The organism is Geodermatophilus sp. SYSU D00815 (genome assembly GCF_054050035.1).
Window position 1 is genome coordinate 55,750 of the sequence record NZ_JBJGYO010000005.1, and the last position, 54,151, is coordinate 109,900.

Sequence of the window (54,151 nt, forward strand, 5' to 3'; positions counted from 1 at the left end):
GTCGGCCTGCTGGTCATCGAGCTCACCGTCGGCACCGGCGGGATCGGCACCGAGGTGATCCGGTCGGCCCGCGACCTCGACACCGCCCGGATGTTCGCGTTCATCGCCACCCTGATCGCCCTCGCGCTGGTGCTGGTGAGCCTGTCGCGCCGGCTCGAGAGCTACGCCAGCCGCTGGCGTGAGGAGGTCGTCCTGTGACCGCCACCGGATCGATCGCGCCCACGACGGTCCCCACGTCGGTCACCGCGCCGTCGAAGCGGCCGAGCCGCAGGTACCGGTACGGCCGGCGCAAGGTCTACAGCCGCAAGCAGCGCTGGGTCATCGGCACGATCAACCTGCTGATCTTCTTCACCATCTGGCAGCTGGCCGCGACCTACACCGACATCCCGAAGCTGTTCCTGCCCTCGGTCACCGAGGTGTGGGACCAGCTGGTCCGGATGAACGAGCAGGGCATCCTCTGGGGCAACCTCGGCAAGAGCCTGTGGGTCTACGTGGTCGGGATGGTCATCTCCATCGCCATCGCGATCCCGGCCGGCCTGATCATCGGCGGCGTCCGGATCATCGACCGGATCACCAGCCCCTACGTGTGGGCGCTCTACACCACGCCCCGGCTGATCCTCATGCCGCTGATCGTGCTGTGGGTCGGCATCAACGACACCGCGCGGATCGTGATCATCGTGCTCTCGGCGGTGCCGGCGACGCTCGTGGTGGTCATGGAGGGCGTCAAGACCGTCGACAACTCGCTGCTCAAGGCGGCGCGCTCGTTCGGGGCCACCCGGCCGCGGCTCTACCGCTCGGTCGTGCTGCCCTCGACCGTGCCGTTCATCGCCACCGGCATCCGGATGGGCGTCTCGCGCGGCCTGATCGGCCTGTTCATCGGCGAGCTGTTCACCGCCGCGAACGGCATCGGCTACATCATCGCGCTGTCGTCCAAGACGTTCAACAGCGCCCAGACCTACGCGATGCTCTTCATCTTCGTCTTCTTCTGCGTCGCCATGGTCGGGCTCACCCAGCTGCTCGAGCGCAAGGTCTCGGTGTGGCGGGCCTAGGACGCGTGACGTCGTCGTCACGGGCACTTCGTCTACGAAAGGACGAAACCATGCACAAGTTCCGGGTGCCGGCGATCCTGTTCGCCACCGCGCTCGTCGCGGCGGCCTGCGGGTCCGACGGCGGTGGCGGGGGCGGCGGCGGGTCATCCGACGGCGGCGAGCTGAACCAGGTGCGCCTGGCGATCGACGGCGACGACTTCATGAACCAGCTCGCCTGGATGGTGGCCGACAAGGACTACTGGCCCGACCTCGGGTTCACCGAGCCGGCCGAGGTCTTCGCCACCGACGAGTACATCGCCGGCCTGGCCGGCGGCGACGTCTGGGTGGCGCAGGGCGAGAGCGACGTCATCTGGTCGGCCCTGGCCGAGGGCAGCGTGCCGATGAAGGTCATCGGCGTGGAGAAGGACGCCGAGGCGTACTTCCTCGGGATCCGCGCGGGCGTGGACCCGAACAACCTCGAGGGCCTGAAGATGAGCGGCGGCGCCGCCGGGGACCGCAACATCACCGTCGGCGAGGAGATGCTCGAGGGCCTCGGCGTCGACCCCGAGAGCATGGAGTGGGTGCAGATCGAGGGCGGCTCCGACGAGCGGCTGCAGGCCCTGCTCGCCGGGCAGATCGACGTCGCGGCGCTGCAGCCGCGGCACGTGCTGCCGCTGGAGGCCGAGGGCGGCCAGATGATCGTCCAGGAGTACCAGCGGGTGCCCCAGGAGGTCTGGGTCGTCACCGCCGAGACCATGGAGAACAACCGCGACGCGGTGTGCGCGTACCTCGAGGGCCGCATCGCCGCCAAGCAGTGGATCTCCGCGGGGCCGCAGTACACCGACAACCAGCAGGCCGCGCTCGACATCGCCGCGGAGTACGGCGAGGAGCCCAGCGAGGGCGACCTCGACGAGTGGCAGATCGAGATGGAGCAGAACTGGTCGCTCAACGGCGGTTCCCCGCTCGACACCTGGGAGACGTGGAACCAGGCCATGATCGACGCGGGCAACGTGCCCGAAGGCTTCGACTGGCGCGAGCACGTCGACTTCTCCTGCCTGACCGAGGTCCAGGAGAAGCTCGGCCTCGAGGTGGAGCCCGGCGAGGTCTGACCAAACCCCAGCGCCTCGGCGCCGGCCGCACGGACGCGGTCGGCGCCGAGTGCTGTCCGGGGCCGGAGGCGGTGGATCCTGTGCGCCGGGTGCCCTTTCGTCCGCCGGGAGAGGGCACTCCGCGCACATCACCGGCTGGAGCTCGCCGAGGAACCGCGACCGGAGTGCGTCGGGGCGGGGTCCCATCGACATCGGCGCTCTCGCACGCTTTCGGCCCCGAGGACGTGCGACACCGCCGATGTCGCACGGCGGGCGGGCGTCAGAGGGCGGTGCGCTCGGGGCCGGGGAGCTCCCGCAGGTTGGCGCGCAGGTCGGGGTGCGGGAAGAAGCAGACCAGCACGAGGTCCGACGTCCCCGAGGCGACGGTCGCGTGCGGCACCCCCGGTGGGACCACCACGAGGTCGCCCGCGGCGACGGCGGAGGGGACGTCGTCCTCCCAGGCCGTGCCGGTGCCGGACGCGACGTAGACCACCTCGGCGCTGTGCGGGTGCACGTGCGGCGTCCGCGGCCCGGGGGCGATGCGCACGACGCGCGCGCTCGCCCCCACGGCCAGGCCGGCCGGCATCGGGTCGGCGGACAGGCGACCGGGCAGCCGGACGTAGTCCAGCTGCCCGGCCCGGACGACGGGCACCGGCCGCTCCCCTACGCGACCTCGACGCCGGCCTTCTCGATGACCTCCTCCACGAGCACGGCCTCGCCGTTGCGCGCGGAGGACTCCAGCACCGCCCGGACGACGCCGAGCGCGCGCACCGCCTCCACGGCGCCGACCTCGACGGTCGCCCGGCCGCGGATCGCCAGCCCGAACTCCTCGAGCTGCTCGCGGAACATGTCGGTGCGCGGCAGCTCGACCTGCTGGCGCACCGACTCGCCGTAGAACTGCGACCTCAGCGACGACCAGTCGTCGGCCAGGTGCGAGTCGTCCCAGTGCGTGAAGTCGAGGTCGTACATCAGGTTGGCCTTCGTGCCGAGCAGGTTCATCGTGTAGACCCCCGGCGAGGCCCAGCCGGTGCCGATGTAGCCCAGCGGGCCGCTCTCGAACTCGAGGATCGCCATGACGGCGTCGGGCACCTCGGACCTCGTGTAGAGCTTGCGCGCGTGCGCGGTGACGCTCTTCACCGGGCCGAGGAGGAACTGCAGCGTGTCCGCGTGGTGCACGCCGAGCTGGATGAACGCCCCGCCCGGGCTCTTGTCCGCGTAGTAGCGCCAGGTCTGCGGGGTCAGCTCCAGCCCGCGCTCGTTGGAGAAGTTCGCCTCGGCCAGCGAGACGTCCCCGATCCGGCCCTCGTCGATCCAGCGCTTCATCTCGCGGTGGCCCGACAGCCGCCGCGAGCTGTGCCCGACGGCGAACACCTGCCCGGTGGCGGCCACCGCGGCGGCGATCCGGTTGGCGTCCTCCAGCGTGTGCGCGATGGGCTTGTCGGTGTAGACCGCCTTGCCCGCCTCCAGCGCCCGGGTGATCACGTCCATGTGGGTGTCGTTCGGCGTCGTGACCAGCACGCCCTCGACGCCCGGGTCGGCGAGCAGCTCCTCGTAGGACGACGCCGCGTGCGGCACGCCGAACTCCTCCTGGAACGCCGTCCGCTTGGCCTCGTCGCGGCTGAAGCAGCTGTAGAGCTCGACGGCGTCGCCGCGCTGGGCGCCGCGGGCGAGCACGCGGGCCCAGCGGCCGAGCCCGACAGATGCCAGCCGCACCCGGTCGCTGGTGGAGCCGTCCTGGGTCATGGGTCCTGCCTTCCGGAGCGTCGGATGTCGCGGGCGGCGAAGACGACGTCGAGGAGTTCCAGGACCCCGTCGGCGACGACCTTCGAGAAGGTGGCGGCACGCTCGGGCGTGGCCCACCCCGGGTTGCCGTACCAGCCGTCGGAGGCGAGCTCCGAGACGTCGGTGATGAAGCCGTACACCTCGTGCGAGCGGCGCATGGCGTCCATCTCCAGCGCGCCCGGCGGTCGGGTCGGCTCGCCGGCGCGCTCGGTCTTGACCAGCGCCGGGTCGTGGGCGAGCACCGCGAGGGTCTCGATGCCGCCGCCGTGGGTGAGCTCCCCGCCCTCGTCGCGGTAGAGCCGCTGCGCGACGTAGCAGGCCTGGGCGGCGACGAAGGTGCAGTCGAAGCGGTCCTGCAGGTCGGTGGCGACCGCGTTCATCGACGCGGTGTTGCCCTCGTGCCAGTTGACCAGCACGAAGGTCTCCACCCCCATGCGGACCAGCTCCGTGCAGACGTCGGTGAGCAGCGCCTCGAACGTCTCGCGGCGCAGCGTGACGGTGCCGGGGTGCCCGGCGTGGATCGGCGTCACCCCGTACGGCCCGAACGGCGCGTAGACGGCGTCGAGCCGGTCGGCGACCTCCCGGGCCACCAGCTCGGCGGCGAAGGTGTCGGTGCCGTTGGGCAGGTGCGGGCCGTGCTGCTCGATGCTGCCGATCGGCAGGACGGCGGTGCGCGAGCGGGCGACGGCCTCGGCCGCCTCCGGGCTCGTCATGTCGGCGAGGTCGTACCTCATGCCCGGGCTCCCCCTCCTCCGACCACGGGGTCGAGCAGCGGCTCGCCGCGCAGCAGGCGGGCGGCCTCCGCGGCGGCCTTGCGGCGCATGTCGGCCTCCGACTCGTCGGTGTACCAGGCCATGTGCGGCGTCAGCAGGACCTTCTCGGCCACCGGCGCGAACACCGCGGCGTCCACGGGCTCGGCCGGGTAGACGTCGAGCGCTGCCCGGCCCGGGCTGCCGGCGGCCAGCCCGGTGAGCAGCGCCGGCAGGTCGACCAGCGAGCCGCGGGCGGTGTTGACCAGCACGCTGCCCGGCTTCATCGCGGCCAGCTCGGCGGCCCCCAGCAGCGGCCGGCCCGACGGGTCGCCGGGCGCGTGCAGCGTGACGACGTCGCTGCGCTCCAGCAGCTCCTCCAGCGGCACGGCGGCCACGCCGTCCGCGGCCGGGACGTCGACGTACTGGTCGTGGGCGAGCACGGTGAACCCCAGCGCCCGCAGGTAGCCGGCCGCCCGGCGGCCGATGCGGCCGTAGCCGACGACGCCGGCGGTGGACGCGCTCGGCAGGTGCAGCGGCCGCAGCCCGGCCACGCCCCAGCCGCCGGCGCGGACCGCGCGGTCGGCCTCGGGCAGCCGGCGGAACAGCGCGAGCGCCGCGGCGACGGCGTGCACCGCCACCGCCTCGGTGCCGTAGTCGGCGACCCGGCCCACGGCGATGCCCCGCTCGTGGGCCGCGGCGAGGTCGATCGTGTCGACACCGATGCCGTAGCGGACGATCCCCCGGCAGCGCAGCCGGTCGAGGACGGCGGCGTCGAAGCGCGGGCGCGACCCGGCGAGCACCACCTCGGCGTCGGCGGCGACGGCGAGGACCTCCTCCGCGCTGCCGCCGTCGCCGAGCACCAGGGTCGCGCCGAGGGGGCCGAGGACCTCCTCCTCGATGCCCAGGTCGGCGTAGCGGGTGCCCAGCACCGCGACCGTCCGCGCTGTCACGCGCCTCACCTCCCGGACGACGACGGCGCCACTGTTGCCCAAACGATTGCGCACGTCAAGCACGGCCGCTGACGCGGGCTTTCCGGCCCGGCGCGTTCCCTCCTTGACAATCGCTGCGCATACGTTTGTATGGGCAGCGCCCGACACGGGAGCGCGGCAGAGGGGCCGCGCTCGGGGAGGGGACGCGATGGCGCACAACTTCTTGGTCCACGCACCGGACGACGTCGTCGGCGTCGCGGTGCGGGACATCGAGCCCGGGCCGGCCGTGCCCGGGAAGATCCAGTCCAACGGCCAGCCGCTGCAGCTCGACGTCCTCGACGCCGTGCCCCTGGGGCACAAGGTGGCGCTGCGGGACCTCGCGGCCGGTGAGCGGGTCGTCAAGTACGGCATCTCCATCGGCCGGGCCACCCGCGACATCCGGGCCGGCGAGCACGTCCACGTCCACAACGTCAAGGGAGAGCGCTGGGCATGAGCGCGGGACGCACCTTCTCCGGGTACCGCCGCGCCGACGGCCGGGTCGGCTGCCGCAACCACGTGGTCGTCCTGCCGGTCGACGACATCTCCAACGCCGCGGCCGAGGCCGTGGCCCGGGTGGTCCAGGGCACCATGGCCCTCCCCCACCCCTACGGCCGGCTGCAGTTCGGCCCCGACCTCGACCTGCACTTCCGCACGCTCATCGGCACCGGCGCCAACCCCAACGTCGCCGCCGCCGTCGTCATCGGCATCGAGCCGAACTGGACCAGGCGGGTCGCCGAGGGCATCGCCGCCACCGGCAAGCCGGTCGCCGCCTTCTCCATCGAGGGCCTCGGCGACCTCAAGATCATCGAGCAGGCGAGCCGGGCGGCCGTCCAGATGGTCCACGACGCGACGGCGCTGCAGCGGGAGGAGATCCCGCTCACCGACATGATCATCAGCACCAAGTGCGGCGAGTCCGACACGACGTCGGGTCTGGGCTCCAACCCCACGATCGGCCGGTTCGCCGAGCGGTTCAGCGGCGCCGGCGGCACGTTCTTCTTCGGCGAGACCTCCGAGCTCACCGGCGGCGAGCACATCGTCGCCGACCGGATCACCGACCCCGTGCAGCGGGAGAAGTTCCAGCGGCTCTTCGACGAGCACCAGCGGATCATCCTCGAGCAGGAGGCGGACCTGCTGGGCTCGCAGCCGACCGAGGGCAACATCGCCGGCGGGTTGACGACGATCGAGGAGAAGGCGCTCGGCAACATCCAGAAGATCGGCCAGGCCAAGATCGACGGCGTCCTCGAGATGGCCGAGGCGCCCACCCGCCGCGGGCTGCACTTCATGGACACCTCGTCGGCCGCCGCCGAGTCGGTGACGCTGTTCGCCGCCGGCGGCGCCGCGCTGCACCTGTTCACCACCGGCCAGGGCAACATCATCGGCAACCCGATCGTGCCGGTGCTGAAGCTGACGGCGAACCCGAAGACGGTCCGCACGATGAGCGAGCACATCGACCTCGACGTCTCGCCGCTGATCACCGCCGACATGACGCTGGACGAGGCGGCCGACCGCACCGAGGACATCGTCGTGGCGACGGCCAACGGCCGCTGGTGCGCCGCTGAGGTGCTGGGCCACAAGGAGTTCGTGCTCACCCGGCTGCACCGGACCGCCTGAGCTTGGGCGCAGAGCCGCTCGACCTCGTCGTCATCGTGGCGGCGATCGCCGCCGGCGCGTTCGTCAAGGGCGCGACCGGCGGCGGTCTGCCGCAGATCGCCATCCCGGTGATGGCCGTCTTCCTGGGGGTGGAGCACGCGGTGGTGGTGATGGCGATCCCCGGCGTGGTGGCCAACGGCTGGCTGGTGTGGACCCACCGCGCCGAGGCGGGCCGCACCCGCGACCTGCCCGGGTTGCTCGCGGCGGGCACGGTCGGCGCGGTGGCCGGCACCTTCCTGCTCACCTCGCTCGACGGCCGCATCCTCTCCGGCGTCCTCGCCGCGGTGATCGTCGGCTACATCACCGTGGCCCTGCTGCGCCCCGGCTTCACGATCCCCGCCCGGGTCACCCGGGTGGCCAGCCCGCCGGTGGGCCTGGTGGCCGGCGGGCTCCAGGGGGCCACCGGCATCTCCGGGCCGCTGGTCACCACCTGGCTGCACGGCTTCGGCCTGCCGCCGCGTGCCTACGTGTTCGCGGTCTCCTCGCTCTACCTGGTCTTCTCCGCCGTCTCGGCGGTCACCCTGGCCGCGGTCGGCCTGTACACGCCGGAGCGGCTGGGGCAGAGCCTGCTGGCGCTGCTGCCGATCCTGCCGTTCCTGCCGCTGGGGACGGCGGCCGCGCGCCGGCTCTCGCCGCGGACGTTCCAGCGCGTCGTCCTCGTGCTGCTGGCCGCGTCGGTGGTCTCCCTCGTGCACGACACCTTCAGCGGGGGCGGCGCGTGACCGGCAAGGTGGACGAGGTCGTCGCGCACTGGTACCCGCGCTTCCTGGCCAACGGCATCGACTTCTTCGACCTGCGGCGCACCCTCGCCGCCGTCGACGACTGGCCCGACTGGGCGCCGGCGTGGACGCAGGCCGCCGACCGCTACGAGGACCTCGGCCGCGCCGCGCTGGCCGCGGGGCACCGGGTGACCGCCGCCGAGCACCTGCGCCGGGCCGCGCTCACCCTGCAGTTCGCCTCGTTCGTGCTCACCGACGACCCGCCGCGGCGCGCGGCGCTGCAGGGCCGCATGGCCGCGGTCTACCGGGAGGCGGCGCCGTTGCTCGACCCGCCCGCCGTGCGGACCGTCGTCCCGTACGGCGAGGGCCGGGAGGTGGTCGGCTACCTGCGCGTGCCGCGCGGCGGCGGGCGCCCCGGCCTGGCCGTGCTGGTCCCCGGGCTGGAGTCGACCAAGGAGCAGTTCAGCACCTACGAGCCCTACTTCCTGCGCCGCGGGGTGGCGACCCTGTCGGTCGAGGGGCCGGGCCAGGGCGAGGGGGCGCGCTCCGCGCCGTTCCGCGACGAGCTCTACGGGACGGCGATGGCCTGCGTGGGCGAGGCGCTCGCCGGGCTCGCCGGCGTGGACGTCGGCCGGGTCGCCGTCGTCGGCACCAGCTTCGGCGGCTACCTGGCCCTGCGGCACGCGCCGCGGCTGCCCGGCCTCACCGCCGTCGTCGACATCGCCGGGCCCTACGACCTGCACGCGTTCGAGGACCTGCCCGGCGTGACGCGGGACGGCTTCCGCGAGTTCGTCGGGGCCGGCGACGAGGCGGCGGCCCGCGCGCTGCTGGCCGACGTCTCGCTGGACGGCGCGCTGGACCGGCTGCGCGTGCCGGTGCTGGTGGTCCACGGCGAGCAGGACCGGGTCATCCGGGCCGGGCACGCGCACCGCATCGCCGCCGCCCTCGGCGAGCGCGCCACCGTGCGGCTGGAGCCGGACGGCAACCACTCGTGCAACAACCTGGCCCCCGTCGTGCGCCCCGCGGTCGCCGACTGGGTCCGCGACCGCCTGGGAGGCACGTCATGACCGACGCCCTGCACCTGCGCACCGTCGCGCAGTCCGACCTCGGCGGCCACGGCGACGGCATGCAGGTGATGCGCGCCGGCGACGCCGTCTACGTCGGGCACTTCGGCCCGAGCGGCATGGGCACCAGCGTGCTGGACGCCTCCGACCCGACGCGGCTGCGCCTGGTGGAGCAGTGGCGGGCCCCCCACGGCAGCCACACCCACAAGGTGCAGGTGGCCGACGGGTTGCTGCTGGTCAACCACGAGCAGTTCCGCGGCGGCGACCCGTACAGCGCCGGCATGGCCGTCTACGACCTCGCCGACCCGTTCGACCCGCGGCAGGTCGGCTGGTTCGACTCCACCGGCAAGGGCGTGCACCGCATCGTGTGGGAGGGCGGCCGGTACGCCTACGTCTCCGCGATCCCCGAGGGGTTCGACGACCGCATCTGGGTGGTCGTGGACCTGGCCGACCCGCGCAACCCCGTCGAGGCCGGTCGCTGGTGGTGGCCCGGGCAGCACGTGGCCGCCGGCGAGGAGCCGACCTGGCCGGCCGGCAAGCGGTACGCCGCCCACCACGCGCTCGTCGACGGCGACCGCGCCTACCTCGGCTACGGCGACGCCGGCCTGGTGGTGCTCGACATCGCCGACCGGTCCAACCCGAAGCAGCTGGCCACGCTGAACTGGGAGCCCGGCGGCGACACCCACACCTGCCTGCCGCTGGCGGGCCGCGACCTGCTGGTGGTCACCGACGAGGTGGTCACCGACGGCCGCGCCGGCGAGCCGCACCACGTACGGGTCGTCGACGTGGCCGACCCCACCGCGCCCCGGGTGGTGGGGATCTGCCCGCCGCCGCCGGACGAGTTCTACGACCACGGCCTGCGCTTCGGCCCGCACAACCTGCACGAGAACCGGCCCGGCACCTACCGCAGCGCCACCCTGGTGTTCTGCACGTACTTCAACGCCGGGCTGCGGGTCTACGACGTCACCGACGCCGAGCACCCGGTCGAGGTGGCGCACTGGCTGCCCGACACGCCGCCGGGCCAGCAGGCGCCGCAGATCAACGACGTCTTCGTCGGCGCCGGCCACGACATCTGGGTCACCGACCGGGTCAACGGCGGCGTGTACCGGCTTGAGCCCGACGACGAGCTGGCCGGGCGCATGGCCGACGCGAGCCTGTGAGCATCGACGTCCACGCCCACTGCGTGCCGGTGGGCGTTCTCGAGACGCTGCGGGCCGAGGGCGGCCGGTACGGCATCGAGGTCGCGCAGGTCGACGGCCGGTGGGCGGCGACGATCGCCGGCCGGGTGCGCACCCAGCCGATGGTGCCGGGGCTGCTCGACCTCCCCCGGCGGCTGGCGGCGATGGACGCGACCGGCGTGGACGTGCAGGTGCTGTCGAGCTGGATCGACCTCGCCGCCTACGCCCTGGACGCGCCCGGCGGCGCCCGGTACGCGCGGATGTTCAACGAGGGGCTGGCGGCCACGGTCGCCGAGGCCCCGCACCGCTTCCGCGCGCTGGCCACCGTCCCCCTGCAGGCCCCGGAGCTCGCCGCCGAGGAGCTGCGCCGCGCCGTCACCACGCTCGGGATGGTCGGCGCGGAGATCGCGACCACCGTGGACGGCGCGGAGCTGGACGACCCCTCGCTCGAGCCGTTCTGGGCGTGCGCCGAGCAGCTGCGCTGCCTGCTCGTCGTCCACCCCTACGCCTCGCTCGCCGGCCGGCACGTCTCCCGGTACGGGCTGAACAACCTGGTGGGCAACCCCGCCGAGTCCACCATCGCCCTCGGGCACCTGGTGTTCGGCGGCGTGCTCGAGCGCCACCCCCGGCTGCAGCTGTGCGTGGTGCACGGCGGCGGCTTCGCGCCGTACCAGATCGGCCGCTGGGACCGCGCCTTCGCCACCGGCGCGCGTGGGGCCGCCGAGCACCTCACCCGCTCCCCCGGCGAGTGGCTGCGCTCGGTCTACTTCGACACGGTGCTGCACTCGGCGGCCTCGCTGCGGTTGCTGGTCGACGTCGTCGGCGCCGGCCGGGTGGTGCTGGGCAGCGACTACCCGTTCGTCATGGGCGAGCCCGAGCCGGTCCGCGCCCTGGCGGCGGTGGCCGGCCTCGACGACCGGGAGCGGCACGCGATCCTGCAGGGCAACCTCACCGCCGTGCTCGACGGGGTGCGCCGGTGAGCGGCCCGTCGTTCAGCGACGCCGAGCTCGCCGACCGCCGGCGGCGCCTGGACGCGGTCGCGCGGCGGCACGACCTCGACGCGGTCGTCGTGTACGGCGCCAACCGGTTCGGCAGCGCGGTGCCGTGGTTGACCGGCTGGCCGGTCACCCGCGAGGCGGTCGTCGTCCTGCGCGCCGGGCGGCGGCCGCAGCTGTTCGTCGGCTTCCCCAACCACGTGCCCAACGCCCGCCGGCTGGCCCGGGACGCCGACGTCGCCGGCACCGGCGAGCGCACCGAGGAGACCGTCGTCGCGGCGCTGCGCGCCGGCGGGCCGACGGCGCGGCTGGGCACGATCGGCCCGGTGCCGGTGCGGCTGCACGCGGCGCTCGCCGGCCTCGGCGCCGTCGTGCCGCTGGACGCCGACCACACGCGGCTGCGCAGCGTGAAGAGCGACGAGGAGCTGGCGGTGCTGCGGCACGCGGCCGCGCTCACCGACGACTCCGCGGCCGCCCTGGTCGCCGCCGCCGTCCCGGGCGCGACCGAGCTCGACCTGGTCGCCGCCGTCGAGGGCGCCTACGTGCGCACCGGGGCGACCAACCACATCCACTACGTCGCCGCCACCTCCATGGCCGACCCCGACCGGCCCGCGCCCGGCCAGTGGCCGACCGACCGGCGGCTGGAGCGCGGCTCGATCGTGCTGTTCGAGCTGTCCACGACCTGGGGCAGCGACTACCCGGGGCAGCTGCTGCGCAGCGTCACCGTCGAGGCCGAGCCGACGCCGCTGTACCGGGAGCTGCACGAGGTGGCCGAGGCGGCGCTGGCCGCGATCACCGCCCGGCTGCGCCCCGGCGTGCTGCCGGCCGAGCTGCTCGCCGCGGCCGACGTCGTCCTCGACGCCGGGTTCACCACCCTCGACGACCTGGTGCACGGCTTCGGCGGCGGCTACCTGCCGCCGGTGCTCAGCCACCGCGGCCCGGCGACCGGCGTGCACGCCGAGCCGCTGGCCGAGCGGATGACCGTCGTCGTCCAGCCGAACGTGGTGACGCCGGACCTGCGGGCCGGCGTGCAGACGGGCGAGCTGTTCGAGATCACCGCCGACGGTGCCCGCTCACTGCACGCCTTCCCGGCCGGCCTGCTGCGGGGCGGCCCGCGCTGACGCCGCCGGCGACCTCGGCGTCGCGCAACGGCGTCCAGCGGTCCAGGGCGGCGAGGACCGGGCCGTGCGGCAGCAACCGCAGCGCCAGGGCGCCCGAGCGGTAGAACGCCGAGTGGACGGCGACCCGCCGGTTGCGGTCCAGCGCGCGCACCGCGTGCCGGGCGACCGCCGCCGGGTCGTCCCAGAGCCAGCCGGGCGTCCGCGCCGCGGCCGCGGTCAGCCCCGCCGCCGCGACGAAGCCGGTGCGCACGAAGCCGGGGCAGGCCGCGGTGACCGCGACGCCGGACCGCCGGACCTCCACGTGCAGCGCCTCGGTGAAGGACAGCGCGGCCGCCTTGGACGCGGCGTAGGCCGCCATCGCCGGCCAGGGGGCGAACGCGGACAGCGAGCAGACCGTGAGCACGGCGCCGCTCCCCCGGGCCGCCATCGCCGGGACGAACCGGCCGCAGAGGTCCACGGCCGCCTCGACGTCGAGCCGGAGCTGCGCCACCAGGTCGGTCACCGGGACGACGGCCACGCGCCCCGGCCGCGCCGCGCCCGCCACGTTGCACAGCACCGCGACCGTCCAGCCGCGCTCCCGGACGGCGGCGGCCAGCAGCTCGCGGTCGGCCGGGTCGGTCAGGTCGCAGGGCAGCGCGGTGGCCGCGGTCCCGGCGCGCGCCAGCTCCGCGGCCAGCTCCTCCAGCCGCGCGCGGCGGCGGGCGACGAGGACGAGCTCGTACCCCCGCCGGCCGAGCTCGCGGGCCAGCTCGGCGCCGATCCCCGACGACGCCCCGGTGACGAGCGCGACCGTGCCCGGCTCGGGCGGCGGCAGCCACCCGGTGGCCCGCCCGAGACCCCGCGACGCGCGCCCGCGCACCGGGTCTGGGTAGCACCCGGCCCGACGCGCGGCAACGGATCCGGGCCCGGGGCGGCGGCTAGGTTGGGCTCCGATGGGTTCTGGAACGGGAGCGGCCGCCCTGATGGTGACGGACGGGCTGCTCGTGGGCTACGGCGGCAACCCGGTCTGCGCGCCGGTCGACCTGCGGGTCGCGCCCGGCCGGGCGGTGGCCGTCGTGGGGCCCAACGGGGCCGGGAAGTCGACGCTGCTGCGCACGCTCGCCGGGCTGCTCCCCCCGCTGGCGGGGACGGTGACCTTCGACGGGGCCGCGGTGGACGAGCGCCGGGCGGACTTCCGCCGGGACGTCGCCGCCGTCCTGGACGACGACGCCTTCTTCGCGGCGCTGACCGGCCGGGAGCACCTGCTGCTCACCGCCCGCGGGCACGGTGTGGTCGACGCCGACGCCGTCGTGGCCGCCGAGGTGGCGGCGTTCGGGCTGGACGACCGCATCGACACGCTGCCGTCCCACCTCTCCTCGGGGCAGCGGCGACGGCTGGCCCTCGCGGCGTCGTTCGTGCGGCCGGCCCGGCTGCTGCTGCTCGACGAGCCGGAGCGTCGCCTGGACCAGGGCATGCGCACGCGGCTGGGCACGCGGCTGGCGCGGCGGCGCGACGACGGGGCGGCCGTTGTGTTCGCCAGCCACGACGCCGGGCTGGTGGCCGCCCTCGCCGACGAGGTGCTCCTCGTCGACGACGACGCGTGCCGGCCGGCCGACCCGCAGGCCGCCGTCGCCTTCCTCGGCGCGCTGTGAGCTCGGCCGTCGGACCGCTCACCCGGGCGGGGAGCGCGCTCAGCGGGGCGGGCGTGCGCGCGCTCACCCGGCGGGCCGCCGCGGCCCGCGCCGAGACCTCGCTGCTGACCCGCCTCTGGGAGGCGGTGGGCAACCTGGCCTCGGCGGCGGTAGTGCTGGCGGTGGCCGCGGGCGTGCTGTCCTGGCTGCGCGAGCGCGTCGTCGCGGCGGCGGCCCCGGCCGGGGGCGCGGGGCTGCCGGCGGCGGCCGCCACCGCGGCGGCCGCCGTCCTGGCCCTCGCGGGGCTCGTGCTGGTGCTCGCCCGGCTCGGCCCGGTGAGCGCCACACCGGCCGCCGCGGCGTGGTGGCTGCCCCTGCCGGCCGACCGCCGGGGCCTGCTGCGCGGCGACCTGGCGCGCACCACGGCCGCCGTCGTCGGCGCCGCGCTGCTGCTCGCGCTGCCGGTGGCCCTCACCGTGCCGCCGGACCCGGCGGTCGGCACCGTGGCCGTCGGCCTGGGCTGGGCGGCGTCGGTCGCCGCGGCCGCGGTGGGGGCCGCGGCGCTGCTGCAGACGCGGGGGCGCGGCGGCGGGCCGGCTGCCGCCGCCGGGGCCGTCGCGGTGCTCGCCGCGGGAGCCGCCGCCGCGTGGGGCACGGCGGGGGCGCTCGGCCTGGACCCGCCGGTCGTGCCCGAGGTGCTCGCCCCGCCGTCGTGGACCCTCGGCGCGGTCGCCCCGCCGTCGTGGACCCTCGGCGCGGTCGCCGCGGCGGCCGCGGTTCTGCTGGTCGCCGCCGCCCGAGGCCTGGACCGGCTCGACGCCGGGCGGCTGCGCGCGCACGGGGTGACCGCGCAGTTCGCCGCGGCCTCGTTCCTCTCCCTCGACACCCGCGACCTGGGCCGGGCGCTCTCCGGCCGGCCGCGGGAGCCGCGGGCCGGGCGGCGGTTCCGCTGGGTCCGCGGTCCCCGGACGGCCGTGGTCGCCGGGGACCTGACGGGGCTGGCCCGGGGGCGCTGGCAGCTGGGCCAGCTCGCCGTCGCCGTCTGCGTCCCCGTGCTGGTGGCCCGCACGGAGGGGCTGGGTGCGATCCCCGTCGCCGTGTGGACCGCCTGCGTGCTGGGCTGGTCCCTCGCCGCCGTGGCGGCCGGACGGGCGGGCCGGGAGGCCCAGGCGGCGCCGGAGCTCGACCGGCTGCTCCCCCTGTCGGCCGCGGAGGCGGTCCGGGCGCGGGCGGTGGTCCCGCTGGTGCTGGGCACGCTGGTCTGCGGGTGCACCGGGCTGCTGCTCGGGGTCGGCACCGGGGGCCTCGGCGCGTGGACGCTGTTCGGTCTCGCGAGCGCGCCGGTCTGGGCCGCCGCCGCGCTGCGCGGCGCCTACCGCCCGGAGCTCGACTGGGCGGGGCCGGTCATGGCCACGCCCGTCGGTCCGGTCCCGGTCGGCGTCGGGGCCACCCTGGTGCAGGGGGTGGACGTCGGGCTCGTGGGCAGCCTCCCGCTGCTCCTGGCGCTGCTGCAGGGCGTGCCCGCTCCCGCGCTGGTGGCCGGGCAGCTGGGGTGGTCGCTCCTGCTCGCGGCGGGGGCGCTGGCGCTGCTGGCGCACCGGGCGGACGCGCCGGCCTGAGGCCGCTCGGCCCAGGTGGTCGGGGTGTCGACGACGTACCCCCGCCGCGAGGTGCGTCGTCCGGGACGGACCCCGGTGTCCGCGGCGACACCCTGCGACCGCTAGGAAGAGCGGCATGGCCGAGACCTTCCCCACCGTCGCCGAGCTCGCCGCCGAGGAGGCCGAGCTGCAGTTCGCCTCGTTCACCAACGACGACGCCTGGGAGCTCGGGTCGGCCCTGGTGGTTACCGCCCGCCGCGACCGGCTGCCGGTGGCGATCGCGATCAGCCGCAACGGCCACGGCCTGTTCAAGGCGGCGCTGACCGGCGCCACCCCCGACAACGACTCGTGGATCGAGCGCAAGACGCGGGTGGTGCACCGCTTCGGGCACAGCAGCCTGCTCGTGCGCCAGGCCAGCGTCGAGCGCGGCACCACCTTCGAGGAGGAGTTCGGGCTCGACCCGCAGCGCTACGCCGCGCACGGCGGCGCCTTCCCCGTCCTGGTGCGGTCGGTCGGCCCGGTCGGCGCCGTCGTCGTCTCGGGGCTGCCGCAGCTGGACGACCACCGCACGGTGGTCGCGGCGATCCGGGCGCACCTGGCGGGTCAGGCCGCCTGAGCCGCGGCGGCGCGGCAGCGGGCGATCCGCGCGCACCGGGCGATGCGGGCGGCCTCCACCTCCGGCACGGGCGGCAGCGGGGTGGTGCCCTCCAGCTCGTCGCCGTCGCGGGCGAAGCGGCCGCGCAGCGGCGCGGCCAGCTGCCGGACCCGCAGGTTGTGCGCGTCCATCAGCCACAGCAGCAACCGCACGCCGGCGTCGCCCGCGGCGACCCCGACGACGTCGACCAGCAGCCGGCCGATGCCCAGGCCCTGGTAGCCGTCGACCACCTCGAGGGCGATCTCGGCGATCTCCGGGTCGCGGGCGTCGCGGATGTAGCGGCCGATGCCGACCGGCTCGCCGTCGACCTCGGCCACCCAGCAGCCGTGCCGGTCGTGGTCGACGTCGGTCAGCGCGCGCAGCACGGAGGGCAGAAGCGCCGGCACCGGCGCCAGGAAGCGCATCCGCCGGGAGTGCGCCGACATCCCGTCGAACACCGCCTGGACCGGCCCGGTCTCGCCGTGCGCCAGCGGGCGGACGACCACGCGCGGCAGCGACAGCCCGCGCCGGTCCACGACCTCGAGCGCCGGCGCGCCGTCGGCGGCCGTCGTGAGCGTGATCATGTCGACCTCCTCCGCCCGGCCGACGGTGGGGTGCCGGGCTGCGGGAGAGGCTGCCGACGGCGTCTGTCGCGGACCTTCCGCGGCGCTGCCACCGCGCGGGGGCGCCGCGGAAGGATCGGGGAAGGCGCGACGGCCACCCTCCGGCCATGACCTCGCTGCTGCCGCTCCCCGTCCGCACCGGGACCGGTCTGCTCGCCGGTGCACGGGCGGCGGTGCCCTTCGTGGTGGGCCTCGCGCCCTTCGGGCTGACCGTGGGTGCCGCGGTGGGGGCCAGCGCCGACCCGGTCGCGGCGTGGGCCGGCACGCTGCTGCTCTACAGCGGCAGCGCGCAGCTGGCCCTGCTGCAGCTGCTCGCCGACGGCGCACCGGTGTGGACGGCGGTGCTGGCCGCGGCGCTGGTCAACGCGCGGCTGCTGGTCTACGCCGGCGCGCTGGCCCCGCTGTGGGCCGGGGCGCCGCTGTGGTCGAAGGTGCTGGGCGCGGCGACGGTGGTCGAGCCGACGTGGGCGGTGGCCGAGCAGCGCCGCCGCAGCGGGGCGCCGCCGGAGGGCGCGCGGACGCACTACGCGGGGGCGGCGATCGCCGTGACCCTCGGCTGGGGGGCGGCGGTCACGGCGGGCTCCGTGGTGGGCCGGGTCGACGGCGTCGCGACGCACCTCGCCGTCGCCGTGCCCCTGTGCCTGGTCGTGCTGGTCGTCCCGCACCTGCGGCTGCCGGGTGGGGTCGTCGCCGTCGTGGCCGGCGCCGGGACCGCGCTCGCGGTGCACGCCGTCGTGCCCGGGGCCGAGGTGCTCCCGGCCATGGCGGCGGCCGCGCTCGCCGGCGGGCTGGCGGGCGGCGCGCCCCGGCGGGCGCGGACGTGAGCGGCGTGTGGACCGCCGTCCTGGTCGTCGGCGGGCTCAGCCTGGCCTTCCGGCTGCTGCCGGTGCTCGCCGTCGCGCGGACCGGCCTGGGCGAGCGGAGCGCGCAGCTGCTGCGGCACGCCGCCGCCGGCGCCGTCGCCGCGCTGGTGGTGCCGGCGGTGGTCGGGGGCGGGACCGGCGGTGCCGACCCCGCCGTCCTCGTCGCCGTGGCGGTGGGCGGGGTGCTGGCCTGGCGCGGGCGGTCGATGGTGCGGGTCGTGCTCGCCGGTGGCTGCGCCTACGGGCTGGTGGCGGCCGCGGCCGCGCTGGTGTGAGCCGCGCTCAGGGCTCGACCAGGCCGGCACGCACCGCGTAGCGGGTCAGCTGGGTGCGGTCACGCAGCTCGAGCTTGGCGAGCACGTTCGCGCGGTGCCGTTCCACCGTCTTGACGCTGATGACGAGCAGGTCGGCGATCTCGCGGGAGGACCGGCCCTCGGCGATGAGCTTGACCACCTCCGACTCCCGGGCGGTGAGCAGGCTCTCGGGCAGGGGGCCGCCGGCGCGGGCGCCGCAGGTACTCGCGCAGCAGGGCGGTGAGCGCGCCGGCGCAGATGAACGGCTCGTCGCGCATCGCCGCGCGGCAGGCCTCGACCAGCTCGCGGTCGGCCACCGACTTGAGCACGTAGCCGCTGGCCCCCGCCTTGAGCGCCTCGAAGAAGTACTGGTCGTTGTCGTACATCGACAGCAGCAGGATCCGCGGCGGCGAGGGCCGCCGCGACAGCTCGCGCGCCGCCTGCAGGCCGGTCAGGCCCGGCATCGCGACGTCGAGGACCGCCAGGTCCACGTCGTGCACCCTCGCCAGGGCCAGCGCCTCCCGCCCGCCGCCGGCCTCGGCGACCACGGTGAGGTCGGGCTCGCTCTCCAGGATCAGCCGCACGCCGCGGCGGACCAGCGCGTGGTCGTCGGCCAGCAGGATCCGGGTGGGGGTCACGCCGAGCGCTCCAGCGGGACGAGCAGCTGCACGTCGGTGCCGCCCTCGGGGTGCGGCCGGATCGTGAGCGTGCCGCCGACGAGCACCGCCCGTTCCCGCATGCCGCGCATCCCCGCGCCCGGCGAGGCGTCGCCGACGCCCCGGCCGTCGTCGACCACCCGCAGCACCACGGCGTCGCCGGGCAGCGTGCGGGCCAGCGCGACCTGCACGTGCCGCGCGCCGGCGTGCCGGGCGACGTTGGTGAGGGCCTCCTGCGCCACCCGGTAGAGCACCAGCTCGGTCTCCGCGCCCAGCGGCGGGACCGAGGAGCCGAACGTCCGGCACACCTGCGCTCCGGTCAGGCGGGCGTGGTCGGTGACCAGCGAGGTGAGGGCGCTGACCAGGCCGAGGTCCTCGAGCACGCCCGGCCGCAGCCGGCGGGCCACCTCCCGCACCTCGTCGAGCGCCGCCCGGGCGGCCTCCTGGACCACCAGCACCTCGGGCGCCAGCCCGGGCGGCGCCTGGTCGGCGACGCGCCGCAGGCCGAGCAGCACCGCGGTCAGGCTCTGCCCGACCTCGTCGTGCAGCTCCTGCGCCACCCGCTGCCGCTCGGCCTCCTGGGCCGCCAGCGCCTGCCCCGCGCTCGCCGCCCGCTCCGCCTCCAGCCGGGCCAGCATCGCGTTGAAGCTGCGCACCAGGTCGGCGGCCGCGCCGTTGTGCGACTCCGGCAGCCGCTGCCCCGGTGTGACCGGGTCGACGTCCTCCATCAGCCGCCGCAGGCGGTCCAGCGGCACGAGCGTGGAGCGCAGCAGCGCCCCGTTGGCCAGCAGCATCACCGCGAGGCCGACGGCGAGCACCACCGCCTCGGTGGCCAGCACCGGGGCCGACACCGTGGCGGGGGACGCGGCGAGCACCGCCGTGCCGGCGGCGAACACCAGCCCGTTGATCAGGCACACCCGGGCGAACAGCGAGAGCCCCACCCCCGCAGCCTCCGGCACGACCGGCGCCCGGGGCCAGCACGCGGGGCGGAAATGGGGTCCGCCACCCATACCGGCGCCCGCGCCCGCGCGGAGAGGATCCGGCAGGTGCCGCACGATCCCGACGCCCTGGTCGTGCTGGGCGGCGCCCTGCTCGTCTGCGGCGTGCTCGCGCGCATCGGCGTCCCCGTCGGACTGCCCACCATCCCGCTGTTCATGCTGGCCGGCGTGCTGCTGGGCCCGCACACGCCCGGCTTCGACCTGGTGCGCGACCCGGCCGAGCTGGACCTGATCGCGCAGCTCGGCCTGGTGTTCCTGCTCTTCTACCTGGGCCTGGAGTTCTCCCTCGACCAGCTCGCCGCGGGCGGGCGGCGGCTGGCGCTGGCCGCCGCGGTGTACCTGGGCCTCAACGTCGGCGGCGGGCTGGCGCTGGGCCTCGCGCTCGGCTGGGGCGTGCGCGAGGCGTTCGTGCTGGCCGGGATCGTGGGCATCTCGTCGTCGGCGGTCGTCACCAAGCTGCTGGTCGAGAACCGCCGGCTGGGCAACCCCGAGACGCGGGTCGTCCTGGGGATCATCGTGCTCGAGGACCTGTTCCTCGCGCTCTACCTGGCGCTGCTGCAGCCGGTGCTCGGCGGCGCCGAGACCCCGCTGGAGGCGGTCCTCGGCATCGCCACGGCGTTCGGGTTCCTCGTCGTCCTGGCCGTCGTGGCCCGGCACGGCACCCGGCAGGTCAGCCGGCTGATCGGCACCAAGGACGAGGAGATCGTCGTGGTGCTCGCGCTCGGCCTGGCCATCAGCACCGCGGGGCTCGGCGAGCGGCTCGGCGTCTCCGACGCGATCGGCGCGTTCATGATCGGGCTCATCCTGGCCGCGACCCCCACGGCCAGGCGGCTGCGGTCGCTCACCCACCCGCTGCGCGACGGCTTCGGGGCGATCTTCTTCTTCCACTTCGGTCTCACCATCGAGGTCGACGACGTCGTCGACGTGCTGCCGCAGGTCCTGGCGGCCGTGGTCACCACGACCGTGCTCGCGGTCGCCGCGGGCGTGGTCGCCGCTCGCCTGCACGGTTTCGGCCGTGCCCGCGCCGCGACCATCGGGTTCACCGTGCTCACCCGCGGTGAGTTCTCGCTGGTGCTGGCCGCGCTGGCGGTGGCCGGCGGCCTCGACCCGCGGATCGGGTCGTTCGCCGCCGGCTACGTGCTGGTGCTGGGCCTCCTGGGGCCGCTGGCGGCCTCGGCCGCCCCGCGGCTGGGCCGGCTGCTCCCCCGCCGGCTGCTCCCGGCCGGGGACGACGGGCCCGGCCCGCGCCGCGCCGTGCCCCTGGACATGGACGTCGGGACCTCCTCGCTGCACGAGCTGGGCACCGACCTGCTGCAGGTGCGGGTGCTGCCCGGCTCGCGGCTGCACGGCGTCTACGTGAGCGAGCTGCGGCTGCCCGACGGGTCGACCCCCGGCCTGCTGTCCCGCGAGGGCCGCACCTTCGCCGTCGCCCCGCACACCCGGCTGCGCACCGACGACGTGCTGCTGGTGTTCACCGACCCGGCCCGGCGGCGGGCCACCGAGCAGCGCATCCTCGCGGTGCACCGCAGCGGCAAGCTGGCCCACTGGCTCGGTGACACCGGCTCGTGACGCGCGGGCGGGGTCAGCCGGACGTCCGAGGGCGCCGCGGCCGTGCCCGTGCCCGCGGTGTCCCGCCCGGCGGGCGCCGCGGTGGCTCGTCGCCGCCCGGTTCCTCGGCATCCTCCGCGACCAGCTCGTAGCGGCGGCCGTAGGTCTCGACCACCGCCTGGATCGCCGCCACGACCGGGATGGAGACCAGGGCGCCCAGCGCCCCAAACAGGGCGGCGCCGGCGATCACCGAGCCCAGCGCGACCGCCGGGTGGATCGCGACCGTGCGGGCGGTGACGCGCGGGCCGATCAGGTAGTTCTCGACCTGCTGGTAGACGGTGCCGAACACGACGACCCACAGCGCGTCGAAGGGGTCGACGGCGAGCGCGACCAGCGCCGGCAGGCCGATCGCGAGGTAGGTGCCGATCGTGGGGATGAACTGGGAGACCAGGCCGGTCCAGATCGCCAGCGGCAGCCAGAAGGGCACGCCCAGGAGGAGCAGCACGAGCGCGGTCACCAGCGCGCTGACCACGGCGAGGACCAGCCGCGAGACGACGTAGCCGCCGGTCTTCTCCACCGCGATCTCCCACACCGTGGAGATGACCCGCTGCTGCCGCGGCGGGAAGCGGCGGGCGACGCTGCGGCGCAGCGCCGGCGCCTGCGCGGACATGTAGTAGGCGAACAGCAGGAAGGTGAACGTCTGGAACACCGCGCCGATCAGCGTGGTGACGACGCCGACGAGCCCGGGTGTCAGGTCCTGCGCCAGGTCCTGGATGCGCTCGGGGGTCAGCTGCAGCGAGTCGACGACGTCCTCGGGCGCGAGGTCGGCCTCGAACGTGCGGTTGGCCCACTCGACGACGTCGCGGACGACGTCGGGCAGCGACCGCACGAGGGCCGCCACCTGGTCGACCAGCAGCGCCCCGAAGGCGGCGAAGAAGCCGACGGTGAGCACGACCAGCCCGAACAGCACGATGCCGGTGGCCGCGCCCCGGCGCACGCCCCGCCGCACGAGCGCGTGCACCGCCGGCTCGATGCTGATCGCGAACAGCCAGGCGAGGAAGAGCAGCCCGAGGAAGCCGCGCAGGTTCGTGAAGGCCCAGACCCCGACCTGGTAGGCCGCGACCGCGGCCACGACGAGGAGGACCGCGCGGCGCAGCCACGGCGGCTCCCGCCGCGCGGCCGCCTGCTCGGCCCCGTCCGCTGCGTTGCCCGCCACGGCGGCACGGTAGAGGCCCGGTCGGCGCGATGGCAGGGGGCGCGCCCGCGCGTCACCGGGGCGGGGGAAGCGCCGTGATCATCGGCTCGTCGCCGCCGACACGGGCCGACGCGCCGATCGGGACGGCGACGAGCCGGTGATCACCCGGCTCCGGCCGCCGTCCGGGCCCGGAGCGCGCTGACCAGGTGCTCGGTGCGCGGAACGGCGATCCCGTGCCGGGCGGCCGCCCGGAGCACCGCTCCCCCGATCGCCTCCAGCTCGAGCGGCCGGCCCGCCTCGGCGTCACGCTGCATCGACGAGCGCATGCCGGCCGGCAGCCCGGCGAAGAACCCGACGACGCCGTCGGGGTCGACCGGCACGCCCTCGGCCCGCGCCACGGCGGCCACCTCTCCGACGACGCCGGCGACGTCGTCGGGGCGGCGGTCGCGGACCTCTCCCACCGGCGCCGCCTCGTACGTGGTGAGCAGCGCGAACGGGGCCAGGAAGGCGAGCTTGCCCCAGAGCGCCGCCCGCTCGTCGTCGACCACGGTGGTGTCGACGCCCGCGGCGCGCAGGTCGCCGGCCAGCTCCTCGGCGCGGTCGCGCAGCGCCGCTGGTGGGGCGAGCTCGGCGCGGGCGAACGGGCTGTCGTGGCGGACCTCCCCCGGAGCGACCCGGCTGGCCTCCACCCGGATCGTGCCGGCCACCACCGCGGCCCGCGGGTAGCGCTGGCGCAGCACCGCCATGTGCTCGACGCCGTTGAGGAACGGCACGAGCAGCGCGCCGCCGAGCACCTCGGGCGGCACGCGGTCGAGCGCGGCGTCGAGCTGCGTCGCCTTGACCGTGACCAGGCAGGCGTCCACCGGTGCCTCGAGCCGCTCCGCGGCGTCCACCCGGACGGCGAAGTCGCCGAGCAGGCCGCTGCGCACCCCGATGCCCCGCTCCCGCAGCACCGCGGCGGTCCGGGCCCCGGCCAGGCAGGTCACCGCCGTCCCCCGCCGGGCGAGGGCCGCGGCCAGCAGCCCGCCCACCCCACCCGGGCCGAGCACCGCGACGGCGTCCACGGCCGGCACCGTAGCCCCGCGGTCAGTGCCCTGTCAGCGTCGTCATCGCGCGGTCGAGCAGCGCCGCCGGCCGGCCGGTCCGCCGCTCCCGCGCGTCGACCAGGGCGGCCAGCCGGAAGCCGGCGTTCACGCCCACCCAGCGCAGCGGCTCCGGCTCGAACCGCCGCGAGCGGTGGCCGACCCACGGCAGCCGGGTGATCGCGGAGTCCTCACCGCAGATCAGGTCGGCGAGCGTGCGCCCGGCCAGGTTGGTCAGGGCGACCCCGTCGCCGCTGTAGCCGCCGGCCGCCGCCAGGCCGGTCGCCCGGTCGAGGGTCACCGAGGGCCACCAGTCGCGGGGCACGCCCAGGGGCCCGCCCCAGCGGTGGGTCACGGTCGCGTCGGCGAGGGCCGGGAAGAGCCCGACGAGGCTGCGCCGCAGCTGCTCGTGGACCCCGCGCGCCCGCTCCGACGCCGGGTCGATCCGGGAGCCGAAGCGGTACGGGGCGCCGCGCCCGCCGAAGGCGATCCGGCCGTCGCGGGTGCGCTGGCCGTAGACCAGCAGCCGGCGGTCGTCGTTGAGGGTGGCCCGCCCGGCCCACCCGACCTCGGCCCAGAACGCGTCGGGCAGCGGCTCGGTGGCCAGCATCAGCGAGTAGACCGGCACCAGCGCGCGGCGGTGCCCGGAGAGCGACGGGGTGAAGCCCTCGGTCGCGCGGACGACGAACCGGGCCCGCACGTCGCCGTGGGGCGTGCGCGCGAGGTGCGGCTCCACCGCCGTCACCGGGGTGCCCTCGTGCAGCACGACCCCGCGCCGCTCGACGGCGTCGGCCAGGCCGCGGACCAGCCGCGCCGGGTGCACGGCGGCGCAGTGCGGGGTGTAGGTGGCGCCGTGCGCGCCGTCGGCGGCCACCCGCTCGCGCACCTCGGCTCGGGACAGCCAGCGCAGGTCGTCCTCCCCCAGCCCCCGGTCGCGGGCGCGGGCGACCGCCGCGCGCAGCCGCCGGGCCTGCAGCTCGGAGGTGGCCAGCCGCAGGTAGCCGCCCTTGTCGGCGTGCGCGTCGATGCCCTCGGCGGCGGCCACCCGGAGCACCTCGTCGACGGTCTCCTCGGCGGCGCGCTGCCAGGCCAGCGCGGCGTCCCGGGACGACGCCGCGGCCACCGTCTCCAGCGAGACCGGCAGCAGCCCCGACACCCAGCCGCCGTTGCGCCCCGAGGCGCCGAACCCGGCGAAGTCCCGCTCCAGGACGACGACCCGCAGGCCGGGATCGCGCCGGGCCAGGTAGTAGGCGGTCCACAGGCCGGTGAAGCCGCCGCCGACGACCGCCACGTCGGCCTCGGTGTCGCCGGCCGGCGGCGGGCGGTGGCGCTCGAGCTCGCCGTCGGGCAGCGAGGCGTGCCAGAACGACAGCGAGCGGCGATCCTGACCGGGCACGACCCCCAGCCTGCCGCACGCCCCCACCCCGAGGAGAGCCCGTGCGCCGCACCACCGTCGTCGTGGCCGTCCTCGCGCTGGTCCTCCCGGGCTGCGGCGCGGAGGCGACACCCGAGCCGACCGTCGCCGACGCCCCGGGCGAGGAGCTCGACGCCCTTCCGATCCCCGTGCTGCAGGAGCGGATGGCCGCCGGCGACCTGACCGCCGTGGAGCTGACCGAGACGTACCTGGCACGCATCGAGGCGCTGGACGACGACCTGGGCGCCGTCCTGCACGTCGACGAGGACGCCGTCGCCGACGCCGAGGAGAGCGACCGGGTGCGCGCGCAGTCCGGTCCGCGCAGCGCGCTGGAGGGCATCCCGGTGCTGCTCAAGGACAACATCGACACCGCCGACCTGCCCACCACGGCCGGGTCGCGCGCCCTGCTGGGCAGCGAGCCGGACGACGCCACGATCACCCGCCGGCTGCGCGAGGCCGGCGCCGTGGTCCTGGGCAAGGCCAACCTCTCCGAGTGGGCGTTCTTCCGCGGGGAGGGCGGCACCAGCGGGTGGAGCGCCGTCGGTGGCCAGACGCACAACCCCCACGTGCTCGACCGCAACCCGTGCGGCTCCTCCAGCGGGTCCGCGGTCGGCGTCGCCGCGAGCCTGGCGCAGGTCGCCGTGGGCACCGAGACCGACGGCTCGATCGTCTGCCCGGCCGGCGCCACGGGGATCGTCGGGATGAAGCCGACGCTGGGCCTGGTCAGCCGGGACGGCATCGTGCCGATCTCCGCCGACCAGGACACCGCCGGGCCGATGGCGCGGCACGCGGTCGACGCGGCGGTCCTGCTGGCGGTCCTGGCCGGGACCGACCCCGCCGACCCGGCCACCGCCGAGATCCCCGCCGACCTCGACGCCGACTTCGCCGCCCTCGACCCGGCGGCGCTGGAGGGCGCGCGGATCGGGGTGTGGGCGCTCACCGCGGAGGAGTCCGAGGCCGTCGACGACGCGACCGAGGCCGTGTACGAGCGGGCGGTGAAGGAGCTGGAGGCGGCCGGCGCGACCACGGTGGAGGTCGAGCTGCCGCACCAGGCCGAGATCGTGAAGGGCGAGACGCCGGCGCTCCTGGCGGAGTTCCACCGCGACGTCGACGCCTACCTGGCGGCCACACCGGGCGACCACCCGGAGGACCTGGCCGGCCTGATCGCCTTCAACGAGCAGGACGACGCCGAGCTGGAGCACTTCGGGCAGGAGCTGTTCGAGCAGGCGCTGGCCGCGCCGGTGCCGGACGAGGACCCGTCGGTGGCCGAGCTGCGGGTGACGATCCGCGACCTGGCCCGCCGGTCGGTCGACGAGGTGCTGGCCCAGGGGCCGGGTGCCGAGGACGACCTGGACGCGATCGTCGGGCTCACCGGCACCCCCGCCTGGGTCACCCGCTACCTGGACGAGGACGGCGCCGGCGACGAGTTCGTGTACAGCACCTCGACGCCCGCGGCGGTGGCCGGCTACCCGAGCGTCGCGGTGCCGGCCGGGTTCTCGGGGCCCGAGGAGGCGCTGCCGGTCGGCATCACGTTCTTCGGCACCCGCTGGTCGGACGCGGCCCTGCTGGACCTGGCCGCGGCGTTCGAGGCCGCCTCCCCGGCCCGCCGGGCACCGGAGTACCTGCCGACCGCCGGCTGAGCCTGTGGAAACGGTCAGCGGGGCCGGCGCGGGAGCTGCCACCGTTCCCGGCATGACGACCGTGCCGAGCCCCGAGACCCCCGTCCGCTCCGCCGCCGAGCTCACCGACCGCTGGGCCGGGCTGCTGGACCCGCCGGTGTTCCGCCGGCGCAGCCTCTGGCTGGCCTGGGTCGGCTCCGGCGGGTCGATGCTGCCGCTGGTCCTGCCCGTCGACGACGTCCCGCTCGTCCCCGACCGGCTGGTGCTGTCCGGGCTGCTCGACCTGCACGAGGCGATCTGCGAGCAGGGGCTGCCCGGTGGCGGTCACCTCGCGCTGGCCCTGTGCCGCCCGGGCGCGTCGGTCGCGCGGCTCGACGACGCCGAGTGGGTGCAGGCGCTGCACGACCTGCTCGACGACGCCCTCGACGGCACCTGGAGCCTGCACCTGGCCGCGGGCGGGGCGGTCACCGAGCTGGTCGGGCCACCGCAGGGCGCCCTCTCGCGGTAGGAACGGCGCATGACCGGTCGAGACGCGTCCGTCGACGACTACGTCGCCGCGCTGCCCGAGGACGTGCGACCGGTCCTGGAGGGGCTCCGCGACGCGGTGCACGCCGCCGTCCCGGGTGCCGGCGAGACGATCAGCTACAGGATGCCGACGTTCACCCTCGACGGCCGGCCGCTGCTGCACGTCGCCGCGTGGAAGCGGCACATCGGCCTCTACCCCTTCCCCGAGCTCGAGGGCGAGCTCGGTGCCGCGCTCGAGCCCTACCGCGGCACCGACAAGGGCACGATGCGCCTGCCGCTCGACCGCCCCGTCCCCTACGAGCTGGTGGGCCGGATGGCCGCCGCGCTCGCCCGGCGGCGCGAGTAGGTGTCCTCCCCGTTCACCGAGCGCCGGTCACCCGGGCTGCGATCCCCCGCCAGGACGCGGGCCGGCTCGGCGCGCCGGCCCGCGTCGTCGCCCGGGCGGACGCTCAGCGGCTGCGGTAGAGCTTCGTCGTCAGCGGCAGGAACACCACCGCCAGCACCGCGGCCACGGCGAGCGAGACCAGGATCGCGGCGCCGTCGGGCTCGCCGCCCATGAGCGACCGGGACGCCGTCGACAGGATCGAGATCGGGTTGACGTCGACGAACGCCTCCAGCGGCCCGGGCAGGGTGGTCGGGTCGACGAACACGTTGGACAGGAACGTGAGCGGGAAGATGCCCATGAACCCGGCGTTCATGACCGCGTTGGGTGTGCGCAGCAGCAGGCCGAGCACGGAGAACACCCACGACAGCCCGAACGAGAAGACGACGACCAGGCCCAGCGCGCCGAGGACGCCGGGCACGCCCCCGCCGGGCCGGTACCCGAGCGCCAGGCCCAGGGCGATGATCACCGTGCCGGCGATGACGTAGCGGACGCTGTCGCCGAGCAGCGAGCCCAGCAGCGGCGCGGGCCGCCAGATGGGCAGCGACCGGAACCGGTCGACCACGCCCTTGGTGAGGTCGGTGTTCAGCGAGACGCCGGAGTAGACGGTGGTGAACAGCACCGACATCACCAGGATGCCGGGCAGCACGTACTCGAGGTACGCGCCCGTGGAGCCGGCGATCGCCCCGCCGAACAGGTAGGTGAACATCAGCACGAACATCACCGGCGACACGGTGACGTCGAGCAGCTGCTCGGGGACGTGCTTGACCTTGAGCATGCCGCGCCAGCCGAACGTGAGCGCGGTCGACAGCCGGCCTGGCCGCGGCGGGCGGGCGGTGCTCGCGATCGCCCGGCGGACGGCGGCGGTGTCGGCGGCGGCGGTGGGCTCGGTGGCGGTGGTCATGACGGCTGCTCCTGCAGGGTCGGCTCGTCGGCCGCCGGCTCCGCGGCGTGACCGGTGAGGGCGAGGAAGACCTCGTCGAGGCTGGGCTGGGACAGGGCGAAGTCGGCGATGCCGACGCCGGCCCGCGCGAGCTCGGCGACCGCGGTGGCCGCCCGCGCGGCGTCGGGGCAGGACACCGACAGCGCCGCGGGGTCGGGCTCGAGCACCGGCGTGCCGACCGCGCGCTCGAGGACGGCGGCCGCCGCGGGCCGCTGCTCGGGGTCGAGCAGCCGCACGTGCAGCGCGCCGGTGCCCACCGACGCCTTGAGCTGGCCGGGCGTGCCCTCGGCGATCACCCGGCCCTTGTCGATGACCGCGATGCCGTCGGCGAGCTGGTCGGCCTCCTCCAGGTACTGGGTGCAGAGCAGGATCGTCGTCCCGCCGGCCACCAGCGCCCGGGCGATCTCCCACACCTGGTTGCGCGAGCGCGGGTCGAGCCCGGTGGTGGGCTCGTCGAGGAACATCAGCTCCGGGGTCACCACGATGCTGGCGGCGATGTCGAGCCGGCGGCGCATGCCGCCGGAGTAGTTCTTGACCAGTCGGCCGCTCGCCTCGGCGATGCCGAACGCCTCGAGCAGCTCGTCGGCCCGCGCCTTCGCCGCCGGGCGGGGAAGCCCGAGCAGCCGGCCGAGCAGGACCAGGTTCTCCCGGCCGGTCAGCTCCTCGTCGACCGAGGCCAGCTGGCCGGTGAGGCTGACCGCGCCGCGGACGGCGTCGGCTTCGGCGACGATGTCGTGCCCGAGCACGCGCGCGCTGCCGCCGTCGGGCTGGATCAGGGTGGCCAGCATCCGGATGGTGGTCGTCTTGCCGGCGCCGTTGGGGCCGAGCACGCCGTAGATGGCGCCGGCCGGCACGGCGAGGTCGATGCCGGCCACCGCCTGGGTGCTCCCGAACGACTTGGTGAGGCCGGTGGCCTCGATCGCCAGCGGCGAGTGGGTCATGTCCTGTTTCCTCTCCGCGCTGCCCGTCCGTGCGGCGCCGCGCCCAGGGTCGGAGTTCGAGCCGACTCGAGGTCAAGAGGCGCCTCGTGCGCCTCCGGAACTGCCTGCAGCGTCCTCTGCCCCTACGACGGAATTGAGGGGGCGAAGTCATCGGCGCGCCACCGGTTTTCCCGCCGTCCGGCCGGGACCGCTGGGACGGCTGGGAGGTGTGCGGAACGACGCACCGTGAGGAGCGGGACACGCACGGTCGCGCGGGGCATCGTGGGAGGCATGTGCCGCCTGCTGGGTTGGGCCTCGCGCGTGCCCACCTCGCTCCTGTCGCTGCTGGGGCAGGAGGACCTCGACGCCTTCACCGAGCTCTCCTGCAAGCACGCCGACGGCTGGGGGCTGGCCCGCAGCCGCCGCCGCGGCGTCGAGGTGCGCAAGCAGCCGGACGCCGCCCGGACGAGCGGCGAGTTCGCCGACCGCGCGCGCAGCGGCAGCGCCGACCTCGGGCTGGCGCACCTGCGCTGGGCCACCCTCGGCCTCGACGTCCGCACCGAGAACACCCACCCGTTCACCGACGGGCGGGTGGCCTTCGCGCACAACGGCTCCATCGCGCCGCCGGAGGCGCTCGACCGGCTGATCGGCCGGCGCGCCCGCCGGCTGCGCCGCGGCGACACCGACAGCGAGCGCTACTTCCTCGCCGTCCTCTCGCGGGTGCAGGAGGGGGCGTCGCCCGGCGACGCCCTGGCCGAGACCGTCGCCGAGATCGCCGCGACGACGCACTTCACCAGCCTGAACGGCCTGCTGCTCACCCGCGACGCCCTGTTCGCGGTGTCCCGGGTGAACCCCGACGTGCCGCAGGAGTTCGACGAGGGGCCCGACTACTACGAGCTGCGGTACAAGGTCACCGGCGACGCCGTGGTGGTGGCGTCCAGCGGCTGGGGCCGGGACTGGGAGCGGCTGGCCGACGGCGAGCTGCTCACCGTGCGGCGCGGCAGCCTGGACCTATCGGTGACCGCGGTCGAGGGGCTGGCCGCCGCCTCCTGAGGGTTCCGCCGGGCCGGCCCGGGTAGGGCGTGCGCGTGCGAGGCGTCCGGCTGACCGGGGCCACGGTGGTCGTCACCGGTGGCTCGAGCGGCATCGGCCTGGCCACGGCCCGTGCCTTCGCGGAGCGGGGCGCGCACCTCGTCCTCGCCGCGCGTGGCCGGCCGCGGCTGGAGGAGGCCGCGGCGGGCTGCCGCGCGCTCGGCGCCGAGGTGCTCGCCGTCCCCACCGACGTCACCGACGCCGCGGCGGTGGAGCGGCTGGCCGACGCCGCGGTCGAGCGGTTCGGCCGGATCGACGTCTGGGTGAACGACGCCGGCACCAGCCTGTGGGGCCCGTTCGAGGAGATCCCGGTCGAGGCCTCGGTGCGGCTGGTCGAGGTCGACCTGCTCGGCGCCCTGCACGGCTGCGCCGCCGCCGTCCCCCGCATGCTGCGGCAGGACGGGCCGGCGGTGATCGTCAACGTGGTCTCGATCGGCGGCCGGATCGCCAGCCCCTGGACGGCGGTCTACAGCGGCGCGAAGTTCGGGCTGGCCGGCCTCACCGACGCGCTGCGGGCGGAGCTGGCGGTGCGCTCGCGGATCGCCGTCTGCGGCGTCTACCCGGCCTTCGTCGACACCCCGACACCGCTGACGTCGGGCAACTGGACCGGCCGCGAGCTGCGCCCGCTCCCCCCGGTGGTGGCTCCGGAGCAGGTGGCCCGGCGGATCGTCGGCCTCGCCGTCCGGCCGCGGCGAGCGGCGCGGGTCGGCGCCCTCAACCTGCTGTCGCTGCCCTACGCCCTCGCGCCGGGCGCGGTCGGCCGGCTGTCGGCGCTGCTGGGCCGGCGCCTGCTGCTGGGCACCGGGCGGCCGGCCCCGCCCGGCAGCGGTGGCCTGTTCGGGCCCGTGGCCGGCCCGGCACGGGCGCGGGGCGGTTGGGGACGGGGACGGACGGAGGAGCGGTGAGCGGGGAGCTGGTCGCGGACGTGGTGGTGGAGCGGCTGAGGGCGTGGGCCGTGCCCCGGGTCTTCGGCTACTCCGGCGACGGCATCAACGGCGTCATGGGCGCGCTGCGCCGCGCGGGCGAGCCGGAGTTCGTGCAGGCCCGGCACGAGGAGGCGGCCGCGTTCATGGCCGTCGGGCACGCCAAGTACACCGGCGGGGTCGGCGTCTGCCTGTCGACCCAGGGCCCGGGGGCGGTGCACCTGCTCACCGGGCTCTACGACGCCAAGCTCGACGGCGTCCCGGTCGTGGCCGTCATGGGCCAGCAGCAGCGGACCGTGCTCGGCAGCGAGTACCAGCAGGAGATCGACCTGCTGGCCCTGGTGAAGGACGTCGCCGCGCAGTTCGCGCAGGTGGCCGCCACCCCGGAGCAGGTGCCGCTGGTGCTCGACCGCGCCTTCCGCACCGCCCTCGCGACCCGCTCCCCCACCGTCGTCGTCCTGCCGCACGACGTCCAGCAGATGCCGGCGCCGGAGCCCGGGCAGCAGCACGGCGTCGTCGTCACCGCACCGGCCCGGCCCCGCGGCCGCGTCGTCCCGCACGACGACGACCTGCGGGCGGCCGCGGACGTGCTGAACGCCGGCCGCCGGGTGGCGCTGCTGGTCGGGCAGGGTGCCCGGTCCGCCCGTGCGGAGGTGGTCGCCGTCGCCGAGCGCCTCGGCGCCGGGATCGCCACCAGCCTGCTGGGCAAGCCGTACGTCGACGAGTCGCTGCCGTACGCGGCCGGGGTGATGGGCCACCTGGGCACGTCGGCCAGCGGCGCCGTGCTGGGCGGCTGCGACACGCTGCTCGTCGTCGGCAGCAACGACCCGTGGACGGAGTTCTACCCGGCGCCGGGGCAGGCCCGCGCGGTGCAGGTCGACGTCGACGGCCGGCACCTGGGCAACCGCTACCCGGTCGAGGTGCCGCTGCTCGGCGACGCCGCCGAGACGCTGCGCGCGCTGCTCCCGCTGCTCGCCGAGCGCGACGACCGCTCCTGGCGCGGCGAGGTCGAGGCCGCCGTGCGGGCCTGGCGGGAGCTCGCCGCCGAGCGGGCCGCCACCCCGGCCGACCCGGTCAACCCGGAGCGCGCCGTGGCCGAGCTCTCCCCGCGGCTGCCGGCCGACGCGCAGGTCGCCGTCGACGTCGGCTCGGTGACCTACTGGTACGCGCGGCAGCTGCGCCTGCCCGACGGCGTGCCCGCCCACCTGTCCAGCACGCTGGCGTCGATGGGCTGCTCGGTGCCCTACGGGCTGGCCGCCAAGCTGGCCGAGCCCGGCCGACCCGTCGTGGCGCTCAGCGGCGACGGCGCCATGCAGATGCTCGGCAACGCCGAGCTGGTCACCGTCGCCGCGCGCTGGCGGTCCTGGGCCGACCCCCGGTTCGTCGTCTGCGTGCTGCACAACCGCGACCTCGCCGAGGTCACCTGGGAGCAGCGCGAGATGGAGGGCGACCCGCGCTTCGACGAGAGCCAGTCGCTGCCCGACTTCCCCTACGCCGGGTACGCCGAGCTGCTCGGGCTCACCGGGATCCGGGTGACCGACCCCGCGGAGCTCGGGTCGGCCTGGGACCGGGCGCTGGCCGCCGACCGGCCCGTCGTCCTGGAGGTCGTGACCGACGCCGACGTCCCGCTGCTGCCGCCGTTCCCCGCCGGCGAGGCGAAGCTGGACTCGTTCCGCGCGGGGCTGGACCAGGAGGGGCCGGCCGGCGAGGGGGCGCGCCGCCTGCTCGACACCTACGCCGAGCAGGAGGGGCGGGTCAGTCGTCCACGGTGACCGGCGCTGCCTGCTCCTGCTCCCAGCGAGCCGTGATCGGCCGCGCCAGGGCCAGGATGAGGCAGGTCATGACGACCAGTCCGACGGCGGACCCCACGGCCCACAGCATGACGTGTCCACCTCTCAGCGCCGGTCGCTCCTGTTCCGGTTCCCCCGCGTCCCCGGCGCCCGTCCACCTTCTCCCGCGTGTCGACATGGCGACAAGGCGACCCGCCGGGCGTCGATCACGCCCAGGTCTCGGCAGGCCGCGCCGCTGCGCGTCGCGATCTTGCCGTCGCTCACCGTGCCCGCGGTGAAACCGAGCGCCTTCTAGAACTTTTCTCTAGAAAATTGCTCGGTCAGCGGCTACGGTCCCCGCATGGCCGAGCCGCAGCGCCCCGTCGCCGTCGTCACCGGCGGTGCCGCCGGGCTGGGGTTCGCCGTGGCGGAGCGGCTCGGTCGCGAGGGGCTGCGCGTCGTCCTCCTCGCCCGTGACCCCGGCAGGGGGACGGCGGCCCGCGACCGGCTGCGCGCGACTGGGGTCGACGCCCGGCTGGTCGTCGGCGACCTCGCCGACACCGCCGGCACGCGCAAGGCCGCGGCGGCGCTGCTCGACGCCTGCCCGCGGCTCGACGTGCTGGTGCACAACGCCGGCATCTGGCCGAGCCGGCGGGTGCTCAACGCCGACGGCGTCGAGGCGGCGTTCGCCGTCAACCACCTTGCCCCCTTCCTGCTCAACGCGCTGCTCGAGCGGCGGCTGGCCGAGTCGCGGGCGCGCGTGGTGCAGGTCAGCGCCGGCATCCACGTCAAGGGCCGCGCCGAGCCCGGCGTCACCGCCGTCGGCGCGTCGTTCTCGGGGCTGCGCACCTACGCCGACACCAAGCTGGCCAACCTGCTGGTGACGCCGCTGTGGGCGCAGCGGTGGGCGGGGTCCGGCGCCACCGTCAACGCCGTGCACCCCGGCGTCCTGCGCACCGGCCTCGGCGACCGCCGCGGCCCGCTCGGGCTGCTCCTGCGGCTGGCCAAGCGGAGCTGGGAGCCCGCCGAGGTGGGCGCGGCCCGGGTGGCGCGGCTGGCCACCGCGCCGGAGTTCGCCGGCACGACCGGCCGGTACGTGGAGGAGGAGACGGACAAGGAGCCCGCTCCCCCGGCCGGCGACCCCGCGCTGGCCGCCGCCCTGTGGGCCGAGGCCGACCGGCTGACCGGTGCGGGCCTGTGACCGCGCGGGGCCGGGAGACCAGCGCACGGCTGCTCGACGCCGCCCTGGCCGTGCACGAGGAGCAGGGGCACGACGGCATGACCGTGCACGCCGTCCTCGCCCGCAGCGGGGTGAGCCTGGGCAGCCTCTACCACCACTTCGGCAGCGCGAGCGGCCTGGCCGCGGCGCTCTACGAACGGTGCCTCGGCGAGCTGCTCGACGCCGTCCTGGCCGAGCTGCGCCGCGCCCGCACGGCCCGCACCGGCGTCCGGGCCGTGGTGACCGCCTACCTGCGGTTCACCCGCGAGCACCCCGACGTCGCCCGGTACGTGCACGCGTCGTCCTACGCCTCGTTCCTGCCCGAGCACGCCCCCCGGATCGCCGCGTCCCAGGCGGCCCGGCTCGCGGAGCTGCACGGCTGGTTCGCCCGGCAGGTGGCCGCCGGGCGGATCGTCGACGTGCCACCGGACGTCCTCGAGGTCGTGGTGGTCGGTCCGGCGGCCGAGCGCGCCCGGCGCTGGCTGGCCGGCGGTGGCGGGGGCGACCTCGGCGCGGCCGCGGCGGCGCTGGCGGACCTGGTCTGGCGGGCGGTCCGCACCGACGGGTGAGGCTCAGCGCGGGTGCCGCTCCTCGACCACGCGGGAGAACTGGGCCAGCATCGGCCGGCCGCGCAGCAGCACGAGCACGTCGGAGAGCGGGCTGTGCAGCCAGGCCGCCGGGCCGCGCAGCGGGTGCTCGTCGAGCTCGACGACGGTGTCCTCGCCCCACTCGTCGAGGTCGATCACGATGCGCGCCGAGCCGAGGAGCCCGGCGTCCGCCTCCAGCCCGAGCCGGCGCCCCTCCTCCAGCCGGCGCACCGTGGTGCGGCCCTCCAGCGTCACCGGGCCGACGCCGACGGTGTAGTGCAGCGCGGTGCCCATCGCCGGCCAGCCGGCGTCGACGTCGCGGATCTCCTTCGTGCCGAGGACCCAGTCGGCGTAGGCGTGCCCGTCGGCGAGGACGTCCCACACCTGCTCGGGCCGGCGCGGGACCAGGACGTTGACGACCGCCATGCGGCGCATCCTGCCCGGGCCGGCGGCCGCTCACTCCTCGGGGAAGGAGTGGTGCTCGTGGGCGACCACCCAGCGGCCGGCCTCCTTGCGCAGCCCGAGGGTCAGCCGCAGCCGCCGTCCCGGGTGCTCCGCGAAGTCCTCGGCCGTGCCGCAGCGCAGCAGCGCGGCGGCGTACGCGACGTCGGCGCCGGCGGTCACCTGCAACTCGACGACCTCGAACGACGCGCCGGAGCGCTGCCACTCGAAGAACGGCGGCCACGTCTCCCGGTAGGCGGCGATCCCGCGCACGCCGTCGTCGGGCGGGGGCACGTCGAACATCAGGATGTCGTCGGCGTGGTCGGCCAGGACGTCGTCCAGCCGGCCCTCGTGCACCGCCGCCGCCCACCGCGCCACCAGGTCGCGGATCCGCGTCTCGTCATCGGTCACGCAGTGGGGAGGACGGCGGCGCACCGGAGTCATCGGCGGAGGGTCCGACCCGGCGCGCCCGAGACCGCTGCCCACCGCGGCGGGGATGGGCTACCGGTCCGGTCCCTGGGACGCTGGGCGCGTGACGCCGCAGACCGGGATCTTCGCCCTGGGCACACCCGAGCACTGCTACCTGGAGCTGGACCTGCTGCCGAGGGTGGCGCCGGAGGAGCTGGTGCGGGCGGTCGCCGCGCTGTCGGGACCGCTGTCGACCACCGGCGGGGTGAACCTGGTGGTCGCCTTCCGGCCGGAGCTGTGGGCCACCGTCGCGCCCGGCGAGGCGCCCGCCGACGCGGCCGGGTTCGACGAGCCGATCCGCGGGCCCGGGGGGTTCGCCATGCCGGCCACGCAGCACGACGCCTGGGTGTGGGTGGCCGGCGGCGACCGCTCCGCCGTCTTCGACAACACCCGGCTGGTCCTCGACCAGCTCCGCGACGTCGCCGACGTCGCCCGCGAGGTGACCGGCTGGCTCTACCACCACGACCGCGACCTCACCGGGTTCATCGACGGCACGGAGAACCCGTCGCTGCTGGAGGCGCCGGGCGTCGTCGCGGTGCCCGAGGGGCCGGGCGCCGGCTCGTCGGTCGTGCTGTTCCAGGTGTGGCGGCACGACACCCGGGCCTGGGAGTCGCTCGGCGTCGGCGGCCAGGAGCGGGCGATGGGCCGCACGAAGGCCGACAGCATCGAGCTCGACGAGGACGACATGCCGCCCAGCGCGCACGTCGCGCGGACCACGGTCGAGCGGGACGGCGTCGAGTACCCGATCTTCCGCCGCAACGTCGCCTACGGCGGGGTGACCGACCACGGGACGGCGTTCGTCGGGTTCGCCCGCGACCGCTGGCGGATGCACGAGATGCTGCGCCGCATGGCCGGCGCCGACGACCGCATCCGCGACGGCCTCACCCACTGGCTCGTCCCGCTCAGCGGCTCCTACTACACGGTCCCCTCGGTGGAGTCCCTCGCCCGCTTCGCCCCGGTGGACGACGACTGAGGCGGTGACTTCGGCGTTCTCGGGCCCTTCCAGCGCCGGGAAGCCCCGGGAACGCAGAAGTCGCCGAGGCGGAGGACGTCCGAGCCGCCGCCCCCGCGACGGGACCTGCCGCTACGGTCGCCTCCGTGCGTGGTGGGGAGGGCAGGACGACCGGCACGGGCCGGTCCCTCCGGGGCAACCCCGGGGTCGTGCATGCAGGCTAGGACTCGCGTCACCCGCCGGGCGGCGCGCTCCGCGCACGCCACGGCGCCTCCCTCACGGGACGGCTGGCCTCCCCACCACGCACCCGCGCCGCGGTGAGCGCCGCCCGGCGGGCACGGGGCACCGCGGACGGCGTCGCGACGGCGCTGCTGGCCGGGCCGTGGCGACGCCCGCTGATGGTCCGCCGGGTCGCCGTCGCCCTCGGGTCCGCCCGCGCGCCCCGCTGGGTCGGCAGGCTCGTCGACGAGGTGCTCGACGCCTACCGCGACGCCCCCGCCGACCGCCCCCGCGAGCTCGCCGCGTTCGTCGGCACCACCCGCGGCTGGGCCACGGGCACGCAGGTGGCGCTCCCGCCGGTGCGCCGGTGGCAGCCGCGTCCCACCGCCGTCGTCCGCCGTCCCTTCGCCGTCGCGGACCTCCCCGACCTCGCCGCCCTGGCCCGGCTGCTCGACCTCGACCAGGGCGAGCTGGCCTGGTTCGCCGACGTCCGCGGGCTGGAGCGCACCGTCGCCGAGCCGCTGCGGCACTACCGGTGGCGGGCCGTGCCGCGCGCCTCCGGCACCCGGCTGCTCAGCGCCCCCAAGCCCCGGCTCAGGGAGATCCAGCGCCGCCTGCTGCGCCACGTGCTCGCGCCGATCCCCGTGCACGACGCCGCGCACGGCTGCGTGACCGGCCGCTCGGTGCGCACCGCGCTCGCCCCGCACGCCGGCGCCGCCGTCCTGCTGCACCTGGACCTCGAGTCCTTCTTCGCCGGCATCCCCGCCGCCCGGATCTGGGGCCTGCTGCAGGGCACCGCCGGGCTGACCGAGCCGGTCGCGCACGCCGTCACCGGCCTGGTGACCACCGTCGTCCCGGCGCAGGTCTGGCGGGCCGTCCCGGCGCCGGCCGGTGCCGAGGACCGCGACCGGCACCGCCGGCTCGGCCGGCGGCTCGCGGGAGCGCACCTGCCCCAGGGCGCCCCGACCTCCCCCGCGCTGGCCAACCTGGCCTGCTTCCGCCTCGACCGCCGGCTGGCCGGGCTCGCCGCCGCCTCCGGCGCGACCTACACCCGCTACGTCGACGACCTGCTCGTCAGCGGGGGTCCGGGCACCGGCCGGCTCGCCGAGCGGGTCCGCGCGATCGTCGCCGACGAGGGCTTCCGGCTGCACCCGGGGAAGGTCCGGGTGATGCGGTCGGCCGACCGGCAGCACGCCCTCGGCGCCGTCGTCAACGCCCACCCGGCGCTGCCCCGCCGCGAGCGCGACGCGCTGCGGGCCCTGCTGCACAACTGCGCCGTCCACGGCTGGCGCTCGCAGACCCGTGGCCGCGACGCGGCGACCTTCCGCGACCACGTGCTCGGCCGGGTCGCGTGGGCGGCGTCGCTGGACCCCGCCTTCGGTGCCCGGCTGCACGCCCTCGCGGCCCGCATCGACTGGGCCCGGCCGGACTGACGCCCGGCGGCCGCGTGGCTAGCGCGAGTTCTGCTGCCGGCGGGCGATGAGCACGAGCACGCCCATGACGACGACGAGGGGCACCCACGCCGGCAGGCCGAACGGTCCCAGGAGGAGCTGGGCGACGTACAGCACGAGCTGGAAGCCGACCCAGAAGCCCACGAGGAGCACCAGCCAGAACAGCCAGGGCCGCTCCGTCTGCAACCGGCGCAGGTAGTCCATCGCCCCTCCTCGGGTCACCCGGGGTCCATCGTCCCACCCGCGGGCGCCGCACCGGCGCACCGTCACGCGGCCGCCGGCAGCTCCTGCTCCCGCGGGACCGCCCCGGTGCGGCGGGCCGCCGCCCCGCTCCCCCAGCGGGCGACCGGGCGGGCCAGGACGGCGGTGACGGCGGCCAGCGCGGCGACGCCGAGCAACGCGGTCCGCAGCCCGGCGGCGTCGGCCAGCGCGCCGACGAAGACCGGCCCCAGCACGAATCCCAGGTACGACGTCGTCGAGACGGCGGAGGTGGCCCGGCCGCGCACCTCGTCGCGCACGTCGGCCAGCGCCGTGCGCATCAGCGTCGGGAACAGCACCGCGGTGCCGGCCGCGGCCAGCGCCAGGCCGGCGAGCGCCACGACCGCCGTCGACGAGCGGGCCAGCAGGAACGACCCGACGGCGGCCGCGAGCGCGCCGCCGGTGAGCAGCGCACCCGCCGGCACCCGCGCGGAGGCCCCGGCCGCGAACCGGGCGGCGGCGGCGACCCCCGCGAAGACCGCCGGGGCGGCCGCGGTCAGCCCCCCGCCCACGGCCAGCTCGTCGGCGAGGAAGACCGCGCCCCAGGACTGGTGGGCGTTCTCCACCGCGAACGCCAGCGCCCCGACGAGCCCGACGGCCACCAGCGGCAGCACCCACGACGGGACCCGCGCGCGAGGGGCGTCCCCGTCGGGCACGGCCACGCCGGTGGCCAGCCGCACCGGCCACAGCGACACCGCGGCCGCCACGGTGGCGAGGACGACCAGCCCGAAGGCGACGGCCACGGGCAGCCCCAGCGCCTGGACGCCCCCGGTGCCCAGCGCGCCGGCGACGACCGCCGTCGAGAACACCCCGTGCGCCCGGGTGAGCACCGGCCGGCCCGCCCGGCGCTCGGCCGCCCCCGCCACAGCGTTGATGCCGACGTCGCCCGAGCCCGACATCGCGCCCAGCAGGAGCAGCAGCACGGCCAGCGACGCGAAGTTCGCGGCGGCCGTGGCCACCGCGACCCCGGCGACCGCCATCAGCACCAGCGTGAGCGCCACCACCCGGCCGCCGAAGCGGTCCACGGCGCGGCCGGTGAGCAGCATCGCCGGGAGCGCGCCGAGCCCGATGAACAGCAGCGCCGTGCCGAGCTGCCCCTGGGTGACGCCGGCGGCGTCCCGCACCGCGGGCAGGGCGGCACCCCACACCCCCCACAGCGCGCCGTAGGAGGCGAAGGCGAGGTAGGCCGTCCGCGAGGAGGCGGCCGTCGCCCGGGCAGGGTGCAGGGGTGGGGTGCTCATGGATCTTAACGTTACACACACCCGGCTAGGCTGTCACCATGACGCGGAGACCGACCATGCCCGACGTCGCCCGCGCCGCCGGCGTCTCGGCGATGACGGTCAGCTACACCTACAACCGCCCCGACCGGGTCGCGCCCGCCACCAGGGAGAAGGTCCTGGAGGCGGCCGCCCGGCTCGGCTACCCGGGGCCCGACGCGGCCGCGCGCAACCTCCGCCGGGGCCGCACCGGCAACCTCGGCGTCGTCCTGGGCGAGCACCTCACCTACGCCTTCGCCGACCCCCAGGCCACGGCGTTCCTCGCCGGCATCGCCGAGGTGTGCACCGAGCACGGCCTCGGCCTCACCCTGATCCCGATCTCGGGCGAGGCCTCCGACGTCGACCGCGTGCGCGAGGCCGCGGTCGACGGCTTCGTGGTCTGGACGACGGTCGACGACGACCCGGTGCTGGCCGCGGTGACCGCGTCCGCCCGCCCCGCCGTGGTGCACGGCGGGCCCGCGGTGGACGGGCTGCACCTGGTCACGATCGACAACCGGGCTGCCGCCGCGGCCGTCGCCGCGGTGGGTCTGCGCGGCTCGACCCGGCCCGGCGTGCTCTCCTTCCCTCTCGACCGCCGTCGCGAGCCCGGCCTGCGGTACGGCCCGGACCCCGCGTCGGCGCCCTTCCCGGTGACGCGCGACCGGCTGGCCGGTTACCGCGACGCCGTCGCGGCCGCCGGGCTCGACTGGGCCGACGTCCCGGTCGTCGTCCTCGCCCGCAACGACCCCGCCGAGGCCGAGCGGGCGATCGGCCGCTTCCCCGCCGGCACGGACACCGTGCTGGCCATGGGCGACGAGGTCGCCCTCGCGGCGCTGCGCGCCACGACGCGGTCGGTGCCCGACGAGCTCGCCGTCACCGGGTGGGACGACGCCGCCGGCGCCGAGGCGGCGGGCCTGACCACCGTGCGGCAGTCGCTGCAGGACCAGGGCCGGCGCTGCGCCCGGCTGGTCGTCGGCGACCCGCCGGGGCCGGAGCCGACGTGGCAGGTCGTCGAGCGGCGCAGCACCCGTCGTCCCGGAGCGGATAGGTCGCGGCCGGCCGGGTAGGTGCTCCAGCGCGGTGCAGAACCGGAACGGAAGGAGCCGCGCGATGGACATGGGAGGCCTCGCCGACAAGGCGAAGAACGCCCTGAACAGCGAGCAGGGCGAGCAGCGCAGCGACCAGGCGCTGGACAAGGCCGAGCAGTTCGCCGACGACAGGACCGGCGGCAAGTTCGACGGCCAGACGGACAAGGCCGGCGACCTCGCCGACCAGCGGATCGGGCAGGACCAGGCCCGCTCCTGAGCGGCGGGCGGGCGGCCCGCCGCTCAGCGGCGGGCCGTCAGCCGGTCGACGTCGAGGCGCTCGCGCGCGACGTAGTACAGGGTGGCGCCCGCCGGCAGCGGCGTCTCCCACGGCGGGCTCACCACGAGCTCGCCCTCCGTGCGCTGGGCCAGCACGGTGGCGCCGTAGGTGCGGCCGAGGAACGTCTGGGCGTCGCCGAAGGTGGTGTGCGGGAAGCCGGCGGGCACCGTGAACGAGTACGTGTTGCCGTGCCCGCCGCTGCTCATCAGGTCGTTGTAGACCTGGGTCAGCCCCGGGTCGGCGGCCTCTTCCGACAGCAGGAACGGCATGTGCCACTGCACGACCTGCACCGCCTGGTTGACGTAGCGCAGGTTGTCCCGGCGGCCGAGGTCCCGCAGCGCGACGACCAGGTGGACCCGCGGGTTGGCGTGGTCGACGGCCACCGCCACGGCGAGCGCCTCGTTGTCGTCGCGGACGTCGACGATCGCCGTCCGCGCCCGGTCCACGCAGGCCCGGGTCATCACGTCCTCGTGGGTGAGGTCGCCGCGGACGAAGTGCACGGCCGGCTGGTCGGGCACCGGGTTCTCCGCGACGTCGTCCCAGGCGCACAGCGCGACCTGGGAGCCGCGCTCGGCGGTGAGCTCGGCGATGATCCGCTCGGTCCGCCCGGGGGTGTAGCCCAGCAGGACGACGTGGTCCCGGAGGTCCAGCGCGACCACTCCTCTCAGGCGCCGGCCCCGCAGCGACTGCAGCGCGGTGGCCAGCTGGGTGAACAGCAGGGTGAGCGTGACGATCCCGCCGACGATCACGTACGTCCCGACGACCCGCCCGGCGGTCGAGACGGGGAACTGGTCGCCGTAGCCGACGGTCGCCGAGGTGACCACGAAGTACCACCAGTAGGTCCCCGGCGCGGTGAGGGTGCTGCCGGCCGGCTCGACCAGCCACATCAGCAGCCAGCTGGTCAGGAAGACCAGCAGCGCCACCCCCAGCGGCAGCCGCCAGCCGCGCAGCCGGAGCCGCACGAAGCGCGACAGGCGGTACAGCAGGAACGGCATCGGCTCTCCTACCAGGGCGGACGTCGCGGGCAACCTACCGCCGGCCCGCTCAGTGGCCGCGGAAGGCCTCCTCCAGCCACCACGAGGGCCGGTCGCGGGTCACCTTGGCGTCGACGAGCAGGGGGCGCGAGCGCGGCCCGGCCACCCAGTCGGCCACCGGCGCCAGGTCGGCGACGCTGCGGACGGTGAGCGCCTCGAAGCCGTGGCCGCGCGCGATCGCGGCGAGGTCGGTCTCGGGGAAGCGCACGGTGTCGAGCGCGGCGCCAGCCGGCCCGAAGTGGTGCACCTCCGCGCCGTACGCCGCGTCGTCGTAGACCACCACCACCATGGGCAGCCCCAGCCGGACGACGGTCTCCAGCTCCGAGGCCCCCATCAGCGCCCCGCCGTCGCCGAGCGCGGCCACCGGCAGCCGGTCGGGCCGCGCCAGCGCCGCGCCGATCGCCGTCGACAGGCCCAGCCCCACCGACTGGAAGGCCTGGGTGAAGCAGAACCCGAACTCGTCGGGCACGTCGAGGAACATGCTCGGGTAGCCCATGAAGTTGCCCGAGTCGACGGCGACGACCCGCTCGGCCGGCAGCAGGTCGTCCAGCGCGATCGTCAGCGCCCGCGGGTCGACCAACCCCCCGCCGCTGGTGTCCTCGAACGCCTCGTCCCGCCAGCGGATCCGCCGCGCGATCGACTCCCGCACCTCCGGCGTCCGGTAGCCCTCGACCGGCTCCCCCACCGCGGCGGCCACCGCGACCGCCACCTGGCGCACGTCGCCGACGACGCCGAACGAGATCCGGCGCTGGGCACCGAGCGCGGCGGGGTCGAGGTCGACCTGGACGACGACGGCGTCGTCGGCGATCAGCCGGCCGTGCCGCATCGTCCACATGTTCAGCGCGCACCCCCACCCCACCACCAGGTCGGCGCCGCTGATCAGCTCCGCGGCCAGCGGCGAGGCGAACCCGCCGGAGACGTCGAGCGACCACGGGTTGCCGGCGAAGAGCCCCTTGGCCACCGCCGACGTCGCCAGCAGCGCCCCGCAGCGCTCGGCCAGCTCCTCCAGCGCCCGCCTGACGCCCGCCCCGCGGGCGCCCCGGCCGGCCACGAACACCGGCCGCCGCGCCCGCGCCAGCGCCGCCGCCAGCCGGTCGACGTCGTCGGCCCCCACCGTGCCGATGGCCGGCGCCGCGGGCAGCCGCGGCGGCGGCAGGTCGGGCGCCGGCCGGTCCTGCACGTCCAGCGGCAGGTTGAGCAGCACGGTCCGCCGCTCGTGGACGGCGGTGGCGACCGCGACCGCCGCCTGCGCCGGGGCGGCGCCGGGCGCGGTGACCCGCATCGGCAGCGCGCCCACCGCCGCGGCCAGGGCGGACTGGTCGACGGCGAAGTTCGACCGCGGGGAGGTGGCCTCGGCCGCGAGCACGACCAGCGGCGTGCGGCTCTTGGCGGCCTCGGTGATGCCGGTCAGCGCGTTGGTGAGCCCGCAGCCCTGGTGCACGCTCAGCGCCGCGACGCCGCCGGACAGCCGGGCGAAGGCGTCGGCCATCGTCGCCGCGCCGCCCTCGTGCCGGGCGGCGACGAACCGCGCGCCGGCCGCCACCATCGCGTTGGTGACGGCGAAGTTGCCCGAGCCGACGACGCCGAAGACCTGCCCCACGCCGCACCGGACCAGCGCGGCGCCGACGGCCTCCGCCACGTTCATCCGGGCGCCGCCGTCAGCGCTCGACCAGGGCCAGCACGCGCGCCGGCGACCCCGACCCCGCGACGATGGGCAGCGGCGCGGCGATCAGCAGCGCACCGGTGGGCGGCAGCGACGCCAGGTTCTGCAGCTGGGTGAGCCCGTACTTGCCGCTGCCCATCAGCGCCGCGTGGCACGGGAACGGCGGGTCGAACGAGTGCGCGGCCCCGGCGTCGGTGCCCACCGTCTCCACGCCCAGGCCGAGGATCGGCGCCTCCTCCCCCAGCCACCGGGCGCAGTCCGGCGAGATGCCGGGCGTGTGCGGGCCGGTGTCGTCGGAGTTGAGGAAGTCGGCCTGCGACGCCGACCGGGCGTCCCAGCCGGTGCGGTACAGCAGCCAGCCGCCCTCCGGCAGCGGCCCGTGCTCGGCCTCCCACGCCCGGACGTGCTCCACCTCGAGCAGGAAGTCGGGGTCCTCGGCCGCCTGCCGCGAGAAGTCGAGGACGACGGCCGGGCCGACCAGCCGGGCAGGGGGCACCGAGGCGACGTCGTCGCCGTCCTTGCCGCTCACCCAGTGGTTCGGGGCGTCGAAGTGCGTGCCCGTGTGCTCGCCGGTGCGGAAGTTGTTCCAGTACCAGGCCGGCCCGCGGTCGTCGTAGCGGCTGAGCTCCTCGAGCTCGAAGCGCGCGGTCTGGGCGAACTCGGGGGGCAGCTGGATGATCGGTGTCTCGGCCGACAGCGGGGCCGTGAGGTCGACGATCTCGACCCGGCCGTCGGTGAGGGCTCCGGCGAGGCTGGACAGCAGCGACATGCATGCCTCTTCTCGATGTTCGGTACGGACCGGTGCGCAGCATCGCGCATCGACCCGCCGCGCAGGAGAGGGGACGGCGCGGCGCCTGGCCCCGAGGCCCGCCCGCGGCCGACCTCCGCGCGCTCGCGGAGGAGGGCGCCCCGGCCTGAGGGAGGTTCGCTCCCCGGGCGGCGCTCGGGGGAAGATCCTCGCGCCGCAGCGACTTGGCACCGGCCGGGTCCACCCGTGCAGCGGGGCACGGTCGCGGCCCGCCGACCGCCGCCGTCGAAAGGGTGCCCCTTGAGCACAGAGCAGACCCTGCCGGCCCCCTCCCGCCCCGGACCGTCCCTGCGGATCAGCGTCCCCGTCCCCTACCGGTCGGCCAGCTTCGGCCGGTTCCTCGCCAACGAGGCCGGCAGCGCCGTCCTGCTCCTGGTCGCCGCGGTGGTCGCGCTGGTCTGGGCCAACCTGGGCGGGTCGTACGACCACTTCTGGGAGACCGAGGTGGCCGTCCGCATCGACGACTGGACGGCGTCGATGGACCTGCGGCACGTGGTCAACGACGCCGCGATGGCGCTGTTCTTCCTCGTCGTCGGCCTGGAGATCAGCCGCGAGGTGACCGTCGGCGAGCTGCGCGACCGGCGGCGGGTGGTCGTGCCCGCGCTCGGCGCGCTGGGCGGTCTGGCGCTGCCGGCGCTCATCTACCTGGCGTTCGCCCCCTCGGGCGAGGCCGCCATGGGCTGGGGCATCCCGATCTCCACCGACACCGCGTTCCTGATCGGCATCCTGGCGCTGTTCGGCCCGCGCTGCCCCGACCAGCTGCGGCTGTTCCTGCTCACGCTGGCGATCGTCGACGACATCGGCGCCATCGCCGTCATGGCGATCTTCTACACGACCGACGTCTCCGTGCCCGCCCTGGTCGTGTCCGCCGTGCTGACGGCGGCGCTGCTGGCGATGCGCTGGGCCGGGGTCTGGCGGCTGGCCCCCTACCTCGTCGTGGGGCTGGCGCTGTGGTGCGCGGTCTTCGCCTCCGGCGTGCACGCCACGCTGGCCGGCGTCCTCGTCGGCCTGATCGTCCCCGCGGCGCCCGTGGAGGACGCCCAGTGGGAGCGGCTGAAGTACTACGGCAGGGCGCTCAAGGAGCGCGCCGACCCGGCCCGCGCCCGGCTCGCCTCGGCCGCCGTCCGCGCGACCGTGCCGGCCAACGACCGGCTGCAGAACGAGCTGCACCCGGTCAGCGCCTACCTCGTCGTCCCGGTGTTCGGCCTGGCCAACGCCGGCGTGGTGCTCGACGGCGAGACGCTCTCGGCGGCGCTGACCTCCGGGGTGTCCATCGGCATCGTGGTGGCGCTGCTGCTGGGCAACGCGCTCGGCATCTCGCTGGCCGCCGGCATGGCGCTGCGCTTCGGCTGGGGCGACCTGCCCGGGCGGGTGCGCTACGGCCACCTCATCGGCGGCGCGGTGCTGGCCGGGATCGGGTTCACCATCTCGCTGTTCATCACCGACCTCGCCTTCACCGACGAGCTGCTGCGGCAGGAGGCCAAGATCGGCGTCCTGGCCGGCTCGCTGCTCTCCGCCGTCGTGGGCTCGCTGCTGCTGCGCTACCTGGGCGAGCGGCTGCCGCTGTGCACGGTCGAGGACGACGAGGAGCCGCCCGAGCTGCCGGTCGGCCCGTGGCGCGACCCGACGCTCGCCGGCACCTGAGCCCCCCGGGGCTTTCGGTACAGGAAGCCCCCGCGCCCCCGGGGCTTTCGGTACAGGAAGCCCCCACGACCCCCGGGGCCTTCGGTACCGAAAGCCCGCGGGGGCGCCCTCAGCCGAGGCCGAGGGCGGTGCGCAGCTCCGCCAGCTTGGCGCGGCCGGTGTAGCGCTGCCCGTCGACGAACAGGGTCGGGGTGCCGCGCACGCCGTTCGCCACCCCCGACCGGTAGTCGGCCTCGACCGCCGGGCGGAACGCCTGCGCCGGCTCGCCCACGACGCCGGCCGCGCCGACCTGCGCGGCGTAGCCGGCGAGGTCGGCGTCGGTGAGCCGGTCCTGGTGGGCGAAGAGCAGGTCGTGCATCGCCCAGAACCGGTCGCCGGAGGCCTCGGCCGCCAGCGCCGCGGTCAGCGCGAACGGGTGCACGGTGAACAGCGGGAAGTGCCGGAACACCAGCGCCACCCGGCCGTCGGAGCCGTCGACCAGCTTCTTGAGCTGCGGCGCGGCGTCGCGGCAGTACGGGCACTCGAAGTCGCCGTACTCGACCACCCGCATCGGCGCCGCCGGGTCGCCGTAGAGGTGCCGGTCGGGGTCGTAGCCGCCGGTCACCCGACCTCCTCCACGCCCGCCGAGTGCCGCCGGGCGAGCTCCCGGTAGATCGCCGGGTTGCCCTCGACCCAGGCCCGCGCGCCCGCCGACAGCGGGCCGCGCACCCGGGCGGGGGCGCCGAGCGCCATCACCCCGTCCGGGATCTCGGCGCCCGGCGGCACCAGGCTGTGCGCCGCGATCAGCGCGCGGGCGCCGATCCGGGCGCCGTCCTGCACCGTGGCCCCGTTGCCGATCAGCGCCTCGGCGCCGACGACCGCGCCGTGGACGACGCACACGTGCCCGATCGTGGCCCCCGGCCCGATCTCCGTCGCGGGGTCCTCGCCGCCGTGCAGCACCGAGCCGTCCTGCACGTTGGCCCCCTCCCGGACGATGATGCGGCCGAAGTCGGCGCGCAGCACCGCGCCGTACCAGACCGAGGCACCGGCCTCGACGACGACGTCGCCGACGAGCGTCGCCGTCGGCGCCACCCAGGCGTCGGGGTGGACCTGGGGCTTGCGGCCCTCGAAGGAGAACAGCGGCATGGCCGGCAGCCTATGGCCGCGGCTCAGCCCAGCCAGGCCACCGCCTCGTCGGCGATCGCGCCGGGCACCTCGTGGCCCCCGGTGAACTCGCGGTAGGTGACGTCGTAGCCGTCGTCGCGCAGCGCCCGGACGATCCGCCGGCCGGCCCGGTCGACCGGCAGCACGTCGTCGCCCTCCCCGTGCGAGACGAACACCGGCGGCCGACCCCGCCGAGGCGCGTCGGGCAGGAACCCCGGCGAGAAGGCGACCACCCGGCGGAACACGGTGCCGTTGGCCAGGCCGAGGCCGAGCGCGTAGGAGCCGCCGTCGGAGAAGCCGGCCACGGCCAGGCGGGCGCCGTCCACGGGGACGAGCCGGAACGCCTCCTCCAGCGCGGCGTCGACGAACGCGGCGTCCGGGCCGAAGCGGCTCCTGACGGCGTCCCAGGTGCGGCCCTCCGACGCCGGGGCGAGCAGCACGATCCCCCGCTCGTCGGCCCCGCCCGCGAGCAGCCCGATCCCGGAGGCGGCGTCGCCCCCGGCCCCGTGGAGGGTGAGCACCAGCGGGACCGGCGCGCCCGCCGGCAGCCCCGGCGGCACGTGCAGCAGCGCGTCGCGGTCCTGGCGCAGCCCCAGCGGTCGGGTGCCCGGCTCGGCCGGCGGGCCGGCCGGGGCAGGGCCCGTCGGCGGCCGGGCCCCCAGGAGCGCGGCGGAGACCTCCCGCCCCGGCAGCCGCCCTCCGCAGCCGGCGAGGACGCCGGCGGCCAGCAGTCCGGCGCCGGCCCCGAGGAAGTCCCGCCGCGTCGGCACGGGGGATCCCTACCCGGCGGAGGCCGTCAGGCCGCCCCGTGCAGCGCGCGCCAGAACGCCGCCCGCACGCCACCGGCCCCCCAGGCGTTGGGCTCGATGACCGAGCAGAACCACAGCTCGCGCGACCCCGGCCGCGGGTCGGGCCGGGCCGGGTCCCCGGCCCGCAGGCCGTGTCCGGCGAACTCCTCGGCGATCTCGGCGACGGCGGCGCCGTGGGCGGCCGCCACCCCGCGCAGCGCCTCGTTCAGCTCGCCGATCACCGCCACGCCGTCCGGCCACGGCGGCAGGCCCAGCCGCGCGGTGTCCCCCGTGCCGTCGCTGGGGTCGTAGACGGTGCCGAGGAGCACGCGCCCGCCCGGGGCCAGCCGGGCGGTGACGGTGCCGAGCACCCGGTCGACGTCCGCGCGGACCCGGCGCACCACCGCCCGCGCGGCGCGGGTGTCGCCGTAGGCGGCGAGCAGGTCGTTGCCGCCCACGGTCAGCGTCACCAGGTCCGGCCGCTCCCCCAGCGCGCCCAGCCGCGGCAGCTGGCGCTCGAGGACCGTGGCCGTGGTCGCGCCGTCGGTCGCGAGCAGGTCGAAGCTCGCCGCGGGGTCGGCCGAGACCAGGTCGCGACCCCGCCAGTCCGGGAAGTCGTCGTCGCGGTTGCGGTGCAGCAGGGCGGCCCCGCCGCGGCCGGGGCCACCGGCGTAGTCGTCGATCGAGATGGAGTCGCCCAGGGCGACGTAGGCGCGCACCCCGTCACAGCCGCCGGACGTCGGCCTCGACGGCCTCGAAGGCCTTGCGGGCCGCGATGAGCACCGGGTCCCAGACCGGGGAGAACGGCGGGGCGTAGGAGAGGTCGAGGGCGAGGACCTCGTCGACGGTCATCTCGTTCCAGATGGCGATCGCCAGGGCGTCGATCCGCTTCGCCGCGGCCCGCTTGCCGACGATCTGCGCGCCCAGCAGCCGCCCGCTGCGCCGCTCGGCGATCATCTTCAGCCGGATCGGTGACGCCCCCGGGAAGTAGCCGGCCTTGGTCGTGGAGTCGACCACGGCGGTGACGAAGGAGTAGCCGGCGGCCTCCGCCTCGGCCGACGACAGCCCGGTGCGCGCGGCCTCGGTGTCGCAGATCTTGGTGATCGCGGTGCCGATGACGCCGGGGAAGGTCGCGTACCCGCCGCCGATGTTGATGCCGGCCACCCGGCCCTGCTTGTTGGCGTGCGTGCCCAGCGCGACGACGACGCGCTGACCGGAGAGCCGGTGCCGCGACTCCACGCAGTCGCCGGCCGCCCACACGCCCTCGACCTGGGTGCGCATCCGGGCGTCGACGGCGATGCCGCCGGAGGTGCCGAGCGGGATGCCCGCCTCGCGCGCCAGGCGCACGTCCGGTCGGACCCCGAGGCCCAGGACGACGAGGTCGGCGGGCAGCTCCCGGCCGCCGGCGGTCACCACCGCCCGCGCGCGCCCGTCCGGGCCGGTCTCGACGGCGGCGGCCCCGTCGGAGAGCACCAGCTCGATGCCGTTGCGCCGGACCGCGTCGGCGAGGAACTCCCCGACATCGGGGTCGAAGGTGCCCACGGGGGTCGGCGACAGGTCGACGACGGTGACCTCCAGCCCGCGGACCCGGCACGCCTCGGCGATCTCCAGCCCGATGTAGCCGCCGCCGACCACGACGACGCGGCGCACCCCGCCGCCGTCGAGCGCGGCGCGCAGGGCCACGCCGTCGTCCAGGGTCTGCACGCCGTGCACGCCGGGGGCGTCGATGCCGGGGATCGGCGGCCGCATGGGCACGCTGCCGGTGGCGTGCACCAGGTCGTCGAACGGCTCGGTGCCCTCGGCGCCGCCGTCGAGCTCCCGCCAGCGCACGACCCGGCGGTCGAGGTCGATGCCGACCACCTCGGTGCGCATCCGCACGTCGATGCCCGCCGCCCGGTGCTGCTCCGGCGTCCGGGCGACCAGCGCGGCCTCGCTCTCCACCGCGCCGCTGATCCAGTACGGGATGCCGCACGCGGAGTAGGACGTCGCGCGGCCGCGCTCGAACATCACCACGTCGAGGTCGGGCCGCCGCTTCCTGGCCTGCGACGCCGCGCTGCCGCCCGCGGCGTCCCCTCCGATCACCACCAGCCGCCGGGTCACGCCGCGGACGCTAGGTCACGCTCCCGGCGCCCGCCCGGCGAACATGCGGAGGCGCTTCCGGAAAGGGGGTTCCGGCGGGCCCGCGCCCCGGCGAGGATGGGCACGTGGGGAAACCTGTGCTGCTCAGCGTCGACGACGACCCCGGCGTCTCGCGGGCGGTGGCCCGGGACCTGCGCCGGCACTACGGCGAGGAGTTCCGGGTGCTGCGCGCCGCCTCGGCCGCCGAGGGCCTGGAGACGCTGCGCGAGCTCAAGCTGCGCGGCGACGCGGTGGCGGTACTGCTGGCCGACTACCGGATGCCGCAGATAAACGGCATCGAGTTCCTCGAGAAGGCGATGGACGTCTTCCCCCGGGCCCGCCGCGCGCTGCTCACCGCCTACGCCGACACCGACGCGGCGATCCAGGCGATCAACGTCGTCGACGTCGACCACTACCTGCTCAAGCCGTGGGAACCGGTCGAGGAGAAGCTCTACCCGGTCGTGGACGCGATGATCCAGGCCTGGAGGGAGAGCAAGGACGCCGCGGTCGAGGACGTGCGGATCGTCGGGCACCGCTGGTCGGCGCCGTCGTTCAAGGCGCGCGACTTCCTGGCCCGCAACGCCGTCCCCTACCGCTGGTACAGCGTCGAGGAGGCCGAGGGCCAGCGGCTGCTCGAGGCCGCCGGGGCCACCCCCGCCGACGTCCCGGTGGTGCTGACACCCGCCGGCGCGGTGCTGCGCTCCCCCACCCCGGCCGAGCTCGGTGCGGCCGTCGGCCTGGACGTCGACCCGCGCACCGACTTCTACGACGTGGTGGTCGTCGGCGGCGGTCCGGCCGGCCTGGGCGCCGCGGTGTACGCGGCCAGCGAGGGCCTGCGCACCGTGCTGGTCGAGAAGCGGGCCACCGGCGGCCAGGCCGGGCAGAGCAGCCGGATCGAGAACTACCTGGGCTTCCCCGACGGCGTCTCCGGCGCCCAGCTGGCCGACCGCGCCCGCCGGCAGGCGACCAAGTTCGGCGCCGAGCTGGTCACCGCCCGCGACGTCGTCGCCCTGGAGGTCACCGGCTCCTCGCGGACCGTGCGCTTCGACGACGGCAGCAGCATCGCCGCGCACGCCGTCGTCCTCGCCACCGGCGTGTTCTGGCGGACCCTGGGCGCGCCCGGGTGCGCCGAGCTCACCGGCCGGGGCGTCTTCTACGGCTCGGCCATGACCGAGGCCGCCAACTGCAAGGACCAGGACGTCTTCATCGTCGGCGGCGCCAACTCCGCCGGGCAGGCGGCGGTCTTCTTCTCCCGGCAGGCCCGGTGCGTCTACCTGCTGGTGCGCGGGCCGTCGCTGGAGGCCTCGATGTCGCACTACCTCATCGAGCAGATCGCGGCGGTCCCGAACATCGTCGTCCGCACCTGCACCACGGTGGCCGCGGCGCACGGCGACGAGCACCTCGAGCAGCTGACCCTGCGGCACCTCGACGGCACCGAGGAGACGCGGCCGGCCAACCACCTGTTCGTCTTCATCGGCGCGGCCCCGCACACCGACTGGCTCGACGGCGTCGTCACCCGCGACGCCCACGGCTTCATCCCCACCGGCCCGGCGCTGCTCGCCGACGGCGGCCGGCCCGCCGGCTGGCCGCTCGACCGCGACCCCTACTTCCTCGAGAGCAGCCTGCCCGGCGTGTTCGTCGCCGGGGACGTGCGGGCCGAGTCGGTGAAGCGGGTCGCGTCGGCGGTCGGCGAGGGCGCGATGGCGGTCACGCTGGTGCACCGGTACCTGGAGGAGCGGTGAGCACGCACCTGACGCCCGAGGAGCTGCGCGGCCTGTTCCTGTTCGCCGACCTCGACGACGAGCAGCTGGCCTGGGTGGCCCGGGTCGGGGACGTCGTCGAGTACCCGGCCGGGGCGGTGGTGAGCGCCGAGGGTGAGCCGGCCGAGTGCTTCTACGTGCTGCTCGACGGCACGATGAGCATGTCGCGGCGGGTGGGCGCCGACGAGGTGGAGACCATCCGCACCGACAGCCCGGGCGTCTACTCCGGGGCCGTCCAGTTCTACTTCGGCGACCAGATCGACCAGCGCTACCCGGCGACCGTGCGCGCCGTCACCGGCTGCCGCTTCCTCGCGCTGCCGGCCGTCGAGTTCGGCACGGTCTTCCGCGGCTGGTTCCCCATGGCGACCCACCTGCTGCAGGGCCTGTTCGTGGGCACGCGCAACTCCAACGAGCTGGTCGGCCAGCGCGAGCGGCTGCTGGCGCTGGGCAAGCTGACCGCCGGGCTGACGCACGAGCTGAACAACCCCGCCGCCGCGGCCGCCCGGGCCACCGCCGCGCTGCGCGACCGGTTCGCCGGCATGCGGCACAAGCTGGCGATGCTCGCCTCGGGGAAGGTCGACGGCCGGGTGCTGCGGGCGCTGACCGACCTGCAGGAGACCTTCGTCGCGAACCTGGAGCAGGCCGACGAGCTCTCGGCGCTCGAGCGCGCCGACCGCGAGGACCTGCTGGGCGAGTGGCTCGAGGACCGGGAGGTCACCGGGCCCTGGGAGCTGGCCGCGGTCTTCGTGCCCGCCGGCCTGGGCCCGGCGGACCTGGAGAAGGTCGCCGACGCCGTCGACCCCGGCTTTCTCGAGCCCGCGCTGCGCTGGCTGGCCTACACCGTCGAGACCGAGATGCTGCTGGGCGAGATCCGGGAGAGCACCAGCCGGATCTCCGGCCTGGTGAACGCCGCCAAGCAGTACTCCAACCTCGACCGCACGCCGCACCAGGACACCGACCTGCACGCCGGGCTCGATGCCACGCTGGTCATGCTCAGCGCCAAGCTCGGCGCCGGCGTCACCGTCGTCAAGGACTACGACCGCTCGTTGCCGCTGGTCCCGGGCTACCCGGCGGAGCTGAACCAGGTGTGGACCAACCTGGTCGTCAACGCCCTCGACGCCATGGCCGGCAGCGGCACGCTCACCCTGCGCACGGGCCGGGACGGCGACTGCGCGTTCGTCGAGGTCGGCGACACCGGCCACGGCATCCCCGACGAGCTGCAGCGACGGGTGTTCGAGCCGTTCTTCACCACCAAGGCGGTCGGCGAGGGCACCGGGCTGGGCCTGGACATGTCCTACCGCATCGTGGTCAACCGGCACGGCGGTGACCTGCGGGTGACCTCCCGGCCCGGCGACACCCGGTTCCGGGTGCTGCTGCCGCTGACCGAGCGGGTCAGTGCAGCCGCTGCCGCCAGTCCGCCGGGACCCGGCCCCGGGGACCGGGAGCCGGCTGGCTGACCGGGTGCGCGGCCGGCGGCGCCAGCTCCGGCCCCTGCAGGTACTGCTCGCGCGTGTAGTCCCAGAACCACGTCTCCCCCGGCTCGTAGCTGCGCACGACCGGGTGGCCGGCGGCGCCGGCGTGGGCCCGGGCGTGCTGCGCCGGCGAGGAGTCGCAGCAGCCGACGTGGCCGCACTGCGCGCAACGGCGCAGGTGGAACCACCAGCCGCCGGACTCCTCGCACTCGACGCAGCCGGGGCCGGAGGGTGGGACGGTCGGGTCGATGCCGGGGGTCGTCGCGGTCACCAGGTCAGTGCATCAGTCGAAGAGCTGGTCGAGGAAGGACTTCTTGCGCTTCGGGTGGCCGTGGCCGTACGGCCGGCCGTACTGGTCGTAGCCGTAGCCCGACGAGCCGTGCGACTTGTGCTTGGTCGCGTTGAGCACCTCGTTGACGACGGCGCCCAGCCCGCCGGCGGCCCCGGCGTGCCCGGCCGCGTGCCCGGACGGG

At 76.1% G+C, this 54,151-nt stretch carries 59 protein-coding genes and 1 pseudogene (2 of these 60 running past the window's edge); 31 read left to right on the forward strand and 29 right to left on the reverse strand.

What is annotated here, in order from left to right:
- The 3 genes in view from ACI78S_RS07615 to ACI78S_RS07625 are tightly spaced (at most 50 nt apart) and all read left to right on the forward strand, a layout consistent with a single transcriptional unit that may run on beyond the window.
- On the forward strand, window positions 1-198 hold the end of the coding sequence (locus ACI78S_RS07615; RefSeq protein ID WP_456971804.1) for an ABC transporter permease. The gene continues 639 nt to the left of window position 1, outside the view; only the last 198 of its 837 coding nucleotides appear in the window; its start codon lies beyond the left edge, outside the window; the stop codon is at window positions 196-198.
- On the forward strand, window positions 195-1,049 hold the full coding sequence (locus ACI78S_RS07620; RefSeq protein WP_456971806.1) for an ABC transporter permease: 855 nt from the start codon (window positions 195-197) through the stop codon (window positions 1,047-1,049). Before ACI78S_RS07615 ends, ACI78S_RS07620 begins: the two co-directional genes overlap by 4 nt.
- A gap of 50 nt (window positions 1,050-1,099) precedes the next feature.
- The gene (locus ACI78S_RS07625) at window positions 1,100-2,137 is read left to right on the forward strand and encodes an ABC transporter substrate-binding protein (protein ID WP_456971808.1); all 1,038 of its coding nucleotides are present in this window, start codon (window positions 1,100-1,102) and stop codon (window positions 2,135-2,137) included.
- A gap of 259 nt (window positions 2,138-2,396) precedes the next feature.
- Here the strand turns inward: ACI78S_RS07625 and ACI78S_RS07630 are convergent, their stop codons facing one another.
- From ACI78S_RS07630 to ACI78S_RS07645, 4 genes are read right to left on the reverse strand one after another with little or no spacing between them, the layout of a single operon-like run.
- A complete protein-coding gene (locus tag ACI78S_RS07630; RefSeq protein ID WP_456971810.1) occupies window positions 2,397-2,768 on the reverse strand; it encodes a cupin domain-containing protein in 372 nt (123 codons plus the stop codon).
- Window positions 2,769-2,779: 11 nt separating this feature from the next.
- Entirely contained in the window at window positions 2,780-3,859 is a 1,080-nt protein-coding gene (locus ACI78S_RS07635) for a Gfo/Idh/MocA family protein (protein ID WP_456971812.1), read from the reverse strand.
- The gene (locus ACI78S_RS07640; RefSeq protein ID WP_456971814.1) at window positions 3,856-4,632 is read right to left on the reverse strand and encodes a creatininase family protein; all 777 of its coding nucleotides are present in this window, start codon (window positions 4,630-4,632) and stop codon (window positions 3,856-3,858) included. Before ACI78S_RS07640 ends, ACI78S_RS07635 begins: the two co-directional genes overlap by 4 nt.
- On the reverse strand, window positions 4,629-5,600 hold the full coding sequence (locus ACI78S_RS07645; RefSeq protein ID WP_456971816.1) for an NAD(P)-dependent oxidoreductase: 972 nt from the start codon (window positions 5,598-5,600) through the stop codon (window positions 4,629-4,631). Before ACI78S_RS07645 ends, ACI78S_RS07640 begins: the two co-directional genes overlap by 4 nt.
- A gap of 187 nt (window positions 5,601-5,787) precedes the next feature.
- Between ACI78S_RS07645 and ACI78S_RS07650 the strand changes: the two genes are divergently transcribed.
- The 7 genes from ACI78S_RS07650 to ACI78S_RS07680 are packed head-to-tail and all read left to right on the forward strand — an operon-like array spanning window position 5,788 to window position 12,345.
- Window positions 5,788-6,072: a UxaA family hydrolase gene (locus ACI78S_RS07650; RefSeq protein WP_456971818.1), complete on the forward strand. Its 285-nt coding sequence runs from the start codon at window positions 5,788-5,790 to the stop codon at window positions 6,070-6,072.
- Window positions 6,069-7,229, forward strand: a complete 1,161-nt coding sequence (locus ACI78S_RS07655; RefSeq protein ID WP_456971820.1) for a UxaA family hydrolase — start codon at window positions 6,069-6,071, stop codon at window positions 7,227-7,229. The genes ACI78S_RS07650 and ACI78S_RS07655 overlap by 4 nt, the downstream gene beginning before the upstream one ends.
- Before the next feature lie 2 nt (window positions 7,230-7,231).
- Complete coding sequence (locus tag ACI78S_RS07660) at window positions 7,232-7,990, forward strand: sulfite exporter TauE/SafE family protein (RefSeq protein ID WP_456971822.1); 759 nt, start codon at window positions 7,232-7,234, stop codon at window positions 7,988-7,990.
- Entirely contained in the window at window positions 7,987-9,054 is a 1,068-nt protein-coding gene (locus tag ACI78S_RS07665; RefSeq protein WP_456971824.1) for an alpha/beta hydrolase family protein, read from the forward strand. Before ACI78S_RS07660 ends, ACI78S_RS07665 begins: the two co-directional genes overlap by 4 nt.
- Complete coding sequence (locus ACI78S_RS07670; protein ID WP_456971826.1) at window positions 9,051-10,211, forward strand: LVIVD repeat-containing protein; 1,161 nt, start codon at window positions 9,051-9,053, stop codon at window positions 10,209-10,211. The genes ACI78S_RS07665 and ACI78S_RS07670 overlap by 4 nt, the downstream gene beginning before the upstream one ends.
- Entirely contained in the window at window positions 10,208-11,209 is a 1,002-nt protein-coding gene (locus ACI78S_RS07675; protein WP_456971828.1) for an amidohydrolase family protein, read from the forward strand. Before ACI78S_RS07670 ends, ACI78S_RS07675 begins: the two co-directional genes overlap by 4 nt.
- Window positions 11,206-12,345 (forward strand): M24 family metallopeptidase, encoded by a 1,140-nt coding sequence (locus ACI78S_RS07680; RefSeq protein WP_456971830.1) that lies wholly within the window; start codon window positions 11,206-11,208, stop codon window positions 12,343-12,345. The genes ACI78S_RS07675 and ACI78S_RS07680 overlap by 4 nt, the downstream gene beginning before the upstream one ends.
- On the opposite strand, the gene ACI78S_RS07685 is transcribed toward ACI78S_RS07680, so the two are convergent.
- Window positions 12,278-13,204 carry an SDR family NAD(P)-dependent oxidoreductase gene (locus ACI78S_RS07685; RefSeq protein ID WP_456971832.1) on the reverse strand — a complete coding sequence of 309 codons (927 nt, stop codon included), beginning with the start codon at window positions 13,202-13,204 and terminating at the stop codon, window positions 12,278-12,280. The two genes, ACI78S_RS07680 and ACI78S_RS07685, sit on opposite strands and share 68 nt — an antisense overlap.
- Window positions 13,205-13,277: 73 nt before the next feature.
- On the opposite strand from ACI78S_RS07685, the gene ACI78S_RS07690 reads away from it, so the two are divergent.
- The 3 genes from ACI78S_RS07690 to ACI78S_RS07700 all read left to right on the forward strand — a co-directional run bounded on the left by ACI78S_RS07690 (window position 13,278) and on the right by ACI78S_RS07700 (window position 16,169).
- On the forward strand, window positions 13,278-13,976 hold the full coding sequence (locus ACI78S_RS07690; protein ID WP_456971834.1) for an ABC transporter ATP-binding protein: 699 nt from the start codon (window positions 13,278-13,280) through the stop codon (window positions 13,974-13,976).
- A gap of 53 nt (window positions 13,977-14,029) precedes the next feature.
- The gene (locus ACI78S_RS07695; protein ID WP_456971836.1) at window positions 14,030-15,574 is read left to right on the forward strand and encodes a DUF6297 family protein; all 1,545 of its coding nucleotides are present in this window, start codon (window positions 14,030-14,032) and stop codon (window positions 15,572-15,574) included.
- A gap of 115 nt (window positions 15,575-15,689) precedes the next feature.
- The gene (locus ACI78S_RS07700; RefSeq protein ID WP_456971838.1) at window positions 15,690-16,169 is read left to right on the forward strand and encodes a heme-degrading domain-containing protein; all 480 of its coding nucleotides are present in this window, start codon (window positions 15,690-15,692) and stop codon (window positions 16,167-16,169) included.
- Here ACI78S_RS07700 and ACI78S_RS07705 read toward each other — a convergent pair.
- Window positions 16,157-16,771, reverse strand: a complete 615-nt coding sequence (locus ACI78S_RS07705; protein ID WP_456971840.1) for an N-acetyltransferase family protein — start codon at window positions 16,769-16,771, stop codon at window positions 16,157-16,159. The two genes, ACI78S_RS07700 and ACI78S_RS07705, sit on opposite strands and share 13 nt — an antisense overlap.
- 146 nt (window positions 16,772-16,917) lie before the next feature.
- Here ACI78S_RS07705 and ACI78S_RS07710 point away from each other — a divergent pair, with 146 nt between their 5' ends.
- Window positions 16,918-17,634: an AzlC family ABC transporter permease gene (locus ACI78S_RS07710; protein WP_456971842.1), complete on the forward strand. Its 717-nt coding sequence runs from the start codon at window positions 16,918-16,920 to the stop codon at window positions 17,632-17,634.
- Entirely contained in the window at window positions 17,631-17,948 is a 318-nt protein-coding gene (locus ACI78S_RS07715; RefSeq protein WP_456971844.1) for an AzlD domain-containing protein, read from the forward strand. The genes ACI78S_RS07710 and ACI78S_RS07715 overlap by 4 nt, the downstream gene beginning before the upstream one ends.
- A 7-nt stretch (window positions 17,949-17,955) precedes the next feature.
- Here the strand turns inward: ACI78S_RS07715 and ACI78S_RS07720 are convergent, their stop codons facing one another.
- From ACI78S_RS07720 to ACI78S_RS07730, 3 genes and pseudogenes are all read right to left on the reverse strand, one after another.
- Entirely contained in the window at window positions 17,956-18,126 is a 171-nt protein-coding gene (locus tag ACI78S_RS07720) for a response regulator transcription factor (protein ID WP_456971846.1), read from the reverse strand.
- Window positions 18,127-18,313: 187 nt separating this feature from the next.
- Window positions 18,314-18,604, reverse strand: a pseudogene (locus tag ACI78S_RS07725) (response regulator); the annotation flags it as partial.
- The gene (locus tag ACI78S_RS07730) at window positions 18,601-19,563 is read right to left on the reverse strand and encodes a HAMP domain-containing sensor histidine kinase (protein ID WP_456971848.1); all 963 of its coding nucleotides are present in this window, start codon (window positions 19,561-19,563) and stop codon (window positions 18,601-18,603) included. The pseudogene ACI78S_RS07725 and the gene ACI78S_RS07730, both read right to left, overlap by 4 nt.
- A 105-nt stretch (window positions 19,564-19,668) precedes the next feature.
- On the opposite strand from ACI78S_RS07730, the gene ACI78S_RS07735 reads away from it, so the two are divergent.
- Window positions 19,669-21,189, forward strand: coding sequence for a cation:proton antiporter domain-containing protein (locus ACI78S_RS07735; RefSeq protein ID WP_456971850.1), 1,521 nt, complete (start codon window positions 19,669-19,671; stop codon window positions 21,187-21,189).
- Between the two features lie 13 nt (window positions 21,190-21,202).
- Here ACI78S_RS07735 and ACI78S_RS07740 read toward each other — a convergent pair whose 3' ends face one another.
- The 3 genes from ACI78S_RS07740 to ACI78S_RS07750 all read right to left on the reverse strand — a co-directional run bounded on the left by ACI78S_RS07740 (window position 21,203) and on the right by ACI78S_RS07750 (window position 24,841).
- A complete protein-coding gene (locus ACI78S_RS07740) occupies window positions 21,203-22,384 on the reverse strand; it encodes an AI-2E family transporter (RefSeq protein ID WP_456971852.1) in 1,182 nt (393 codons plus the stop codon).
- Between the two features lie 140 nt (window positions 22,385-22,524).
- The gene (locus ACI78S_RS07745) at window positions 22,525-23,427 is read right to left on the reverse strand and encodes a ketopantoate reductase family protein (RefSeq protein WP_456971854.1); all 903 of its coding nucleotides are present in this window, start codon (window positions 23,425-23,427) and stop codon (window positions 22,525-22,527) included.
- A gap of 22 nt (window positions 23,428-23,449) precedes the next feature.
- A complete protein-coding gene (locus ACI78S_RS07750) occupies window positions 23,450-24,841 on the reverse strand; it encodes an NAD(P)/FAD-dependent oxidoreductase (RefSeq protein WP_456971856.1) in 1,392 nt (463 codons plus the stop codon).
- A gap of 41 nt (window positions 24,842-24,882) precedes the next feature.
- Here ACI78S_RS07750 and ACI78S_RS07755 point away from each other — a divergent pair, with 41 nt between their 5' ends.
- The 3 genes from ACI78S_RS07755 to ACI78S_RS07765 are packed head-to-tail and all read left to right on the forward strand — an operon-like array spanning window position 24,883 to window position 27,349.
- The gene (locus ACI78S_RS07755) at window positions 24,883-26,499 is read left to right on the forward strand and encodes an amidase (protein ID WP_456971858.1); all 1,617 of its coding nucleotides are present in this window, start codon (window positions 24,883-24,885) and stop codon (window positions 26,497-26,499) included.
- Window positions 26,500-26,551: 52 nt separating this feature from the next.
- The gene (locus ACI78S_RS07760; protein ID WP_456971860.1) at window positions 26,552-26,986 is read left to right on the forward strand and encodes a hypothetical protein; all 435 of its coding nucleotides are present in this window, start codon (window positions 26,552-26,554) and stop codon (window positions 26,984-26,986) included.
- A 9-nt stretch (window positions 26,987-26,995) separates the two neighbouring features.
- Entirely contained in the window at window positions 26,996-27,349 is a 354-nt protein-coding gene (locus tag ACI78S_RS07765) for an iron chaperone (RefSeq protein WP_456971862.1), read from the forward strand.
- Between the two features lie 103 nt (window positions 27,350-27,452).
- Here ACI78S_RS07765 and ACI78S_RS07770 read toward each other — a convergent pair whose 3' ends face one another.
- Both ACI78S_RS07770 and ACI78S_RS07775 read right to left on the reverse strand, forming a co-directional pair.
- Window positions 27,453-28,289, reverse strand: coding sequence for an ABC transporter permease (locus ACI78S_RS07770; RefSeq protein WP_456971864.1), 837 nt, complete (start codon window positions 28,287-28,289; stop codon window positions 27,453-27,455).
- Window positions 28,286-29,269, reverse strand: a complete 984-nt coding sequence (locus ACI78S_RS07775; RefSeq protein ID WP_456971866.1) for an ATP-binding cassette domain-containing protein — start codon at window positions 29,267-29,269, stop codon at window positions 28,286-28,288. Before ACI78S_RS07775 ends, ACI78S_RS07770 begins: the two co-directional genes overlap by 4 nt.
- A 270-nt stretch (window positions 29,270-29,539) precedes the next feature.
- Here ACI78S_RS07775 and ACI78S_RS07780 point away from each other — a divergent pair, with 270 nt between their 5' ends.
- The 3 genes from ACI78S_RS07780 to ACI78S_RS07790 are packed head-to-tail and all read left to right on the forward strand — an operon-like array spanning window position 29,540 to window position 33,035.
- Window positions 29,540-30,301 carry a class II glutamine amidotransferase gene (locus ACI78S_RS07780; RefSeq protein WP_456971868.1) on the forward strand — a complete coding sequence of 254 codons (762 nt, stop codon included), beginning with the start codon at window positions 29,540-29,542 and terminating at the stop codon, window positions 30,299-30,301.
- Window positions 30,302-30,336: 35 nt separating this feature from the next.
- The gene (locus tag ACI78S_RS07785) at window positions 30,337-31,245 is read left to right on the forward strand and encodes an SDR family NAD(P)-dependent oxidoreductase (RefSeq protein ID WP_456971870.1); all 909 of its coding nucleotides are present in this window, start codon (window positions 30,337-30,339) and stop codon (window positions 31,243-31,245) included.
- Window positions 31,242-33,035, forward strand: a complete 1,794-nt coding sequence (locus tag ACI78S_RS07790; RefSeq protein WP_456971872.1) for a thiamine pyrophosphate-requiring protein — start codon at window positions 31,242-31,244, stop codon at window positions 33,033-33,035. Before ACI78S_RS07785 ends, ACI78S_RS07790 begins: the two co-directional genes overlap by 4 nt.
- On the opposite strand, the gene ACI78S_RS07795 is transcribed toward ACI78S_RS07790, so the two are convergent.
- Window positions 33,019-33,144 (reverse strand): hypothetical protein, encoded by a 126-nt coding sequence (locus tag ACI78S_RS07795; RefSeq protein WP_456971874.1) that lies wholly within the window; start codon window positions 33,142-33,144, stop codon window positions 33,019-33,021. The two genes, ACI78S_RS07790 and ACI78S_RS07795, sit on opposite strands and share 17 nt — an antisense overlap.
- A 249-nt stretch (window positions 33,145-33,393) precedes the next feature.
- Between ACI78S_RS07795 and ACI78S_RS07800 the strand changes: the two genes are divergently transcribed.
- Together ACI78S_RS07800 and ACI78S_RS07805 are read left to right on the forward strand one after the other, a co-directional pair.
- On the forward strand, window positions 33,394-34,233 hold the full coding sequence (locus tag ACI78S_RS07800; protein ID WP_456971876.1) for an SDR family NAD(P)-dependent oxidoreductase: 840 nt from the start codon (window positions 33,394-33,396) through the stop codon (window positions 34,231-34,233).
- Window positions 34,230-34,820: a TetR/AcrR family transcriptional regulator gene (locus ACI78S_RS07805; protein ID WP_456971878.1), complete on the forward strand. Its 591-nt coding sequence runs from the start codon at window positions 34,230-34,232 to the stop codon at window positions 34,818-34,820. The genes ACI78S_RS07800 and ACI78S_RS07805 overlap by 4 nt, the downstream gene beginning before the upstream one ends.
- Window positions 34,821-34,823: 3 nt before the next feature.
- Here the strand turns inward: ACI78S_RS07805 and ACI78S_RS07810 are convergent, their stop codons facing one another.
- Together ACI78S_RS07810 and ACI78S_RS07815 are read right to left on the reverse strand one after the other, a co-directional pair.
- Window positions 34,824-35,264, reverse strand: coding sequence for an SRPBCC family protein (locus ACI78S_RS07810; protein ID WP_456971880.1), 441 nt, complete (start codon window positions 35,262-35,264; stop codon window positions 34,824-34,826).
- 30 nt (window positions 35,265-35,294) lie between these two features.
- Entirely contained in the window at window positions 35,295-35,690 is a 396-nt protein-coding gene (locus tag ACI78S_RS07815) for a YybH family protein (RefSeq protein WP_456971882.1), read from the reverse strand.
- 121 nt (window positions 35,691-35,811) lie between these two features.
- Between ACI78S_RS07815 and ACI78S_RS07820 the strand changes: the two genes are divergently transcribed.
- A complete protein-coding gene (locus ACI78S_RS07820; RefSeq protein ID WP_456971884.1) occupies window positions 35,812-36,720 on the forward strand; it encodes a Dyp-type peroxidase in 909 nt (302 codons plus the stop codon).
- A gap of 296 nt (window positions 36,721-37,016) precedes the next feature.
- Window positions 37,017-38,351, forward strand: a complete 1,335-nt coding sequence (locus ACI78S_RS07825) for a reverse transcriptase family protein (RefSeq protein ID WP_456971886.1) — start codon at window positions 37,017-37,019, stop codon at window positions 38,349-38,351.
- Between the two features lie 18 nt (window positions 38,352-38,369).
- Here ACI78S_RS07825 and ACI78S_RS07830 read toward each other — a convergent pair whose 3' ends face one another.
- Both ACI78S_RS07830 and ACI78S_RS07835 read right to left on the reverse strand, forming a co-directional pair.
- Window positions 38,370-38,573, reverse strand: a complete 204-nt coding sequence (locus ACI78S_RS07830) for a hypothetical protein (protein WP_456971888.1) — start codon at window positions 38,571-38,573, stop codon at window positions 38,370-38,372.
- A gap of 62 nt (window positions 38,574-38,635) precedes the next feature.
- The gene (locus ACI78S_RS07835) at window positions 38,636-39,868 is read right to left on the reverse strand and encodes an MFS transporter (RefSeq protein WP_456971890.1); all 1,233 of its coding nucleotides are present in this window, start codon (window positions 39,866-39,868) and stop codon (window positions 38,636-38,638) included.
- 38 nt (window positions 39,869-39,906) lie between these two features.
- Here ACI78S_RS07835 and ACI78S_RS07840 point away from each other — a divergent pair, with 38 nt between their 5' ends.
- Together ACI78S_RS07840 and ACI78S_RS07845 are read left to right on the forward strand one after the other, a co-directional pair.
- Entirely contained in the window at window positions 39,907-40,950 is a 1,044-nt protein-coding gene (locus tag ACI78S_RS07840) for a LacI family DNA-binding transcriptional regulator (RefSeq protein ID WP_456971892.1), read from the forward strand.
- 43 nt (window positions 40,951-40,993) lie between these two features.
- Complete coding sequence (locus tag ACI78S_RS07845; RefSeq protein WP_456971894.1) at window positions 40,994-41,188, forward strand: antitoxin; 195 nt, start codon at window positions 40,994-40,996, stop codon at window positions 41,186-41,188.
- 23 nt (window positions 41,189-41,211) lie between these two features.
- On the opposite strand, the gene ACI78S_RS07850 is transcribed toward ACI78S_RS07845, so the two are convergent.
- The 3 genes from ACI78S_RS07850 to ACI78S_RS07860 are packed head-to-tail and all read right to left on the reverse strand — an operon-like array spanning window position 41,212 to window position 44,714.
- A complete protein-coding gene (locus tag ACI78S_RS07850) occupies window positions 41,212-42,243 on the reverse strand; it encodes an ion channel (RefSeq protein WP_456971896.1) in 1,032 nt (343 codons plus the stop codon).
- Between the two features lie 49 nt (window positions 42,244-42,292).
- Window positions 42,293-43,927 (reverse strand): thiamine pyrophosphate-binding protein, encoded by a 1,635-nt coding sequence (locus tag ACI78S_RS07855; RefSeq protein WP_456971898.1) that lies wholly within the window; start codon window positions 43,925-43,927, stop codon window positions 42,293-42,295.
- 13 nt (window positions 43,928-43,940) lie between these two features.
- Window positions 43,941-44,714, reverse strand: a complete 774-nt coding sequence (locus tag ACI78S_RS07860) for a cyclase family protein (protein WP_456971900.1) — start codon at window positions 44,712-44,714, stop codon at window positions 43,941-43,943.
- A 279-nt stretch (window positions 44,715-44,993) separates the two neighbouring features.
- On the opposite strand from ACI78S_RS07860, the gene nhaA reads away from it, so the two are divergent.
- Window positions 44,994-46,397, forward strand: coding sequence for a Na+/H+ antiporter NhaA (gene nhaA, locus ACI78S_RS07865; protein WP_456971902.1), 1,404 nt, complete (start codon window positions 44,994-44,996; stop codon window positions 46,395-46,397).
- 109 nt (window positions 46,398-46,506) lie between these two features.
- On the opposite strand, the gene ACI78S_RS07870 is transcribed toward nhaA, so the two are convergent.
- From ACI78S_RS07870 to ACI78S_RS07890, 5 genes are read right to left on the reverse strand one after another with little or no spacing between them, the layout of a single operon-like run.
- The gene (locus ACI78S_RS07870) at window positions 46,507-47,001 is read right to left on the reverse strand and encodes a DsbA family protein (protein WP_456971904.1); all 495 of its coding nucleotides are present in this window, start codon (window positions 46,999-47,001) and stop codon (window positions 46,507-46,509) included.
- Window positions 46,998-47,522: a gamma carbonic anhydrase family protein gene (locus ACI78S_RS07875; RefSeq protein ID WP_456971906.1), complete on the reverse strand. Its 525-nt coding sequence runs from the start codon at window positions 47,520-47,522 to the stop codon at window positions 46,998-47,000. Before ACI78S_RS07875 ends, ACI78S_RS07870 begins: the two co-directional genes overlap by 4 nt.
- A 23-nt stretch (window positions 47,523-47,545) precedes the next feature.
- Entirely contained in the window at window positions 47,546-48,310 is a 765-nt protein-coding gene (locus ACI78S_RS07880; protein ID WP_456971908.1) for an alpha/beta hydrolase, read from the reverse strand.
- Between the two features lie 26 nt (window positions 48,311-48,336).
- Window positions 48,337-49,047, reverse strand: coding sequence for an SGNH/GDSL hydrolase family protein (locus ACI78S_RS07885; RefSeq protein ID WP_456971910.1), 711 nt, complete (start codon window positions 49,045-49,047; stop codon window positions 48,337-48,339).
- A gap of 4 nt (window positions 49,048-49,051) precedes the next feature.
- A complete protein-coding gene (locus ACI78S_RS07890) occupies window positions 49,052-50,428 on the reverse strand; it encodes an FAD-dependent oxidoreductase (protein WP_456971912.1) in 1,377 nt (458 codons plus the stop codon).
- Between the two features lie 104 nt (window positions 50,429-50,532).
- On the opposite strand from ACI78S_RS07890, the gene ACI78S_RS07895 reads away from it, so the two are divergent.
- Together ACI78S_RS07895 and ACI78S_RS07900 are read left to right on the forward strand one after the other, a co-directional pair.
- Window positions 50,533-52,188: an FAD-dependent oxidoreductase gene (locus ACI78S_RS07895; RefSeq protein ID WP_456971914.1), complete on the forward strand. Its 1,656-nt coding sequence runs from the start codon at window positions 50,533-50,535 to the stop codon at window positions 52,186-52,188.
- Window positions 52,185-53,663, forward strand: a complete 1,479-nt coding sequence (locus tag ACI78S_RS07900; RefSeq protein WP_456971916.1) for an ATP-binding protein — start codon at window positions 52,185-52,187, stop codon at window positions 53,661-53,663. Before ACI78S_RS07895 ends, ACI78S_RS07900 begins: the two co-directional genes overlap by 4 nt.
- On the opposite strand, the gene ACI78S_RS07905 is transcribed toward ACI78S_RS07900, so the two are convergent.
- Window positions 53,599-53,949 (reverse strand): UBP-type zinc finger domain-containing protein, encoded by a 351-nt coding sequence (locus ACI78S_RS07905; protein WP_456971917.1) that lies wholly within the window; start codon window positions 53,947-53,949, stop codon window positions 53,599-53,601. The genes ACI78S_RS07900 and ACI78S_RS07905 overlap by 65 nt on opposite strands.
- A 12-nt stretch (window positions 53,950-53,961) precedes the next feature.
- Window positions 53,962-54,151: the 3' portion of a TFIIB-type zinc ribbon-containing protein gene (locus ACI78S_RS07910; protein ID WP_456971919.1), read on the reverse strand. 197 nt of this gene lie beyond the right edge of the window; only the last 190 of its 387 coding nucleotides appear in the window; the start codon falls outside the window, past its right edge; it ends in the stop codon at window positions 53,962-53,964.

Bases quoted from the DNA above. Each gene is read 5' to 3' on its own strand.
- ACI78S_RS07845 (WP_456971894.1), top strand. From the start codon at position 40,994: ATGGACATGGGAGGCCTCGCCGACAAGGCGAAGAACGCCCTGAACAGC.
- ACI78S_RS07810 (WP_456971880.1), bottom strand. From the start codon at position 35,264: ATGGCGGTCGTCAACGTCCTGGTCCCGCGCCGGCCCGAGCAGGTGTGG.
- ACI78S_RS07655 (WP_456971820.1), top strand. From the start codon at position 6,069: ATGAGCGCGGGACGCACCTTCTCCGGGTACCGCCGCGCCGACGGCCGG.
- ACI78S_RS07800 (WP_456971876.1), top strand. From the start codon at position 33,394: ATGGCCGAGCCGCAGCGCCCCGTCGCCGTCGTCACCGGCGGTGCCGCC.
- ACI78S_RS07780 (WP_456971868.1), top strand. From the start codon at position 29,540: ATGTGCCGCCTGCTGGGTTGGGCCTCGCGCGTGCCCACCTCGCTCCTG.
- ACI78S_RS07860 (WP_456971900.1), bottom strand. From the start codon at position 44,714: ATGTCGCTGCTGTCCAGCCTCGCCGGAGCCCTCACCGACGGCCGGGTC.
- ACI78S_RS07830 (WP_456971888.1), bottom strand. From the start codon at position 38,573: ATGGACTACCTGCGCCGGTTGCAGACGGAGCGGCCCTGGCTGTTCTGG.
- ACI78S_RS07650 (WP_456971818.1), top strand. From the start codon at position 5,788: ATGGCGCACAACTTCTTGGTCCACGCACCGGACGACGTCGTCGGCGTC.
- ACI78S_RS07690 (WP_456971834.1), top strand. From the start codon at position 13,278: ATGGGTTCTGGAACGGGAGCGGCCGCCCTGATGGTGACGGACGGGCTG.
- ACI78S_RS07710 (WP_456971842.1), top strand. From the start codon at position 16,918: ATGACCTCGCTGCTGCCGCTCCCCGTCCGCACCGGGACCGGTCTGCTC.
- ACI78S_RS07760 (WP_456971860.1), top strand. From the start codon at position 26,552: ATGACGACCGTGCCGAGCCCCGAGACCCCCGTCCGCTCCGCCGCCGAG.
- ACI78S_RS07775 (WP_456971866.1), bottom strand. From the start codon at position 29,269: ATGACCCACTCGCCGCTGGCGATCGAGGCCACCGGCCTCACCAAGTCG.
- ACI78S_RS07705 (WP_456971840.1), bottom strand. From the start codon at position 16,771: ATGATCACGCTCACGACGGCCGCCGACGGCGCGCCGGCGCTCGAGGTC.
- ACI78S_RS07875 (WP_456971906.1), bottom strand. From the start codon at position 47,522: ATGCCGCTGTTCTCCTTCGAGGGCCGCAAGCCCCAGGTCCACCCCGAC.
- ACI78S_RS07765 (WP_456971862.1), top strand. From the start codon at position 26,996: ATGACCGGTCGAGACGCGTCCGTCGACGACTACGTCGCCGCGCTGCCC.
- ACI78S_RS07855 (WP_456971898.1), bottom strand. From the start codon at position 43,927: ATGAACGTGGCGGAGGCCGTCGGCGCCGCGCTGGTCCGGTGCGGCGTG.
- ACI78S_RS07795 (WP_456971874.1), bottom strand. From the start codon at position 33,144: ATGCTGTGGGCCGTGGGGTCCGCCGTCGGACTGGTCGTCATGACCTGC.
- ACI78S_RS07850 (WP_456971896.1), bottom strand. From the start codon at position 42,243: ATGCCGTTCCTGCTGTACCGCCTGTCGCGCTTCGTGCGGCTCCGGCTG.
- ACI78S_RS07840 (WP_456971892.1), top strand. From the start codon at position 39,907: ATGACGCGGAGACCGACCATGCCCGACGTCGCCCGCGCCGCCGGCGTC.
- ACI78S_RS07640 (WP_456971814.1), bottom strand. From the start codon at position 4,632: ATGAGGTACGACCTCGCCGACATGACGAGCCCGGAGGCGGCCGAGGCC.
- ACI78S_RS07770 (WP_456971864.1), bottom strand. From the start codon at position 28,289: ATGACCACCGCCACCGAGCCCACCGCCGCCGCCGACACCGCCGCCGTC.
- ACI78S_RS07700 (WP_456971838.1), top strand. From the start codon at position 15,690: ATGGCCGAGACCTTCCCCACCGTCGCCGAGCTCGCCGCCGAGGAGGCC.
- ACI78S_RS07625 (WP_456971808.1), top strand. From the start codon at position 1,100: ATGCACAAGTTCCGGGTGCCGGCGATCCTGTTCGCCACCGCGCTCGTC.
- ACI78S_RS07670 (WP_456971826.1), top strand. From the start codon at position 9,051: ATGACCGACGCCCTGCACCTGCGCACCGTCGCGCAGTCCGACCTCGGC.
- ACI78S_RS07635 (WP_456971812.1), bottom strand. From the start codon at position 3,859: ATGACCCAGGACGGCTCCACCAGCGACCGGGTGCGGCTGGCATCTGTC.
- ACI78S_RS07835 (WP_456971890.1), bottom strand. From the start codon at position 39,868: ATGAGCACCCCACCCCTGCACCCTGCCCGGGCGACGGCCGCCTCCTCG.